52 protein-coding genes and 1 pseudogene (1 of these 53 running past the window's edge) are annotated in these 57,671 nt (G+C 37.9%); 24 read left to right on the top strand and 29 right to left on the bottom strand.

Features of this window, described 5'->3' with window-relative positions; translation table 11 throughout:
- The 7 genes in view from traM to ACQ93I_RS04710 are tightly spaced (at most 13 nt apart) and all read right to left on the bottom strand, a layout consistent with a single transcriptional unit that may run on beyond the window.
- Positions 1–261: the start of a conjugative transposon protein TraM gene (traM, locus tag ACQ93I_RS04740; protein ID WP_431697401.1), read on the bottom strand. 654 nt of this gene lie to the left of the window's left edge; the window shows 261 of its 915 coding nt (coding positions 1–261); it begins with the start codon at positions 259–261; its stop codon lies off the left edge, out of view.
- Positions 248–865, bottom strand: coding sequence for a conjugal transfer protein TraK (locus ACQ93I_RS04735; RefSeq protein WP_431697400.1), 618 nt, complete (start codon positions 863–865; stop codon positions 248–250). Before ACQ93I_RS04735 ends, traM begins: the two co-directional genes overlap by 14 nt.
- Before the next feature lie 13 nt (positions 866–878).
- Positions 879–1,709 (bottom strand): hypothetical protein, encoded by an 831-nt coding sequence (locus ACQ93I_RS04730; protein WP_431697399.1) that lies wholly within the window; start codon positions 1,707–1,709, stop codon positions 879–881.
- 10 nt (positions 1,710–1,719) lie between these two features.
- Entirely contained in the window at positions 1,720–2,289 is a 570-nt protein-coding gene (locus ACQ93I_RS04725; protein ID WP_431697398.1) for a conjugal transfer protein, read from the bottom strand.
- Positions 2,290–2,293: 4 nt separating this feature from the next.
- A complete protein-coding gene (locus ACQ93I_RS04720; RefSeq protein ID WP_431697397.1) occupies positions 2,294–4,693 on the bottom strand; it encodes a TraG family conjugative transposon ATPase in 2,400 nt (799 codons plus the stop codon).
- A complete protein-coding gene (locus ACQ93I_RS04715; RefSeq protein WP_431697396.1) occupies positions 4,683–4,964 on the bottom strand; it encodes a hypothetical protein in 282 nt (93 codons plus the stop codon). The genes ACQ93I_RS04720 and ACQ93I_RS04715 overlap by 11 nt, the downstream gene beginning before the upstream one ends.
- Positions 4,964–5,251 carry a hypothetical protein gene (locus tag ACQ93I_RS04710; RefSeq protein ID WP_266070405.1) on the bottom strand — a complete coding sequence of 96 codons (288 nt, stop codon included), beginning with the start codon at positions 5,249–5,251 and terminating at the stop codon, positions 4,964–4,966. The genes ACQ93I_RS04715 and ACQ93I_RS04710 overlap by 1 nt, the downstream gene beginning before the upstream one ends.
- Positions 5,252–5,524: 273 nt before the next feature.
- Here ACQ93I_RS04710 and ACQ93I_RS04705 point away from each other — a divergent pair, with 273 nt between their 5' ends.
- Positions 5,525–5,671, top strand: a complete 147-nt coding sequence (locus ACQ93I_RS04705; protein ID WP_266070406.1) for a hypothetical protein — start codon at positions 5,525–5,527, stop codon at positions 5,669–5,671.
- A gap of 26 nt (positions 5,672–5,697) precedes the next feature.
- Complete coding sequence (locus tag ACQ93I_RS04700; RefSeq protein WP_431697395.1) at positions 5,698–6,348, top strand: SOS response-associated peptidase; 651 nt, start codon at positions 5,698–5,700, stop codon at positions 6,346–6,348.
- Here ACQ93I_RS04700 and ACQ93I_RS04695 read toward each other — a convergent pair.
- The 11 genes from ACQ93I_RS04695 to ACQ93I_RS04645 form a co-directional block, all read right to left on the bottom strand.
- On the bottom strand, positions 6,345–7,505 hold the full coding sequence (locus tag ACQ93I_RS04695) for a hypothetical protein (RefSeq protein WP_431697394.1): 1,161 nt from the start codon (positions 7,503–7,505) through the stop codon (positions 6,345–6,347). The genes ACQ93I_RS04700 and ACQ93I_RS04695 overlap by 4 nt on opposite strands.
- Positions 7,483–8,139 (bottom strand): ATPase, encoded by a 657-nt coding sequence (locus ACQ93I_RS04690; RefSeq protein WP_431697393.1) that lies wholly within the window; start codon positions 8,137–8,139, stop codon positions 7,483–7,485. The genes ACQ93I_RS04695 and ACQ93I_RS04690 overlap by 23 nt, the downstream gene beginning before the upstream one ends.
- On the bottom strand, positions 8,123–8,854 hold the full coding sequence (locus ACQ93I_RS04685) for a hypothetical protein (protein WP_431697392.1): 732 nt from the start codon (positions 8,852–8,854) through the stop codon (positions 8,123–8,125). Before ACQ93I_RS04685 ends, ACQ93I_RS04690 begins: the two co-directional genes overlap by 17 nt.
- A gap of 15 nt (positions 8,855–8,869) precedes the next feature.
- Positions 8,870–9,142, bottom strand: a complete 273-nt coding sequence (locus tag ACQ93I_RS04680; protein WP_266070413.1) for a helix-turn-helix domain-containing protein — start codon at positions 9,140–9,142, stop codon at positions 8,870–8,872.
- Between the two features lie 413 nt (positions 9,143–9,555).
- On the bottom strand, positions 9,556–12,534 hold the full coding sequence (locus ACQ93I_RS04675) for a DNA polymerase III subunit alpha (RefSeq protein ID WP_431697391.1): 2,979 nt from the start codon (positions 12,532–12,534) through the stop codon (positions 9,556–9,558).
- An 18-nt stretch (positions 12,535–12,552) separates the two neighbouring features.
- Positions 12,553–13,770 (bottom strand): DNA polymerase IV, encoded by a 1,218-nt coding sequence (dinB, locus tag ACQ93I_RS04670; RefSeq protein ID WP_431697390.1) that lies wholly within the window; start codon positions 13,768–13,770, stop codon positions 12,553–12,555.
- Between the two features lie 444 nt (positions 13,771–14,214).
- Positions 14,215–15,399 carry a sensor histidine kinase gene (locus tag ACQ93I_RS04665; RefSeq protein WP_431697389.1) on the bottom strand — a complete coding sequence of 395 codons (1,185 nt, stop codon included), beginning with the start codon at positions 15,397–15,399 and terminating at the stop codon, positions 14,215–14,217.
- A gap of 19 nt (positions 15,400–15,418) precedes the next feature.
- Positions 15,419–15,850, bottom strand: coding sequence for a response regulator (locus tag ACQ93I_RS04660; RefSeq protein WP_431697388.1), 432 nt, complete (start codon positions 15,848–15,850; stop codon positions 15,419–15,421).
- Positions 15,825–17,240: a PAS domain S-box protein gene (locus ACQ93I_RS04655; protein ID WP_431697387.1), complete on the bottom strand. Its 1,416-nt coding sequence runs from the start codon at positions 17,238–17,240 to the stop codon at positions 15,825–15,827. The genes ACQ93I_RS04660 and ACQ93I_RS04655 overlap by 26 nt, the downstream gene beginning before the upstream one ends.
- 467 nt (positions 17,241–17,707) lie before the next feature.
- Positions 17,708–18,592, bottom strand: coding sequence for an RteC domain-containing protein (locus tag ACQ93I_RS04650; RefSeq protein ID WP_266070417.1), 885 nt, complete (start codon positions 18,590–18,592; stop codon positions 17,708–17,710).
- A gap of 59 nt (positions 18,593–18,651) precedes the next feature.
- Positions 18,652–21,075: an aminotransferase class I/II-fold pyridoxal phosphate-dependent enzyme gene (locus ACQ93I_RS04645; protein WP_431697386.1), complete on the bottom strand. Its 2,424-nt coding sequence runs from the start codon at positions 21,073–21,075 to the stop codon at positions 18,652–18,654.
- Positions 21,076–21,296: 221 nt separating this feature from the next.
- Between ACQ93I_RS04645 and ACQ93I_RS04640 the strand changes: the two genes are divergently transcribed.
- From ACQ93I_RS04640 to ACQ93I_RS04625, 4 genes are all read left to right on the top strand, one after another.
- Entirely contained in the window at positions 21,297–21,683 is a 387-nt protein-coding gene (locus ACQ93I_RS04640) for a hypothetical protein (RefSeq protein ID WP_431697385.1), read from the top strand.
- Between the two features lie 32 nt (positions 21,684–21,715).
- Positions 21,716–22,657, top strand: coding sequence for a helix-turn-helix transcriptional regulator (locus tag ACQ93I_RS04635; RefSeq protein ID WP_431697384.1), 942 nt, complete (start codon positions 21,716–21,718; stop codon positions 22,655–22,657).
- 85 nt (positions 22,658–22,742) lie between these two features.
- On the top strand, positions 22,743–23,213 hold the full coding sequence (locus ACQ93I_RS04630; protein ID WP_431697383.1) for a MauE/DoxX family redox-associated membrane protein: 471 nt from the start codon (positions 22,743–22,745) through the stop codon (positions 23,211–23,213).
- A 78-nt stretch (positions 23,214–23,291) separates the two neighbouring features.
- Positions 23,292–23,582, top strand: a complete 291-nt coding sequence (locus ACQ93I_RS04625; protein WP_431697382.1) for a DUF6520 family protein — start codon at positions 23,292–23,294, stop codon at positions 23,580–23,582.
- A gap of 73 nt (positions 23,583–23,655) precedes the next feature.
- On the opposite strand, the gene ACQ93I_RS04620 is transcribed toward ACQ93I_RS04625, so the two are convergent.
- From ACQ93I_RS04620 to ACQ93I_RS04610, 3 genes are read right to left on the bottom strand one after another with little or no spacing between them, the layout of a single operon-like run.
- Complete coding sequence (locus ACQ93I_RS04620) at positions 23,656–26,502, bottom strand: M16 family metallopeptidase (RefSeq protein WP_431697380.1); 2,847 nt, start codon at positions 26,500–26,502, stop codon at positions 23,656–23,658.
- A 19-nt stretch (positions 26,503–26,521) separates the two neighbouring features.
- A complete protein-coding gene (locus ACQ93I_RS04615) occupies positions 26,522–27,910 on the bottom strand; it encodes a RagB/SusD family nutrient uptake outer membrane protein (RefSeq protein ID WP_431697378.1) in 1,389 nt (462 codons plus the stop codon).
- Between the two features lie 11 nt (positions 27,911–27,921).
- On the bottom strand, positions 27,922–30,939 hold the full coding sequence (locus ACQ93I_RS04610) for a SusC/RagA family TonB-linked outer membrane protein (protein ID WP_431697377.1): 3,018 nt from the start codon (positions 30,937–30,939) through the stop codon (positions 27,922–27,924).
- Between the two features lie 718 nt (positions 30,940–31,657).
- On the opposite strand from ACQ93I_RS04610, the gene ACQ93I_RS04605 reads away from it, so the two are divergent.
- Positions 31,658–32,080, top strand: a complete 423-nt coding sequence (locus ACQ93I_RS04605) for a hypothetical protein (RefSeq protein ID WP_431697376.1) — start codon at positions 31,658–31,660, stop codon at positions 32,078–32,080.
- An 11-nt stretch (positions 32,081–32,091) separates the two neighbouring features.
- Here the strand turns inward: ACQ93I_RS04605 and ACQ93I_RS04600 are convergent, their stop codons facing one another.
- Positions 32,092–32,331 (bottom strand): hypothetical protein, encoded by a 240-nt coding sequence (locus ACQ93I_RS04600; RefSeq protein ID WP_431697375.1) that lies wholly within the window; start codon positions 32,329–32,331, stop codon positions 32,092–32,094.
- Positions 32,332–32,564: 233 nt separating this feature from the next.
- On the opposite strand from ACQ93I_RS04600, the gene ACQ93I_RS04595 reads away from it, so the two are divergent.
- From ACQ93I_RS04595 to ACQ93I_RS04580, 4 genes are all read left to right on the top strand, one after another.
- Entirely contained in the window at positions 32,565–33,059 is a 495-nt protein-coding gene (locus ACQ93I_RS04595) for an SMEK domain-containing protein (RefSeq protein ID WP_431697374.1), read from the top strand.
- 208 nt (positions 33,060–33,267) lie between these two features.
- Positions 33,268–33,639, top strand: a complete 372-nt coding sequence (locus ACQ93I_RS04590; RefSeq protein WP_431697373.1) for a hypothetical protein — start codon at positions 33,268–33,270, stop codon at positions 33,637–33,639.
- Positions 33,640–33,878: 239 nt separating this feature from the next.
- Positions 33,879–35,513 (top strand): VPA1262 family N-terminal domain-containing protein, encoded by a 1,635-nt coding sequence (locus ACQ93I_RS04585; RefSeq protein WP_431697371.1) that lies wholly within the window; start codon positions 33,879–33,881, stop codon positions 35,511–35,513.
- Complete coding sequence (locus ACQ93I_RS04580) at positions 35,492–36,970, top strand: hypothetical protein (protein WP_431697370.1); 1,479 nt, start codon at positions 35,492–35,494, stop codon at positions 36,968–36,970. Before ACQ93I_RS04585 ends, ACQ93I_RS04580 begins: the two co-directional genes overlap by 22 nt.
- A 128-nt stretch (positions 36,971–37,098) precedes the next feature.
- Here ACQ93I_RS04580 and ACQ93I_RS04575 read toward each other — a convergent pair.
- Positions 37,099–37,355 (bottom strand): annotated as a pseudogene (locus tag ACQ93I_RS04575) (transposase); the annotation flags it as partial.
- A gap of 415 nt (positions 37,356–37,770) precedes the next feature.
- Between ACQ93I_RS04575 and ACQ93I_RS04570 the strand changes: the two are divergent.
- The 11 genes from ACQ93I_RS04570 (at position 37,771) to ACQ93I_RS04520 (ending at position 51,274) form a co-directional block, all read left to right on the top strand.
- The gene (locus tag ACQ93I_RS04570) at positions 37,771–38,151 is read left to right on the top strand and encodes an HNH endonuclease (protein WP_431697369.1); all 381 of its coding nucleotides are present in this window, start codon (positions 37,771–37,773) and stop codon (positions 38,149–38,151) included.
- Positions 38,152–38,230: 79 nt separating this feature from the next.
- Positions 38,231–38,659, top strand: coding sequence for a hypothetical protein (locus ACQ93I_RS04565; RefSeq protein ID WP_431697368.1), 429 nt, complete (start codon positions 38,231–38,233; stop codon positions 38,657–38,659).
- Between the two features lie 20 nt (positions 38,660–38,679).
- Complete coding sequence (locus ACQ93I_RS04560; RefSeq protein WP_431697367.1) at positions 38,680–39,153, top strand: hypothetical protein; 474 nt, start codon at positions 38,680–38,682, stop codon at positions 39,151–39,153.
- 165 nt (positions 39,154–39,318) lie between these two features.
- Entirely contained in the window at positions 39,319–40,896 is a 1,578-nt protein-coding gene (locus ACQ93I_RS04555) for an N-6 DNA methylase (protein WP_431697365.1), read from the top strand.
- A gap of 53 nt (positions 40,897–40,949) precedes the next feature.
- The gene (locus tag ACQ93I_RS04550) at positions 40,950–43,676 is read left to right on the top strand and encodes a TrlF family AAA-like ATPase (RefSeq protein WP_431697364.1); all 2,727 of its coding nucleotides are present in this window, start codon (positions 40,950–40,952) and stop codon (positions 43,674–43,676) included.
- A gap of 144 nt (positions 43,677–43,820) precedes the next feature.
- A complete protein-coding gene (locus ACQ93I_RS04545; RefSeq protein WP_431697363.1) occupies positions 43,821–44,849 on the top strand; it encodes a hypothetical protein in 1,029 nt (342 codons plus the stop codon).
- Between the two features lie 151 nt (positions 44,850–45,000).
- Positions 45,001–45,711, top strand: coding sequence for a hypothetical protein (locus tag ACQ93I_RS04540; protein WP_431697362.1), 711 nt, complete (start codon positions 45,001–45,003; stop codon positions 45,709–45,711).
- A 163-nt stretch (positions 45,712–45,874) separates the two neighbouring features.
- Positions 45,875–47,161: a restriction endonuclease subunit S gene (locus ACQ93I_RS04535; RefSeq protein WP_431697361.1), complete on the top strand. Its 1,287-nt coding sequence runs from the start codon at positions 45,875–45,877 to the stop codon at positions 47,159–47,161.
- Positions 47,158–50,160, top strand: a complete 3,003-nt coding sequence (locus tag ACQ93I_RS04530; protein WP_431697360.1) for a type I restriction endonuclease subunit R — start codon at positions 47,158–47,160, stop codon at positions 50,158–50,160. The genes ACQ93I_RS04535 and ACQ93I_RS04530 overlap by 4 nt, the downstream gene beginning before the upstream one ends.
- A gap of 59 nt (positions 50,161–50,219) precedes the next feature.
- A complete protein-coding gene (locus ACQ93I_RS04525) occupies positions 50,220–51,077 on the top strand; it encodes an alpha/beta hydrolase (RefSeq protein ID WP_431697359.1) in 858 nt (285 codons plus the stop codon).
- Positions 51,011–51,274 (top strand): type I restriction enzyme endonuclease domain-containing protein, encoded by a 264-nt coding sequence (locus ACQ93I_RS04520; RefSeq protein ID WP_431697412.1) that lies wholly within the window; start codon positions 51,011–51,013, stop codon positions 51,272–51,274. Before ACQ93I_RS04525 ends, ACQ93I_RS04520 begins: the two co-directional genes overlap by 67 nt.
- Positions 51,275–51,393: 119 nt before the next feature.
- On the opposite strand, the gene ACQ93I_RS04515 is transcribed toward ACQ93I_RS04520, so the two are convergent.
- From ACQ93I_RS04515 to ACQ93I_RS04500, 4 genes are all read right to left on the bottom strand, one after another.
- Entirely contained in the window at positions 51,394–52,026 is a 633-nt protein-coding gene (locus tag ACQ93I_RS04515) for a CatA-like O-acetyltransferase (RefSeq protein ID WP_431697358.1), read from the bottom strand.
- Positions 52,027–52,432: 406 nt separating this feature from the next.
- Positions 52,433–53,491, bottom strand: coding sequence for an ACR3 family arsenite efflux transporter (arsB, locus tag ACQ93I_RS04510; RefSeq protein ID WP_431697357.1), 1,059 nt, complete (start codon positions 53,489–53,491; stop codon positions 52,433–52,435).
- A gap of 1 nt (position 53,492) precedes the next feature.
- On the bottom strand, positions 53,493–54,266 hold the full coding sequence (locus tag ACQ93I_RS04505) for a metallophosphoesterase family protein (protein ID WP_431697355.1): 774 nt from the start codon (positions 54,264–54,266) through the stop codon (positions 53,493–53,495).
- An 18-nt stretch (positions 54,267–54,284) separates the two neighbouring features.
- Positions 54,285–54,620: an ArsR/SmtB family transcription factor gene (locus ACQ93I_RS04500; protein ID WP_431697354.1), complete on the bottom strand. Its 336-nt coding sequence runs from the start codon at positions 54,618–54,620 to the stop codon at positions 54,285–54,287.
- Positions 54,621–55,288: 668 nt separating this feature from the next.
- Between ACQ93I_RS04500 and ACQ93I_RS04495 the strand changes: the two genes are divergently transcribed.
- Positions 55,289–55,411: a hypothetical protein gene (locus ACQ93I_RS04495; protein WP_431697352.1), complete on the top strand. Its 123-nt coding sequence runs from the start codon at positions 55,289–55,291 to the stop codon at positions 55,409–55,411.
- A 67-nt stretch (positions 55,412–55,478) separates the two neighbouring features.
- Here ACQ93I_RS04495 and ACQ93I_RS04490 read toward each other — a convergent pair whose 3' ends face one another.
- The gene (locus ACQ93I_RS04490; protein ID WP_431697351.1) at positions 55,479–56,111 is read right to left on the bottom strand and encodes a hypothetical protein; all 633 of its coding nucleotides are present in this window, start codon (positions 56,109–56,111) and stop codon (positions 55,479–55,481) included.
- Between the two features lie 291 nt (positions 56,112–56,402).
- Here ACQ93I_RS04490 and ACQ93I_RS04485 point away from each other — a divergent pair, with 291 nt between their 5' ends.
- Entirely contained in the window at positions 56,403–56,579 is a 177-nt protein-coding gene (locus tag ACQ93I_RS04485) for a histone H1 (protein ID WP_431697349.1), read from the top strand.
- Between the two features lie 356 nt (positions 56,580–56,935).
- Here the strand turns inward: ACQ93I_RS04485 and ACQ93I_RS04480 are convergent, their stop codons facing one another.
- Entirely contained in the window at positions 56,936–57,463 is a 528-nt protein-coding gene (locus ACQ93I_RS04480; protein WP_431697348.1) for a porin family protein, read from the bottom strand.
- Positions 57,464–57,671 lie beyond the last annotated feature (208 nt).

Here is a 57,671-nt window from a genome sequence, read left to right as displayed (position 1 = left end):
AGCGTATGCATCAAGTGAGTCAAGATACCTTTGAGAATAAACATTGGGGATATTTCTCTCCCGCTCCTCTTTAATAGCATCCACAGCTTCAATTTTTGAAGAATACGTCTCCTGCTCTTCTTCCAATTGGGGAATTGAAGGTTGCTGCAAACTTTCAGACACCTCCTGATCCATAAAAATGAGCATGGTGTAGCCACTAATAAAAAGCAGTACAATAATAATAATGCACACAAATACTACTTTCTTTTTATCTAGTTTCATCGGATAATTTCTTTAAGCTGTGTTCAAAAAAATCTATTATCAGTAATCCATGAGTATTGCGTGGAAAATGACGGTCAACATGAATTAACTTTCCTGTTGTAATAAGTTCATATTGATCCAAAACTTTCCCCCTATTGATTTGGAAGATGGTCGTAGTTCTGAATTCATAAGGTTCCTGTTTAAGATCAAGATCTGACTTTACACTTTGAACCTTCTGTACAAGGGAATATTGAATTAATCGGTTGTATAAACCATCAACTTTCTTTTGCCGATAGATATTATCAACTGAGCTATTTCCCAGCCATAGAGCCTTTTCCAGATGGTTTTCATAATTACTGGCATCTATTCCGTAAAAATATTGATGAAACATTTCAAGATGAGCCAGGGCTTCTACCTCGAGATTTTCCTTTGCCGTGGAGAGTTTAAGTGGAATTACACTGCCATCTGTGTTTACTGCAAACATGCTGTTAAGCATCTTCTGATTCAAATCAAACACCGACCAAAGGGACAATGCTATACTTATGAATGCGAGGCTGATCACTGAAAGAACAATAAAGCGGTTGATCTTTAAGACTGAGTAAATATTCTTGTATGGTGTTTTCATCTTCAGAATGGAATTACGAGGCAAAGAGCCTAAAAGTGAATGAAATTGCTCTTCGGTAGAGCTTAAATTTGAGAAAGACAATAAAGCCTACAGATCCCAGCTGAACAATTGGAGCAAAAACTCCACTTTCTGCGCCTGTACCCAGAAGATTTCCCCAAAAATTTGTGTTGATCTCTTCATAAAGTAGATTTACAAAAACATTGACAAGGAAAAACGCAGGAACAATCATATATACAGCAGCATAGAGGCGAAAAAACCTGTACCCCATCTCCCTGAACCTTTCAAAAACCGATAAACTTATTACCAGTGGAAAAAATGCCTGCATGAGACCCAGGAGAAAGTAGCGCTCTGCCAGGAAGAGAGGATAGATAAAGAGGTCCATGATCCAAAGAAAAATACTAATGATAAAGGCTATCACCTTCATGGGGTAAAATGGTGTCACGAGATATTCATAAAGCATACTGAGAGCTTTTGTACCCGCCTCCACAAAATTGATATCTTCTTCAATTTCCATTTCCTGTAACTGAAGGGGAAGAAGTGCCGGGGCTGTATCCCTATATTCCATTTCAATGGCCACCAAGATGCTATCAAAGAATCCCAGCACCTGGGTGGAGAATATCACGACAAGAACTACCACAAAATTTTTGATCAATTCCGTCGGACTTAATCCCCAGGTATAGCCGTCATTATTTACTGCCCCTTCGTTGTACTTCTTTATCAAATTGACAAGAAAAAGAAGGATGGCCAGCGATTTCATGCCCAAAATGGTATACTGGGAAAAACTGCTTTCCTTGATGGTACTAAAAACCGCATCTACGTACTCAAGTCCTATAGTCAATAACATCGTTTCAGTTTCAAAAGTTAATCGCCCTGTTATTGATCTTTGACTGCATTTCTCTGAAGGAAATAATAGTTTTGAATCTCCTGGTGCGAAGCCCCACTTCGGCAATCATTTCCCGGGATCTTTCCTTTTGGTCTTCCAGTATGGCAAGACGCTCAGCATCTGTCATTTTCAGAAGGTTGCTGGTCAACAATTGCTGCATGAATTCCATATCCTGTTTGGCAATATCCATTATGCTGTGAAATGACATTGTTACCCGCTCAATTTCCTCTTGTTTAATGAACGGAGAATTGAGAATCTCCGTAAGGTCGTATTGCACAACCTTCACCAATTTCGCGTTGTTTTTAATGATCTCTTTTACTGCCCTAACCTGCTTTATCACACTATTTACCTGCTCGATACGTTGTTTTTGTTCACTTAGAAATTCAACTGTCTTCAATAACTGGGAAGTCTGTTTAGCAGATTCTACAAGAGACTTGGCCAGGGAGATAAAGTTGGTATTATCATAAACCGGCATTCCCTGGGAGTGGCCACTCGGGCTGCATATAGCCAACATTAAAAAAAGAATAATTTTTGCTTTCATTTTTTTATGGTTTTGTGATGAATAACTGGATTGCTTTTTCCATGGAACCTGTTTCCTCATAAAGCTGCATCAGGCGGCTGTTCTCCTCCCCATCTGTGAGGTAAGCGGCATATACTTCAGGTGGCACTTCGAGTCTGAAAATGTTACTCTGTCTACCAATCTTGATGAACATTTCTGTATATTTTCGCTCTCCGGAAAGTTTATTTTTTATAGATTTTAGCTGGTTCAGGTCATGGGATGAGAGGTTTAACCTTTTCTGAAGCTGATCATATCCTTTTTCATTATGTAAGCTATAGATCACCTGGATATTTTCTAAAATACTGGCTGAAGTAGCATTTTCAGGTAGCTGATTGATTGACTGCAGGATAATACCGATGGCGCCATTTTGTTTCCTTATGGCCTGGTAATAAAATTCAACGCTCTCCAGTACATTCCCGAATTTGAGCTGTTTTGCAAATTCGTCAAAGAGAATTATGCCTTTCTCGTTCCGATTTTGCCAGATAGTACGCTGAATGGCGGATTTAATAAGCTTGAGCATTACCGATAAGATCTCCTTATTATCCTTTATCTCATCTAATTCAAAGACAATGAGCCGTTTTTCTTCCAACCTAAAGCTTTGATCTTCGCTTATCTCAAAAAGAAAACTATAAAGCCCGCCTTTCACATATTCAGACATGATATGAAGGAAGTTCTCGACATCAAAGTAATCCCGATGGATCTGTAGATTAGTCAGAAGCCTTTCTTGTTCCACTTCAATGAAATCATAAAAACTTTCCATGGAGTGCCCCTGGTCAACATTATCGTAGTAATGCTTAAGTATTTTTTTCATCGCAACCTCCCGCGCTTTGTCTTGCAACTCTCCGGTTGCAAACAACTCCAATAAGAAAATTGTGAGATCTTCAAGATGTTGAGGGCCCAGATCTTTCATACTGTTTATGAAAAATGGGTTAATTCCCAGGTTTTTCCCCTGCTCATATCTCAAGATGAGATGATCTTGGGGATAGAGCTTGGCGAAGTTGTTATATGAACCTCCCAGATCAATAATTACCAGGCGGACTCCATCTTCATAGTACTGCCTCAGAATATTATTGGCCAGAAAAGATTTGCCTTCTCCTGTAGGGGCGAAAATGGCAAAATTTCTGGCCTTTATTCTTTTTTTATGTTCATCCCACACATCCTTTATCACCGGAATATTGTGTTGTCTATCATTGAAGATAATCCCCTGCTCATCACTTTTATAATTTGTATTGTTAATGAGCAGACAGAGGGCATGTTTAAGGTCAGTTACAAAGAGATCCTCATTCGCAAAGTTTGAAGAAAAGCAAAAGAAGCTATTCAAAAAGTAATTCTTTCTTTCCTCTGCCAACGGCAAGTAAGGAGTGATATCCAATTCTTTAAATCGGGTTTTTATTTCCGAGGCAGTTCGAAGGAGGTTCTTATAATCTTCATTCCAGAAGGTCACATTAAAATGTCCTCTTATTACCCTGGAACTATCATCCTCATTAATTCGATCCAGAATGTGACGAATTCTTTCCAGTACCACTTTATTCTGACTTCCGAAATTGCTACTCTTTTTAAGCTCTTCGATCCTCTTTTCTAAAAGCCTGCGCCACCTGGACCTATCATCCATGTAAAAAATCTGGTTGAGGATATGATCATCATTAAGATCGAGGCCCAGGCCATCTATAAAGCCCTGATGAAAAACAAAATCATCGGCTGTGTACTTTTCGTTGGTTTTAGAAGATTGCACGGCTTCACCAAAACATAGCTCATTGTTCACTGCTAGAACTTCAAAGAGATTTCTACCTATTTGAAGTTGTGCTTTATCCAAAAGAATATCCGTATCATATCCTTCATTGTACCCGTTGAAATAGGAAGTGGAAAGCTGCAGGATTTCCTCCTCTCCCAGCGGAATTAGATTTAGTCTCTTACTGTTATTGAGGAAAGAAACTGTATCATTCACCGCTCTCGTAAAATCCTGCAGTCCTTCTTCTAATTCCTTCAGACTTTTGGAGGGTATTTTTTTAAAAGGATTGACAAACTTTTTATGATTAAGAGTTCTATTTTTTGGCCAGCAAAAGAACAAATAGCTTTCATGCTCCAGGTATTCGCGACCTTCAAAGTAATTTCGAGTTGCTTTTCCCAGAAAGCTTTCCTTCGGTAGTTTTTCACCGGAATATTTTCTTTTTCGGTAAACATCCTGTTTATGAATTACACCACCGGTCATAAACGAACGCAAAGCCTGAAACCAGATCCCGTGCAGATCATCAAAATCCCTCTCAGACAAGGAGTATATTTCCGGAAGTTCAACTTTAAAGCAGAGCACGAGGTTTCCGTTATTTGCGAAGACCAGATTCTTTTTAATCTCTGTAACCGGGGGATATGTCGAAAGGTCAATCTTCATAGTTCAGGCCTGAAATTTTCTTATTGGAAATCATTTTTGGAAATACACGCTGGTAATTGAGCAGTTGTGGATTTTGATTAAGTCGGCCAAGAGATGCGTAGAGTCCTAAATTCCACAGCACGGCCGAAAGAATAACACCAACTCCAAAGGAGAAAATGATCACAAGGAGCGAAGCAATAACAGAAAGCATCATTAAAGCGAACAACCCAACAGGAAGGCCGTAGACAAGGGCCTTCCTTCGGATATGTCGGTAAATTTCGTAGCGCTTCATTAGACTACAATTCCAATAAGGTAACTGAAAATTCCTACTACTGCACCTGCAATTAAGACGAAGACCAGTACCCGGGTGATTCCCTTTTTGAGATCTGCATTTTCCCCGAAAAAGTGCCCGGCATTAAAAAGGAAGCCCACAAGAAATATCACCCCAAGAATAATGGGAAAAACCGCTCTGACTGTATCCGCAATTTCGGCGACAGAATTTTCTATACCTCCTATCTGCGCAAAGGCAGGCATAGATAAGGTCAGGAAACAAAAACTGGTGTACATAGATTTTTTCATCGGAAAGATGTTTTAAATTAAACCGATGATGAATCTATAACAGGAAAATGCCTGGAGAATTAAGGCCTTAAATAATTAACATACAATAATTTATATTTTATGGAATCACTTTAAAAACAGGGAAAATATTAGAAGGTTTTTAATAAATAACTGAGGGATACCGGGTATGTCCATCCTCAGGAAGTGGATTATAATGCACCGGGCGGCATGCCTTTTGTTATTAAAAATAAAAATCCTTGATGAAATAAATAACTTATAAGAAGTTAAACGAATATGACACTTACAAAGATTTATAACAGAATTGAAGAGCTACTGGATATCATAAAGAGGAGTACTGAAAACCAGGATCTTTATTTTAATTCAGAATTGGAATTAGCTTATCTTGAAGATCTCAGAGAAGAACTAGAAGAAGGAGCCTGATATGTAATTACTTTTGTTTTCTGCCTATGTGTTACCGAACTAAACTAAATTCAAAACTTCAGGAGATTGAAAGCAGCTTTGCAGCAGTGTTTATCGATCCCGATTCTTATATTCCAAAGGAAGAAGTAAACGGATTTGCGCATCATGAAACTCCTGTAATTACAGATGAGAACCCACAGGAAATTACTCTTTCGAAGTGGGGATTAATCCCTTTTTGGGCTAAAAGTTCAGAAATACAGAAGAGTACTTTAAATGCAAAGATAGAGACTGCCCAGGAAAAGCCATCCTTTCAAAAAGCAGTAAACAACCGCTGCCTGGTAATAGCTGATGGCTATTACGAGTGGCAATGGCTGGATGCTAAAGGGGGCACAAAACAAAAATACCTTCTAACAACAAAAGAGCAGTCGGTTTTCGCCTTTGCCGGTATTTATTCGTATTGGAAAGAGCCGGGAACAAATTATCTTCACCATACCTATTCAATTCTGACTACAGAGGCCAACGAACTTATGAGCAGAATTCATACTAACAAGAGAAGGATGCCTGTTGTGCTCGAAAAACGGGATCAAAGGAAGTGGCTAGATGGCACTGACCTTTCAAAATTTGCCTTCCCTTATGAAGTAGCTCTGACAGCTACTCCTGTAGATGAGCCCGGAAAACAACAGGTTTTAAATTTCTAAATATCCAGATCCACCCAGAGTGCAGGATGTTCACTTGCCGCGTCTTCTAAACGTTTAATCTGAGGATAAATCGGCCATTGAGACTTACGTTGTGGCCAAACTCCCTTTCGGTTCATTCCTGCAGATATGATTCTATTGAACAGTACCGGTGACAGCAAAAGGTAGTCCCTTTGTTTTAAGTTAATTCCTTTTCCGTATGCACCCAAACTGTGATAACCTGAATCTCTGCCCTGGTCAGCGACCACTGTAAATTTCGGGTGCCTGCTTATTTCTTTGAGACTGGTATCCCGAATTAGAGAAGAGAGGGAATAACAATAGGACGGGGCGTTAAAAGTCCCACAGACCACAATGTTTTGTTGTCCCTCTGTCAGCAGCCGCTCATATTGTGATGCAATGTATTGAGACTGCTCTGCTCTTTTTCTATCACTTTCCTCCTTTATCAGGTGGTCATCGGTGAGATGTGCAGAAATAATAGTTATTCTTTCTCCAGCCGGAGAGAAAACTTCGTATTCCAACAGACTCCTTTCAAACAGCGGTTCATTATTTTCTCTCTGTATAGAGTGATGACTTCTGGCACTGCCAATGGAATACCCTGGTCTTGTCAATAAACCTAAATCCTGTCCCAGGTCTGTGTTACCAGAAATAAATAAATAATTTTTTAAAGGAAAACATTGAAACTGTGGCAAGAGGAATTTATTAAACTGTCGCAGAGCTTCACAGCTTTCCACCTCTTGCAGGATGAGTAGATCGGGATTTATGGCAGAAACAACCCGTGCCTTATTTTCAATCTGGACAGAGGACAATGGGTGATTTTCAACTTCTATCCAACCATTCCAGTTATTATAAGGTGCGGCATGCATCTCTTTTGAAAAATGGATTCCTTTGACAAAAAAATTCCCTCCTTTTCTACGCATCACTACATACCCGGACTGGTCGATATGTTCAAAACCGATCAGAAAGGAAAGTTCCCGCAATCTTTCCAAATCACATCCAGTCTTTCTGAATTTCACCATTAACTCGTCCATCTCCTTTAGCCAATTTGCGAAGTTTTTGGTCTTACTGCTGTTCAAAAGTCTTTTATGTCGAAAAAATAAATTCTGGACATTGTAGGTTGCTATCTTCATCACACAATAATTAGTTTCGTTTATCTTTTGCATTTTTTGGAAAGGCGATCAGGTTATATGCCTGTCGCATTCTGCTTCTCACCCTGCTCCCATACCTCTCTTCTAATTCATTAGCATTTAAGTTGGTAGTCAGGTGAGTTTTGAGTTTATGGTTCAGAAATAAATCGTGACGACTCAGAAGTAGTTCTCCCATAACGTTACAATCATTACCGAAAAATTTCCCTTCCGGTTCAATTCCCAGGTCATCAAAACAGAAAAGACCACCTTTACCATAGTCCTCAATTATTTTATAGCCTATGAGGTTGAAACCAAAAACAATATTTCTAGCAGGAATCACCTCATACGGCCGTTGGTGTGGCACAAGATGCTTCAATAAGCGCATCATGCTTGTTTTGCCACAACCCACCGGACCTGACAGAAGTATTCCTTTGTCAGTATCAATGTTGTACTTATGACATTTCTCCTGGTCCTTTATGAAGTAGTTAGCCAGTTTATACCAGGTTAGGTGGTCCTCATCAATGATCCTGAATTTTTTTCCAAATAGTAATTTCCCTTTAGCTTCCAGATAAGTCAGGATCTTTGAGAAATCATAAATTAATTCCGTTCCGGTAAAGGTGCCAAGGCTATATTCCACGCCACCTTCAATAATTTTAGAGGGGTTGATCATAATCCTTAGCATTAGATGTTTGGAGACTGTCTTTTTTAGAAAATTTCTTACCAGAAAACCTGAAGGTATTTTTAATCCAGCTGTGAGCCAGAGCCTCCCAGTCCCGTACCTGCTCTCCATCACCCGTTCTCCATTCGTTTTTCTGGTAATAATCGAAAAACCTTTTCCCTTCCTCAGGTGAAAGACCCTTAGCATTGAAAAACAATAAAACATCCATCCTGTCTTTAGGTTGTTTAGATATTTTTTCAAGTTTAGTACTGTTTATATTTGATCCCACCAGAGGTTTATTTTTGAGACTGGCTGGTTTCGACAGATGTCCACTTTCAGGACTGTACTGGGATTGTACGGGAACATTTTTGGAACTGTACTGCCCCGCAATCCCGTCAAGAAAGGAGTCAAAATCTTCTTCTGCTTTTGTTTCCTGTTTTTCCAGTACGCACATCCTGATTCTACTACCTTTAAATGCACTCTTAGATGGAAAATAATCAAGATAACCCCAGTCATGAAGGTTTACGATACAGCGGTGATAAGTAGATTTAGAGCCTATTTTTGCAGCACGCATGAGGTCTCTGCGATTCACAGAAATTTCTCCGGCAAACCTACTACAGTTCCATTCCTGGAATAGAGCCAGGTATAGGGTAACATGAGCCGGGTTGAGACGATCATCGAAGTAAAATTTTTCAAAGGCGGCATTAAGGAGCTTAATGTAATTCATAGCACTTCCTATTAGTTAATGAAGGACCTTTTTCTCTACCATTAGTTTTTGTATTTCATCAGAATCGAAATAAATGATGCCCCCCAGTTTGGTATAGGGTAGCGTTCCATTGAATTTCAGGTTTTGAAGAGTTCCAGGACTAATCTTTAATAGTTTTAAAACTTCGTTGGATTTTAGCCACTTCTTTGAACTCTGACCCTTGTGTTCAGTAAGCATTGACTGGATTTCTTGCAGAAGCTCCTTTTTGAACTCCTGAAGATCTTCTGTGGTAATAATAGATGTTGGCATAATGATTCTTTTTTTAGCATTTAAAATGCTGGTTACAATTTCATTATGCTAAATTGATATGCCCTGCTGGCTTTTTTTCACAAGAGGTTTCGTACTACGAAAAAGTTTAACATCCTTTTCTTTGCGGAATTTTGGGCAGTTTTGAAAGAATAAAATCCCTAGAATTCTCTCAAGAATTGCCATTTTTCAATCTTCCAAAGGTTTTTCCCAGCAATTCGTAGTACGAAAAAAGGGCATCATTTTATCCTTGCAGTGCTAATGATAAACAGAGCAATATGAATAGAGAGGTAGTGCTTTGTTTATTCAGGCACCCTTATCATGAGAAAAGCGAATTTGCAGGTGAAAATAAAAAAGTAATCTGGGAAGAAGTCCTTAAAGAAGATAAAGGAACAGCTCTGCGTTTGCAAAATCTACTACTTCAATACCCGGCTTCTTTCTGTTCTTCTTGGATCTCCAGCAGTTTCCTGTCTGGTAATCCATTTTAGGTTAACGGCGATATATCCAAACTCCTCCACTACTTTTCCGTAACATAAAAAGATCCCTTTGCTGCGCAGTGGGTATTTCTCGGCTACTCCTGGAAAAGAAACTGTGTCAAAAATGTCATTATGTTGATCAAAGAAAGTCCCGAAATACATGTACTTATTATTTACTGTGGGAGTTCTTTTTGCTGTTATTAAATTTCCATATATAGAGATTTCCTTACCAATATAATTTTTAAGATCTTTTGCTTTTACTGTGGGTTGCAGGTTATTTTTTAGAAGATCAAAATGGCTGCAAAGGGGAAAACCCAGTAACTCCATTTGATCATATGCCTCCACCAAAAAATCAAAACTAAATTCGGGCAGGTCAAAATCTTTATGTGGTGTTCGGAAAAGCAACGCCTGAGTGGAGTTTGTTTTGTTATGATTCAGTTTGAAATGCGCTTTCCACAGCAGGTGGTGCTTGTCCAATCCTGTAAACCTGAACGCATTAATTTTAAGTAGTAAACTCAATTGATCTATGGAAATCTCTACCCGATCAATAAAATCATCCAAAGATCTAAAGCTGCCAAAAAACTGGCGATTCTCAAGGATGCGCTGTATTACCTTTAGCTCCAGCTCTTTTATGTAAGCAAACCCAAGGAAAATATCACGGCCACGTATTACGTTAGGGTGATCACTGTTATTGATACAGGGTGCATGAACAATTCCTCCACATTTTCTGATTTCCTGAATATAGGTTTCCACATCATAAAATCCACCTCCGTTGTTGAGTGCTGCCACCATAAATTCCAACGGGAAATATCGCTTTAGATATAAACTCTGGTAACTCTCCACAGCATAGGACGCAGAATGACCTTTGGGAAAAGCATAACCCGCAAAAGAAGCAATTTGATCCCATACCTCATTTATAAGAGTAACATCGTATCCCCGTTCCCTACAATTGTCCCGGAATTTCCGTTCAATTTTATCAATTTGCCCTTTAGAAGTTTTTTTTCCACTCATTCCCCGCCTCAGCACATCTGCTTCTTCAAAAGAAAGGCCTGCAAAATAGTGGGCAACTTTTAGAACATCTTCCTGGTATACCATGACTCCATAGGTCTCAGCCAGAATTTCGTAAAGTACAGGATGTGCCTGCCGCCTTCTTTGCGGGTTCCTGTGCCTTTGAATATATTCCTCTTTCATCCCGCCGTTGGAAACACCAGGTCTTATTATAGAGCTTGCAGCAACAAGTTCTAGATAGCTCTGTGTTTGCAGCTTTTGGAATAAACCACGCATGGCGGGAGACTCAATGTAAAAAACGCCCATACAGTCCCCTGCCCTGAGTAAGTTATTTATTTCTGGATCATTTTTAAAAACTGCTACATTATCAATATCTTCAATATGAGCTTCAGGTTGGTTTTGCTTAATAATTTCGATGGCATCTGTAATTTTTGAAAGTCCACGTTGTGCCAGAATATCAAATTTATGAATACCAACTTCTTCACTGATATTCATATCAACCTGAACTGTGGCAAAACCCTTTGGCGGCATAAAAGTTCCGCTGTAATTATAAACAGAATCATTCAGGATAAGGATACCCCCGGAATGTACACTTAGATAATTGGGAAAACCGGCAATCAATCCACTATATCTAATTACCAGCTGTTCCAGGTGATCTAATTGCTCAAAATCAAAAAAACCAGCAGATAATTTATCGATGTTCTCTTTTGGGAGCCCAAATACCTTTCCTATTTCCCTTACTACCGCACGCCTTTTAAAGGTTACATAGGTTCCCATTAAAGCCGTATTCTTATGACGCCTAAAAATATAATCAGTTACATCCTGGCGATCTTTCCAGGAAAAATCAATGTCAAAATCGGGGGGAGATTTTCTGCTTTCGTTTAGGAAACGTTCAAAATATAAATCCAGTTCTATTGGGTCGACATTGGTAATACCAATTATATAGGCTACAATGGAATTTGCCCCGCTACCCCGCCCTATGTAAGGGTAATTTTTGGATCTGGCGTATTGAATAATATCATAATTGATCAGGAAATAAGAAACAAACCCAAGGTTAATAATCGCTGTTAGCTCCTTTTCAACCCTTTCACGTACTACCTGAGAGGCCTTGGGATATCGCTTTGACAAGTTTTCTTTACATAGTTTTTTTAGAAGGATTTCATCTTCCTGCTTACTTTTACCGTAGACCTGTAAATTTCGGTTGATCCTGTCTTTTCCAAAACCAAACTTAATGTCACAGCTTTCAACCAGGTTATGGGTGTTTTTCAGAATGAATGGATAATCTTCAAATGCTTTTTGAATTTCCTGTAAAGAAATCATTTGCTGATTGATTGAACCTTCCTCATCCCTGGGAAGTTTGCTCAAAAGAGTATTTTTATCAATGGCACGCAGAAGACGGTGAGCATTAAAATCTCTTTTATTTCGGAAGCTTACCGTTTGCAAAAAGATCAGTTTGTGTGAAAACCGGAGGTACGTTGAGAATTTTAGTTGTCGTAAAGTTTCTACGGAAACGCCGATGAACTCATTTTTCTGGAAATCCTTTTTTTTAGTTTTAACCACTTTTTCAAACGGATAAATGATATAGCAGTCAGGTAAATCAGGTGCATTGTCTTCAAATGCCCGATGTTGATGCAATTGAGCAGAAAGATGTTCATTGAGCTGTCGGAATCCGATATTGTTTCTGGAAATACCCACATATTGTTGGGATACACCATTCCTGAAATCAATGCCTATCAGTGGTTTTATTCCAAAGGCAGAGGCCTCCTTGACAAAATTCATACAGGCAGAAGTATTGTTGATGTCGGTTACAGCAATGGCTTCCATACCATTCTTTTTTGCCAGAACACAAAGATCTTCTACAGAAAATGTTCCGTAGCGTAAAGAAAACCAGGTATGGCAGTTTAGAAACATCTATAAAATTCTTTGTTGTTATTGTTGCCGATGCGCATGTAATATTGGAGGTTCCCCGTTGAAAGGATTATTCATTCTTCCCACACTGGTACCACCTATGGTGGCTGCACGGATGACACTGTGGTCTCCAAAACGCTCGCGGATTCTGTCCATCGAATTGTACAGGCTCAACATTTCCTCCGAATCGTCAAACAGGTTGATCTGGTAGTGTCCCCCCACAAGACCTGTAAATTTAACCCCCACCAGTCTTATCAGTAGCCTGCGGTTATAGAGCTGGTTGAAAAGTTCCAGCACCTTAGGGATGATTAGATGATCGGCACTGGTATAAGATATTTTTGCCTGTTTGGTATAGGTGTGAAAATCAGAGTACCTGATTTTCACACTCAGTTTGGACGTCAGTTTATTGCCACGCCGGAGTTGAAAGGCAAGATTCTCTGCCATTGCTACCAGAGTTGCCCGGAGTTGTACCATGTTGATGGTATCTTTATGGAAAGTGCGCTCTGCAGATATGGATTTCCTTTCATGAAAAGGAATAATGGGGGAATCATCTATGCCATTGGCCCTCTTCCATATAGATCGCCCGTTCTTGCCTAATACACCTTCCAACATCTCCACCGGCATCTCCTGGATCATTTGTATATCCCGAACCCCCAGATTTAAAAGCTTCTGAAATGTCTTCTCACCTATCATAGGAATCTTTCTTACTGACAAAGGAGCAAGGAAAGATTTTTCATTCCCTTGCAGAATGATCATCTGATTATTGGGTTTGGCCTCACCAGTTGCTACTTTGGATACCACCTTATTCTGGGATAATCCGAAAGAAATAGGTAATCCACTTTCTCTTATGATGGTTTGCCGAAGCTCTCCTGCAAATTTATAGGTGCCGAAGAAATTTTCCATCCCGCTGAGATCTGCATAAAACTCATCTATACTTGCTTTCTCAAATGCAGGTACTTTGCTCTTAATAATTTCAGTAACTACATGAGAGTGTTTGGTGTACACACTGGAGTCCCCTTTTATAACAGTAGCCTGTGGACATAGCTGCCGTGCAACTTTCATGGCCATGCCTGAGTGTACACCGAACTTTCGGGTTTCATAGCTACAGGCTGCCACTACCCCCCTGTCTCCCAATCCCCCTACTAAAAGAGGTTTATCCTGTAACTCAGAATTGAGCAAACGTTCAACAGACACAAAGAAAGTATCCAAGTCCAGGTGTAAAATTGATCTCTTCAGCATTTTATGGAATAATTCCTTATTATAGGATTTTTTCCAAAATTATAAAAATATGATTTGAATAATAGAAAGGGAGCGTTAAAACAAAAAAATAATTATTCTAGACTCTTTTTCAAAAAACTCAGGTCATTAGAGTCGAAGATTTTAATGAAGAATAATCTTCTTATTTACAGCACCTTGTCCAATCTATCTTCCATTGATTCTTCAGATTATTAGTTTAACCTGTATCTAACAAAAAATGATTAAAAAAAAGCCTTGAATACTTTCAATAACTTTCTCGCATAATATAAGGAAGCCAAATATGAAGAAAAGATAGGTACTTGGCCAATAAGTACAAACACCTGGAATCTTTATAAATCTACAAAAGCCTAAGTTAAAAAAGAAAAGCAGGTTTTCCATAACTTTAAGAATCCAGTTCAAATTTCTTGGTCACCTGAATGTTTCCTCCTACCCTCTTTGAATTCCTCTTGTTGTAGAATAAGTCGTCTCAGATTTTAAAATAACCGTGAATTTTGATCCTTTTCCTTCCTGACTGGAAACTTCTATTCTTCCTCCTTTATTTTCCACAAGTCGTTTTACAATAAATAAACCTAAACCTGAACCACCAACCGAAGATTTAATCCTAAAATATTTATTGAACAAGTTCGGTATGAATTCGTTTTTTATCCCACAACCATTATCCTGTACTTCCAGAATAACTCCTTTAGTCGTCGATTTAGTGCGGACGGTAACCACTGGAGCACGGTCGGGGTGTTGGTATTTAATTCCATTTGAGATAAGATTAAAAAGAATACTTCTTATATCTTTTTTTGAATAGCGTAAAATATCTATGTTAAGTTCCGAAATGATAGATGCTTGCGTTGATTCTATAAGATGGTTTAGGTCACTTTTAATTTCATTTAAAACAAGAGCTAAATTCACCTGAGGTGCTGTGTATTCACGCTTGGCTGTTTGTGCAATAAGGGTCATATCATCAATGACCTGCTTATATCGCTTCACCGCAGCATTCATCATTCCAAGTATTTCGTTTTCTCCTTCTAGATTTTCTTCAGAAGGTTCTAAAAGACCAATAAGTCCTTCTAAATTATTTAGAGGTGCTTTAAGATCATGAGATGCTGAATACACAAAGTTGTCCAGTTCAAGGTTAATTCGTTTCAGCTCATCATTAGAATTTTTTAATTCATCATTTGCGCGGTAAAGCTCTGCTTTTGTATGTTGGAGCTCCTCTAAAATCTTTTTTTGATCGTGTATATCTGTACATGTACCAAACCACTTTACAATGTTCCCGCTCTCGTCGCGAAGAGGATGGGCTCGCGCAAGGAACCATTTATAAGATCCATTGAATTTTCTCATTCGATATTCGATCTCATAAGCAGCTCCGGTATCAAGCGAATTTTGCCATACCTCCAAGGTTCGATCATAATCATCTGGATGCAGTACCAGCGACCATCCCTTGTTCTTTGTTTCTTCGAAAGAGAGACCGGTAAATTCATACCAACGCTCATTGAAGAAGTCATGGTAACCGTCAGCTTGAGTGGCCCAAACCATTTGCGGCATAAGATTAATAACAAATTGAAACTCCTTTCCACCTTGATCAAGCGAAACTTCTTTTTCTGGAGCTGTTCTCATCATAGGATCAGATATTAATTTTTTAAAGGTAATTAAAAGTCCGTTCTTCTTTTTCCTGAATGAAGATTTCCTGCAGGTCCTCCACCTTAAAAGGTTTGGTGTAGAAGCCCCTAATTTCATCAAATTCTTTTGCCCTTTTTCTATCCTCTTTAAAAAGTGAAGAAGTCACAAGAACTGCCTGGACGTTAAACTTATATTTTCTTATTTTACAGGTTTTTAAAAATTCCCAGCCATTCATTAAGGGCATATTGATATCCAGTAACACCAGAACATCAGAATCTTTATCTGCTCTCGCGTCAAGATAATCAATGGCTTCTTTGCCGTTTGTAAATAACAAGGGATTTATTTTTATCACTTTCTCCACCAAATATTTATGAAGTAAGGCGAAAATTTTATCATCTTCAAGAATAAGGATCTCCGGAAGATTTTCAATTTGGTTCTCTATTTTCAACATTTTCTATCTTTCTTACCGTTGCTAAAACTGTTCGATCCAACTCTTCTGCAGAAGCTTTTATTAATTTAATTAAATCTTCACGATTCCAAATTTCGTAATTTTCTTCTTCCAGTAAATCGATCAGACCCCTTAACCTCACAAGAGGACTGCGTACTATATGCGCATGTTCCCACGCTATTTCATTAAGGATCTTATTCTTTTTAAGAGTTTCATCCCACAGATGTTTTGATTCCGTTATGTCCCTGGAGTTAGTGACAATTCCTTGTACATAAGGATTATCTGTGAGGTTGGTTACCGTGGTCTTCAGCCATCTCCAATTACTTCCTAAGTCTCTGAACCTGAAGATTGGTATATTTAATTGTTTTTTGTCCTCAATCTGGACAAAATAAGTCATTACAGCTTCCTTATCATCTGGGTGAATGTAATCTGAAAAATTTTTGCCAATAAATTCCTCAGGAGAAATACCCAGAATAGAAATAGTGGATTCGCTTACAAATTTATAATTCCCCTTCAGATCCAGTATCCCCGTAAGATCTGACGATTTCTGCACGAGGGCCTTAAATTTGTTTTCACTACACATTAATTTTTCCTGCTGTTCTCTGATAGTTTTTTCTGATTGTTTTTTTTCAGTAATATCTCTGGCAATACCGTAAACCCCCACAATTTCACCGTGGATTTTCATAGGTACTAACGAAACGTCAAGAACAACTGTTCTTCCCTTAGAGGAAACAAAAACTGCTTCACAATTCTGATCCTCTCCACCAAGAGCTCTTATAAAAAAATTGAAAATTTTGTCACGGTACTGTTCTCTACAAAATGACAGAAAACTCATTTTTAAGAGTTGTTCGGCAGAGACCTCAGCAAAGTCAACAATCCCCTTATTCACACTTAAAAAATTCCCTTTAGCATCTAAAGAAAATAAACCATCCTGACTTTTGTAAACAAAACATTCATTTTGAGCTTTCTTTTCTTCTAATTCTTTTACTATGCTCAGCCTATTTCTTTCTTCACGAACCTTTGACGTTTTATTAGATGGTAGGTGAAGAATATAACTAATTTTTTTTTCGCTGCTATCCTTTATCGGGATATTAGAAATTTCCCAAAAGCTCTCCTTTTCTGTATTATCATTACAATAATTTATGTAATCGAAGGTAACAGGTTTCTGGTTTAATAGAGTCTCGTGGAGGGAGGCAATAATTATTTCATGTTGTACAGGTTTATAATGAAAAATCTGTTGAACTGGTAGATTTAGTAAATCTTGTCGCTCCTTTTTGAAGATTCTACAATATTCCTCATTTACATCCCTTACAAAGAAGTTCTCCCCAACTGGTTGAAGAAGCAAGCAAGCAATTGGCAAATTATTAAACAGAATTCCACAATTCTCTTCCATATCCCCACTTTATAAAATTCATATCGGCCATTATTTTGGCTTTATTGTTAAATTATTTCCTGCTCAATAATAGTTAATTTTTTCTAAAAAAAAATGCCCATTTCCCTAAATATTGTATTTCAAAGAGTTTTTATGTATTTCATCTATTTACAGGAGGTACTATTATATTATAGATACTTCATATCTGAGGCTTTGTTTTGGGAAGAATAAAAGCATTCGAATTTTCCAACCCTGCAGATCAATTCTGAAAATAAAACACTACTTAGAGAGGGTAAAGGAAGATATTTGTACAGACTGTAGGGTTTCGAATACAACAATCCATGCACTTAACTTATTCAAAGCCTTTTAAGTTTATCGCATTGTGCTGTATGAAATTGAAAAAAATTTCTCTTTCAGAGGAAGTGTCTAAAGAATTTAATTTTAATTGTGCTTAAAACATAGGAAGAGAAATCAGATGAAATATTATACTACAATTTATCATCCCGCGACATTTTTTGTTCCAGCTGAAGCACGAGGTTCTGCAGGTATTTTGTTCTTGTTCCTTTTCTTGCTTTAATTTCAGAGTAGGTTTTATAGGTGTTATCCAGCCGGATATTGAAGAAATCTTCAAAGGAGGAAATGATAGTAGCAAGGTCAGCAGTACCATGATTCAGGTCACCGGTAGCGTATAGGGCATAAATCAATTCTACTAATGCAGTTTTAGATCCGGACCACAATACAATTTTATGTTTCTTCTCTACTGTAAAATCTCTACCGCCGGGTTTCAATTCCTGAATCGACTCCCTAACGTAATGGATAAACCGGTACATCGCCTGGACCTTAGACCATAACATATCATGAGAGGTAGAAAATTCCGGGTACTGGTAATAATTGATCATGGGTGTGAATGGGAAGTTCTTCCGGTGATTTCGTGTAAACAGCTGATGATCCATATAGGAATGCCCCTGCTCCATGTAGTGTACAAAGTCATTATTCTTATGAAAGAACTTATTAATTTTCCTCAATTCTTTTTCATAGAACCTTATTTGGAAATTATCACCGGCTTTAGGCTTTCTCAATTCGCAGGACCTCATTTCCGTAAAGTAAATAAGGTAACTCATTGGGCAAGGTTTGATACTCTTAAAAAATTCTATTTCATCAGGAACATTTTCAAAATCCTCTTTTTCAATAAGATCTTTTAAAACTGACAAAGTGGTGTTACACAAATCAATACCTGCATCAGCCTTTTTCAGAGGCTGGGGAATTTCCATGACCTGAGTACTTAGTTGGTTGTGAAAGGTATGTATAATCTCATCAAACATTTTATTATTGCCTTGAACCATTAAATAATAGTAGGGTAAGTTGATTTTCAAATTCCTAATTTTAATGGATACACAGTGGGTTCCTTGAGAGTGAATTTACAGGTGAGCCCTTAGGATTCATTTCTCATCATACCTATACTTTCCATTTTATAGTTGTCTTCCGTTTGCACATAAGATAATCTTCTCTTTACCGTGGCTCCGAATTTTCGTTTTTCAAAAGAAGCGCTTAACCCGAAGTCTATTCTTTTAAACCCAAGATCTTTGGCCCTTTTAATTGTTTGATATAATAACTGCCGATACACCTGAAATTCAGTTGCGTATTTATAATCCATTCCCACCAGGGAGGGAACATAAGTCACATCGAGGTTTTTATAGCAGAACATCACACCCACAACTGGAGGCTCAGTACCTTCAAATAGTGAGGAGTGGAGTTTTAAAACAATAAATTCCCAGTTAGGGCTATCGGCCATACTAAAGAATAACTTTTGAGGATAGGTGAAAGTGTTGATGCCGTAGTTATTCTGCTTTACATTTTTATACAATTGATAAAATTCTTCAATTTCACCGGGATGAGGATTTTGAACAATCCTGATATCAAATTTATCTTCATACGGCTGAACTTCCTTTCTAAAATGTCTCCTGGACCTGGAGCTTAAGCGTTCCATGTAATCCTGCTCATCTTTCCAGTCCAGGCCTTCCAGAACACAGGATTCAGGCATTTCCGCTGGAATATATCCTTCATCATTGAAAATCCTTGCCAGCGTATCATCCTTCTCAAAATCCCGCAGAACCACCATTTCTGCCCTGACCTTCTCCGACAGCTTTTCAATCTCCTGTAAAAGAAGCTTTAATGCTTCTTCCCACCGGGGATGTTTTCGTTTAATAAACAGATGTTCCCCCTCTGTAAAGGTGGAACCAAGGGAAAGTACCGGTGAAGTCATAAAATAGGGATCTCTTTCCCGGGTTTCCTCGAGCTTTTTGGATACAGAAGCGGGAGCAGTCATATCATCCTTCCACAGCGAAATGCTTAAAAAGGTGCTAAGCACAGAATTTTTGTATTCATCCCGGATAATAAAATAATGGAATGACCACTGATGTTCCCGCTTTTCATTTCCATTAAAAACTTTCTCGAGGAAAAGCTGACCATCCCAATCAAATGCGCCCTTGCCTCCCATACATTTATTCCATTCTTCCTTAGGTATTCTGAAAATGGTATTTTCGTACTGCACTTCCAGGGATCCAGATCCCTTGGCAGTCGTTTTGGGAGAGGTAATTTCTAGTCGAAATGCTTTTCCCACCCGTTCGAAATTATTCCCTGTTTCTTCAAGAGCCAAGGGATAATGATATTCCATAGCTTCTGAGAGGGCCTTAATATCTGCCAGTTGATTGTGTCGTGAAATGGTGATTCTTACCCCCGTATTTTTTACAGGTACTGCAGGATATAACCCAAGATTAACAAAGAAGCCTTCGTTCATCAACCGGTTAACGAAATTATATCCCGTTGCCGGTAAACCGGTTCCGATATAAAACACCGGCGATTCATTGACAGAAATAAGTGGCAGCACGGTTTGGGAAAGAAGCTGGTTGAAGTACCTGATCTTTTCCTGAAGATCTGACTGCAAATCATAAATTTCATCTGAAAGGTGGATCTCGGCCGAGGCAATGGCAGCTGCCACAGAGGCCGGTTCCAGCTGTGCCGAGAATGTTAAGGGACCACCAAAATTCTTTATTTTCCTGAACAATGATTTATTTGAGCAAGCCACCACTGCCCCACTCGCTCCAAAAGTCTTGCTTAGGGTTCCTACCAGTAGTACATTTTCCGGGAGCTCATTTAGCACACTCATGACATATCCTGCACCATGACTTCCTTTCCAGCTCATCCCGTGCACGTCATCAAAATAAAGGTGTAACTGGGGATATTTCTTGCATAACTCCATTAGCTCCTCAATAGGTGCAAAGTCACCATACATCGAATACACTCCATCGGCCATATACCATATTTTTTCAGCCTTATCAGAAAATTCCCTGATCCTGGTCTCCAGCATTTCGAGGCTATTATGCCTGATGAGGCTAACGGGAATGCCTCTGGTTTTTAAAATTTGTGCGGCGTTTTGAACACTCCAGTGTACCTGGTGATCCAGTATCACAGCGTCTTCATCCCTTACAGCAGTAGGTATTACGGCCATATGGCCAAGCGTGCTGTTCTTGGTGATAATTACAGGATGATTATAAACAGCCGTCATTTTCTCCTCCAGGAGTGAATACAACGGATGCGAAATGTAAGTTTTGGAAAGAGGGAATTGGGTGCCGTACTTCAGAATTGCATCCACGGCTGCCTTTTTGAGCCGCATATCCTGCTCCAGACCGAGATACCCGGTGGTACCAAAATGATAGGATTCCTTTCCCCTAATTTTGATTTTCCTCCCGTTAAGATGATCTCCTTCTGCGTTTAAATGAATAACACCTGCCTCAGTTGCATTGGAGATAACCTCATCAACAGTATCCAAAAAATTGTTGTGTTTGATCTTTGCCATAACTTAAATTTTTTATTACAGTTCAGTTTTCGTAATTTCATTCCAAACTATAAAATGTTTCTTTAAGCTATACAACATCAGTATTTTACAACTTAAATTAAATCGATTTTAATAAGTGTTTTTCATTTTTCGTAAATCGTATATTCAAATTACTTTTTAATTTAATTGTAGTTAATTAGCACATATTGGATTGTTCTTTTACTGTACTAAATATCCGGCTAATGATAGTGCACAAAGAATATATGGAAAACGCCTTTGCAGAATTCTGGATTGAAAACAGGATTCTGCATATCAGATATAAGCCCGATATCTTCATGGATATAGAGGCTGCCCGACTTATCGTGGCAGACAGAGTAACATTTCAAAAAGGAAAACTTTACCCCATTCTGTGTTATGCAGAGGGAATAGCGAGTTCTACAAAGCCTGCCCGGGATTACCTGGCCATTAAGGGTTCTGTTCTCACCCTTGCAATAGCTTACATAGCCTCTCCTAAGGTGTCACTTGCGATGCTCCATTTTTTTAAGGAAATAAATAAACCCGTTGTGCCTTCAGAAATCTTCACCAGTGAAATGGCTGCACGTAAATTCCTCCATTCCTACCTGAGTTAAAAAAGCCCCTCATATGATAAAATCCCATGCGTATGAAAACCAACAAGGATTCCAACAGGTGGCAAAAACTCTTCTACATGCTTATTGCCCTGGCCAAGGGAAATTTCTCCTACAGAATTAAAAGAAGCAGGTATGATGACGAAATTGAAGCTATATCAGAACTGGGAAACATGCTCTCCCAGGATTTACAGGAAATCTTCAGCTTTCACGGGTTTGTTAATCCCAGGAGGACTTATATCTACCTCACTAAAATGGACTTCTATCTCGATAAAGAGCTCAGGATTGTAAATTTTTCCAAGGAAGTACCCGAACTCCTGCAGCTAGCACCAGAAAACCTTGAGTATACACATTTCCGTGAGATTCTGGATTCCCAATCCCTCCAGGTCTGGGAGGAGATAGCTCCGCAGTTTCAAGAGAAACTATTTAAAAGGTTCAGTCTCAGCCTTAATTTCAAAACCGGCAAAGGTTTATCAATTCACAGTAACTGTTTTGTTGCTGCGTTATATCCTGAAAATGTGGACTTGCGATTTTCAGTTTCCACTTTTGTCCCTGTATTGCTGGATGAGGCGTCAACAAAACTTGATCCTGTCCTGTCCTTTATCTTAGAAAAAGAAGAATACCGTTCTCCCAAAATATTTCATCAGAATTCAGACCTGAGGCAAACTCATGAAGTGAGAGATTACATTCTCCAAAACCTGGGTAATGACACAATGAACATGGAGCACCTCACTAAAAAATATTTTGTCACCGCCTCAAAGCTTAAAAATGATTTTAAAGCAGTCTTTGGGATCACCCCAGCCCAATTTCTAAGGGAAGAAAGACTTAAATTAGCTAAAGAGCTGGCACAAAACACCTCTCTTCCATTAAAGAATATCGCCTACACCTGTGGTTTTAGCAGCTACCCTCACTTCTCTTACGCTTTTAAGCATGCCTATAAGATTTCCCCTCAACAGTTACGAAATTCTGATATTTAAATAGTTGTCTTATCCCAAGCATTCAGTGGTTTTTGGTAAAAATAGCTTCCGAACTTTACAGTACCATAATCAAAGAAACTGAAGAATGTTGTTAAGGAAAGACATTAAAAAAGTAATTGTTAAGGGACTAAGCCTCTTCTTTATTCTGCTGTATACCTATGCAGCCGTGAATAAGCTGCAGCAACTGAGTGTTTTTGAAAGCCAGCTCGAGCAATTTCCGTTTATAGGGGATTTTGCACCATATATTGCCTGGGCAGTACCTGCCACTCTAATATCGGTTTCTATCCTTTTCTTTTTTAATAAGGTGAAGGTAATAGCTTTTATAGGGTCATTTACAATCATGCTACTTTTTACCCTATACATCCTGGCTGTTTTAAATTTTGCAGCATCCATTCCCTGTTCCTGTGCGGGAATCTTCAGCTCATGGTCCTGGCATGAACAGCTTTATTTTAATACTGGAGTGTTACTGATAGCCGCGGTCGGAATTGCCCTTACCTATAATATCAGTTCAAAGAAAGAAGAACCTGTCGAATATTCATTAGAAATTGAACCATAAAGGAATTTTGTTGCAACAAAAGCAGGAGAAGCCGAAAACCTGATAAACAGAGTAGGCAATCTTTAAATATTAGAAATCATGAAAACTAAATTTTTATTACCAATGATCGCAATGATTTTTGCCATTGGAATGTCTTTTACAACCGTAGACGCAGTCGAAGAGGATTATGCTACTAAATACGTGCGAATAGATAACGCTTGGCATACTATTGATGTCACTTGTGGCACAGGAGACGATCAATGTGAGGTAATTTTTTCACAAGACCCCAATGCGACTCCTTATGAGGTTTATAATTCACCGAGCCTCCTAAATCCCGCTCTTGGCAATGGACAAATGAAAATTATTCAGGGACCTGTCCCAAGCGAATAATTCTGTCCTAAGGAGTTTACACGCCATAGAATTAATGGTTTGTAAACTCCTTTCTATTTGAGCTGAAAAATGTCTATTCTAACGAAGAATTCGACAACATTTTGTATTCATACGGGTCTTCTCTTAAATATTCCCGAGCACTTTGCCAAATATCTCGGGGAGTCAGAGAATTTATAAAATCCTGCTTTACGGAACGATTAATCCAAACTTTTCCATTTTTCTCCAAATCATACATGTTGTTTAATACGTCCACTAATCTTTCCGGCTCATTAAGGTATTTTACCATTCCTTGTGCTAATTTTTGAAATAAATCTTTATCCATAGGATTCTTGATCAAAGCTTCTACAACTTCCCTGCACTCAGATACTAACCTTTCGACATTCTCGGGTTCACAGCTGAAATCAATAAAATATTTATTATACTCATATAATTGGACGTAATTCATTCCTGCTACCACCTGATAGGTTCCTCCGATATCGGATTCAAAACGCAATCGTCTCATCAGTAATTCCATCATGGCACGTCTCAGAATTTCTGCTTTAATCTCTTCTTTCCAGGTGAAGCTATTTTTATCTTTAGGATGAGCATAAATTAATCTCACCATAGCTAGTTCCATTGGTTTTGTAGAGGGAACGATTTTAGAAAAAGGTTCTATTGAGATATCCTGTAAAAACCAATCCTCTTTCCTGGATAAAGTATCTTTTTTTGAGATAGGTAGGTTACCTAAATATTTTCTACATAAATCCAGAACTTCATCCTCTGGAAAATTACCGGCGATCAAAAAAGAATATTCAACAGGATTAGTGAATATTTGATGATAAATTTCGATAGCTCTCGATAAATCTGTTTGCTCAATACCTGCCAAAGCTTGAGTGCCCACTGGCAAAAATTCATTATCTGGCAAGGTTTCCCTAATGGCAGAAAGAAGATCCTCTCTGTTTATGTCTTTGTGGACAAATGAAGCTTTCATTGTGCTTTTCCAGTCTTTGAAAGCTACGCTAGTAAAATAAGGATCTGTAAAGTACAAATAAACTAATTGCAGTGCAGTTTCAAAATCCTTTAAAGACACAGATCCTTTTATTCCGGATTCGTCATATTCTATATAAGGAGAAATGCTTCCTTGAAAACCTTCATCAACTAAATATCTATTCAGTTCAAATTTATCCAGTCCACCCACCCCTGAATTTTTAACTATAGCAGGAATATTAACTACTGAAAAGAAATCTTTTTTAGGAAAACAGGAAATACCTTTCTGCACGAATCCCTGAAAACTTACAATATTCGTTGCTACCGGAGGTTTTGAGAAAAGAGGTTTCAGAATTATTTTAATGCCATTTTCTAATATATATTTCTTGGCCCCAGGGATCGGAGTCTCTCCTTCCTTATAATATCCCTTTGATAAGTTTGATTGGCTAACGGAATCTATTAAAGAACTTGGTACATGGGGAGGAATGAACGGCTGTACAGAAAAACTGTTTATTTCTAGAAACAGATTCCTTATATCTTCTTCCGAATAAGATAGAATAGGATGTCCTGAATGTGCAGCCAAAGCTATATCATTTGGTGTCCCAGACAAATACTGTTTGATCTTATTATTAAATTCCTCCAGTTTTAAATCTTTAAGTATATCCTGCAAAATTTTATTTTTATTTGAAGGAAAAACTTCATTATTTACATAGTAGTCTATAATTCCATCCATCCAATAGGATGTTTCTAAAGTATCCTTTACGCTAAAAGAATTCATAAGTTCCTCCTTATTCAAAATAAATTCTTTTTGATAAAAACCATATAGTTCAATTTCCTTGAGCGTTTTAAAAGCATCCTGTATAATTTCTTCATCTAGCTTATCATCCAGGAAAACGTCTAGTTTTAGAGCAACTGGCGGGTCAATGAAGTATGCATTACCATTAAAAGTTGAGTTATAGACCTCCTGTTTTTGACGAAATCTGTTATTCACCATTTTTACAAGTAAATTTCTAATTACGCCGTCCTCTAAAATCCTATCTGAATTCTTGCTTTCCTCCGTATACTGTCTTATAAACAAACCAATAGCCGCTCTTTTCCTTTCGGGGTCATCCAGTGATCCAGAATACTCTCTTTTTAAAAATATGGGGTCTCTTTGCAGGTAATTACTTGTACTTCTTTCTTTTAGAAACTTATTTTTGGGAGGCGTATTTCTGTTAAACTTCTCTCGAATTATAGTTTCTATATCTTCAACATCAATATTACCAACTATGATGATAGCCATTGAGCTGGGATGATACCACTCCTCGTAAAATTGAACTAATGATTCTGGTTTGAACGTTTGTAAGTGATCTACAATATTCTCGGGAGGGGAAGAAGAAATTCCGATTACTTCCCTTTCCAGCCTTTTCAATAGAACCGGAAACGAAAAATCCCCTCCATTTTTTTCATTTATTACAGCAGTTCGTTCTTTATCTATATTACTTGGTGTTAGTTCTAAATGCCACATGATATCTTCAAAAAAACGTAAGGCCACGTTAACAGCCCCTTTTTTACTACCTGGTACTTTCATCATAAAGTCTGTGTAGTTATTCCAGGTATGACCATTTATGTGGGTCATTTGTATGCCCATTTCATCAAAAAGTTCAGAGCTTTTATTGACCGAAATGTTTTGGCCGCTGGAAAAACCCAGATGCTCAACAAGATGTGCAAACTGATGCTGCCCCGGCTCTTCCTGATTATGTCCCACCTTTACTACAAGTCGCATCTCAATTTCTTCGGATGAATTAGGAATCTTTTTTAAGTAATAAGCAATTCCGTTGGGCAATTTCCCCCTCCGAATACTTGGATCCAGGGGGACCGAATCTTTTACACCGGAAGAATATGAAGGCAGGATTATAAGAAAAAAGAATCCTACGAACAAGGTAAGTTTTACATTATTAATTTTCTCTTGCATAAGGAATTAATTTGTAGTATTAATAACCAGGGTTCTGTATTAAATTTGGATTTTTTATTATTTCATTTTCCGGAATTGGATAAAGGCTATCCGTTTCCTGCCATAGGGGCTTCAAAGGTTTTAATATTGCACCAGCATTTTCGAACCTTTTCAGATCTAACCACCTATGCCCCCATTCTGCAAATAATTCCCTTCTTCGCTCCACTAGTATTAAACCAAGCACATCATCGGCTGTTAGTACGCTGGTATCGTCGGAAATTGGGCTAAGGTTTGCCCGCTCCCTTATGACGTTTAAATCATCAATGGCTTCTTGGATCAGACCCTGACGCGCAAGCGCTTCGGATCTTATTAGATATTGTTCCGCTAATCTCAACACCATCGAATATTCTGTAATGTCTCCAGTCCCGAATTTTATCTTGTATTTATATGGGAAATAATAGACCATGTCATCAGAAGGAAAACTACCAATCCAGTTTTGAAACCTGAGATCCCCTGGAGGAAATACATCAACTAAGTCATTAGTTAATTTTACACTTTCCAAATAATCCAACATGATAAAAAGTTCTCCTTCATTGGTATTGGAAGCGCCAGTTCCACCACCTAAAGGGGAAATTTGCCAAATTGCTTCGTTGCTATTGGCTAAAAACACATCATCCAGGTTGTTCAATAGTTGATATGTTTGAGATTCAGTAATAACTCTATGACTCAATTCCTCTGCCTCCTTCCAATTTTCCACATATAGGTGTACCCTGGCCAATAAAGCCATAGCTGTGAATTTATTCACACGTAATCGTTCTGCATTTTCATAGCCAGGTTCAAGAAGCTCTATTCCCGCCTCTAAATCTTCCACAATTTGATCATACACCTCAGTTACGTCATTTCTAGCTGCCCTGTTATTTAGCCTATAATCTGTACCAAGAATTAAAGGAATTTCCCCATATAGATTTACCAGATAGAAATACGTAAATGCACGGATCACTTTCGCTTCACCCAACAACCTATCTTCTACTTCCGGGGAAACACCATTATTTTCATTTAATCCTTCGATAACCGAATTCGCCATATAAATGATGTTATAGGCACTGGACCAAAGCTCCAGGTTTGCGGTATTTCCAGGGTGTATTTTGTTCTCCTCATATTCGAGAAGATTCGGATTGGAAAATGTAGCTTCCAGATTATCTGCCGATAAATCACCGAGAACCGTAATCGAACCCTGAAATCCGCTGGAAAAAGATGCCCTGTACAATTCGTTGTAAATTCCTAACACTGCATTATTTGCGGTTTCATCCCTGCTAAAAACCTCTTGACTACTTATCAAATTGTCTGGAGTATCAATATCCACAAAATCATCACAAGACACTTGCGAGCAGCAAAAGATCACAAGCACTAAATATTTTATACATTTCATTATTATTTGTTTTAAAAATTAATTTGAACTCCTGAAGTGATTGTTCTCAGTGGAGGAACAACCTTCCCTCCCTGAGGATCAAGCCCTTTATAGTTAGTAATCGTAAGTAAATTCTGGCCATGTACAAAAAGATTCAATCGTTCAATACCAAAACCAGTAAGCCATGTAGCTGGTAAATTGTAAGAAAGCTCCAATGTTTTTAACCGTAAAAATGAAGCGTCTCCTATAAAAAGGTCGCTGTTCAAAACATTGTAATAAGCTAAAAGAGATGGAATGGATTGAGAAAGCCTTTGAACGTTTGTAGCATCTCCTTCCTGCCGCCATGCATCCAGGATGTCTGTAGAATTATTACCAAAGCGTCCGGGGGAATTTGACATTTCAGCTAAATAGGTAGGCCTCTCCTGTCGAACATATTCAAATAAAACCCCTAGATCTAAATTCCTGAAGCTTAATATGTTGCTAATGCCGCCATAGTATTTTCTTCCCAGGCGATTTATCGACACCCTATCATTAATATCGAATCTACCATCATTATTGACGTCTGCAATGCGGTATAAACCCGTCTCCGGGTCTATACCATCGTATTTGTACCGGAGTGAAATATCAAGAGGATAGCCCACCTTGTAGGTCTCTCGGTACGGAGTTAAATTCAGATCATCAAATTCCAATAGCTTATTGCTTGGGAAAGTTGCATTGAGAGAAGTTTCCCAGGAAAAATTCTTAGTTTGAACATTTATACTGGATAACACAATTTCCCATCCCTTGTTTTGTATAAGTGCAGGAAGATTTGCCTGTACAGAAGTAAAGCCCGTTATAGCCGAAAGCGGATACCCCACTAGCTGGTTTGAAGAACGATTCCTGTACCAACTAACTTCCAGGTTTATTTTATCCTGATTGAACCCTAACTGTAAAGCGGCCTCCAGCTTTCTATTGACCTCCCAGGAATAATCCGGATTAGTAAGCTGGGTGGGGTATAATCCCCCCGGTCCGGGAGTAGCCTCATAAGTATCCAAGTATCCGTAATCGGGAATCTGATCACTTCCTGTGGTTCCGTAGCTTCCTCTTATTTTCCCGAAGCTCAAAAATGGAATATTATTTTTAAAATATTCCTCCTCAGAAAATATCCAGGCAGTTCCCAGAGCCCAGAAACTAGCAAAACGCTTATCCCTACCAAACCTGGAGGAACCGTCTCTTCTACCGGTCAAATTAAGAAAATACTTCCTTGACCAGTTAAAGCCAAGTCGGCCAAAAACTGCAGCATACCTGTATACTACATCTTCATTTAAGTTCACACGCACCTCATCTGCTGCACCAAGATTCCCCACTAACCTGTCATCACTAAAACCCAGTCCTTCTAGAGACAACATGTTATTTTCACTATTTTGGAAAGTAGCTCCGGCAAGTGCGTCTAATTCTAGACTCCCAAAATTCCTATTATACAGGATCTGTGGTTCTATAATCCAGGACGTTCTTTGCGTAGTAGAATTGTTGGAGCTTAGAATAAGACGGTCCCAAGTTCTAGGGTTATATGCATCTTTTAAATTTCTCACTTCTTCCTCACTGCCTAAGTTGGAATACCCCATGTTGGCTTTAAGTTTCAAACCATCTAGCATTTCATAGGACAAACTCAAATTTGAAAGAAGTGTGGAAGTTTTGATTTCCTGGGGTTTATATAATCCTGCAAAAGGATTTGTCCAGGTACCGTCTTCCCAGTTCAAAGTGCCATCGTCATTATAAAGAGCAGGGGCATTGGGAGAAAGTGTAAGGGCGAGGTTCACGTAATTTGTCCCATAAAAAAGATCATTATTATCCAATCCATAATTGGCTGAAAAAACCATTTGAAATCTTTGACTTTTGGAATTGTGATTTAAATTGATGTTGGCTGTCATTTTTTTATAACCGAAATTTCCCGGAAAAACAGCTCCTTCATTATGAAAAGAACCTCCCACTAAAAAAGATGTATTCTCATCCCCTCCTGTTACGGCAACATTAAAATCTTTGATTGAAGCTGTTCCCCCTAATAGAACCTCCTGCCAATCGGTATACCTGTTTTGATCCCAGAGTACTAAATCGGGGGCATTTATTTCTGAAGGGACTACTCCGTCATTTTCAAAGGCCTTCTCTCTGACCGAAATGTACTGTGAGGTATTCATTAATTTCATCTTATTGGAAACCTCAGAAAAACCTGAATATCCTTGAACTTCAAAAGTTGTTTTTCCTCCAATATCACTTCCTTTTCTGGTAGTAATTAAAACCACTCCATTGGCTCCTCTGGAACCATAAATTGCTGTAGCATCGGCATCCTTTAGCACTTCAATGCTTTCAATATTGGACATATTCAAGGCATTAAGAGGATCTATACCTGCACCACGAGTAAAAGGTCCAATGCTGGATATAGGACTTGAATTCACAGGTACACCATCTATGATGAAAAGAGGGTAATCTCCCTGAAATCGTAAACTATTGCGCCCTCTGATAATAATGGAAGAAGCTAAACCAGAAACTCCGGCTGATTGATCTATCTCCACCCCTGCCATTCTCCCCTGTAAAGCTTGTAGAGGGCTAATTACGGGCTGCAGTTCTATCTCTTCTGCGGTGACGCGGGAAATGTTTCCTGTACTTTCCCTCCGGGTAGTGTTGTAGTAACCTGCATTGATTTCTACTTCCCCCAGGGAAGCAACATCCTCTTCCATTTGGATGTTAAGAGTGCTTGCCTGTTCCAGGATAACTTCTACAGGTTTAAAACCCAGATAGGTAAAGACGAGAGTGTCTCCCTGGGTGGCTCGTATGGTATATTCTCCATTTACGTTGGTGACTGTTCCTTTAGTTTCTCCTTTGATAAAAACAGCAACACCAGCTATTGGCAGTCCCTGTGGACCTGTTACAACGCCAGTTACTTCCTGTTGGGCGTTTTGATTATCTAAAAAGTTAGGAGCATTTGCTGCTGTGGCTTTCCAGGTAATTACAGAAAGCAGCAGGATGAGACTTATAAGCACGATTATTTTGAACCGGCCGTAATTATTTTTCATAATTTTGCAGTGATTAGATGAAACTTTGTTTCGTTTGATGTAAGCCTTCCGGGCAGCTTCGCCAAAAGAAACCGGAAGGCTATTTTTATGTTTATTTTGTTCTCATAGTTGAACAAAATAGGCTGCCCTTTCGGGTATTTACAAAAAGTTACTGTTTCATTGGCACCTCATTTAGTTACACAAAAATTAAAACTCCCCCACCGAGGGGAATGGGGGAATTTTTCCCACCCACCCGTCACCACTGCAACATAGGGGTAGCAGTTATGGTGACCCACCGGGACTAACGGCTAAACTAGCTCCCGTCAATGAACCTTAACAATGGCTAATCCCGTTAAGGCAAAAAAATGTTTAAAATGGTTTGAGAACCTTCTTGTGCTCGAAGAAACAAAGGCTTTGAAAGGGGTTGAGGTAAATGCCTCCTTTGTAAAAACAAAAAAGGGCGCGGAACTCAACTTATTGCATTAGTGGTACTGGTATACCTGTGTACAAATAAGCGATGATCCTACGCCCGGGTCGTAGGCATCTTTGCTTATCCTCTCGTACACATTTATAAATTACCAGTTTCCTAATGCGAGATTCAAAGCGAAATGCTTCTAATATTTTTACTTAAAGAAGTTTCGCAAATATATTAATATCAGCCAAATATAAATAAAAAATTTTAAAACATCCACATATGGATGTGATTTTTAGCTGAATATGGTATTTATTTCCATTCAATATGGGAAATAAAAGAATTGAAATAATAATTTCTGAACTTGATTTCTATTTAATAAATAGGATTAGAGAATTACGTGAAGAGGCCACTCCACCCATTGCACAAAACAAACTTTCGCGTGAACTTGGGTTTGCTGAAGGATATATTAGTAAGGTGGAAAATTATAAGGAAAGGTCGAAATATAACCTTTGGATTTTAAATCGCTTAGGTAGAATTTTAAACCTTCAATCTTTTAATGATTTTTTCCCTCCAGAATTTTTTCAAAATGATATTGTAAAGATCCAGATTGAATATTTTCATAATCCTTTGGGTAATCAAAAGGGTAAATCTTCATTTAAATTTCAGGTTGTTTCAAAAACTCCATTGACTGAGGAGGAATTAGAGAAATGGAAAAGGAACAAACTACCTTATTGTCGAGAAATATAATTTTTGGTTATCTAGAATTTTAAGTTATTATATACATTCAATTTTTCTCCTGAAATAAAGCTGACCTTATTCACGATTTTATTATTCTGTACATCATATTCAACTTCTACGAAAAACTTTTCTAAGGCATAAAGAGCAAACCTACTATTACCTTCCTCGCGGGTAGTAATAAAATCTCCTTTTGTGAACACAAGGTCATATTGTTCTTGGTCAGGGAGGAGCTTAAAGGTGTAAAGGGTTAATTTTTCCATTTGAATCTTGTTCTACTATCTAAATTTAATTGATTTTACGGAAAACCGTAGCTGTGGTTGATTATCGTTATATTCTAAGGAAAAATCCTTTAATAGGAAAAATGAAAAAAGGTTCAATTACATAAAAATAACCGGTTACTTTCTAATAGAGTTAAGAATATAATATTGCATTACTAGAAAATTAAAAAGTAATACTAAATTTATAGATTCGTTGGCAATAATTAATATCTAGAATGTCCGAAAGAGAAGTTTTACTAAAAAAAATAATCGATGAGTTCTCAATCTTGGAGAATAAAATAGATAAACACAACAATCTTAACCTAACAGATATCAATCTCTTTTCTGAAGATTTCTTTTCAAAGATTTTAAATATAATTTTCAGATACAATCTTAAACCATTTAAAAAAAATAATTATCCTGCGATTGATTTAGGCGATAAAGAAAATAGCATTGCGTTTCAAATAACTTCCACAAATGCAAAAGGCAAAATACAGAAAACCTTAAACGGCTTTAAGGATCAAAATCTTAATTTGGAATTTTTCAAATTGAAAATACTGATTCTCAGTAGAAAACAGAAAATCTACAAAAACTTGAAAATTGATGAGACAATAAATTTTAATCCATCCACAGATATAATGGATATCAATGATCTTTTAAAAGACGTAAAAGAGTTACCAATACAGAAAATGCAAAAAATTTTGGAACTATTTACAAGGCGAGTTCCATAAAAGAACAACTAATTCAAATAATAGTCTTAACATACTAAATAGAAATCTGAAACTTCGCAAAAAAATAGAAAGGGATTTAGTAACAAGATTATCATACGAAGAAAGAAATATTGCCCTTTATGAGCCATATATAAAATTCCTATACTATGACATTATCATACGTTCAGAAAAGGATATTCATTTTCCTGAACCGGATGAAACAACAATAGTGGGATGTTCAAGTTGGTTTAAAACTGGTATATATGATTTTTATGAGAATGGTTTGGAAATGGTTGAGTATGGAGGTGTGAAAATATTAATGGATAAAGAAGGTTATTGGGACATTACAGAAAACTGTAATGATCCACGGTTAGAAAAATATGAATTGATTTATGCCACTACTTTTCTTAGAGTTCCATATGATTACATAATAACTTATGAGATGGAAGTTGATCCCGTATATGGTTTGCCAACCTTTTTTATCAAATACAACTCTCAAAATTGTCCTTTTGAAGAAATCGTTTATGGCACAAGAGGAGATGCGGACAAAAAAGAAAAGCGCGAATTGTTCGATAAGACCAAAATGCGAAACCTAAAATAACTATTGGTAGTTATGCTTACACTTGGCTTGAATTTAAATTCCCTGTTCGCTTGCAACGCTTGATTGTCCTGCTGACAATTAAGTTCGCCCGCTCGCACAATTTCATACAGAACGGTGGGCTTCATACGAAAAGAACCATCAGTACAAACAGCATATTTTGTTTTTGCTAACACACAAGCAAACGCTGAAAAACCAAAAGAGCCATTTTTTCACCCACACTTATATTGAATTATAAGAATATGAATGAATCAGACTTCGAAATATTAATAGAAAATGGAAACACAGGCTTCTATCAGAGTTGTGAGGTAACTCAATTTTTTATTCAAGACAAAGAAAGTAAAGCAGTTACTAACCTCTTCATATTAGCATCATTCGAAGACAAACCTTTTGTAGATAGAAACCATAGTTTTCTCACATCTAAGAAGGGAATTAACATTGATGACAGCTATAATCTTGGAATTCAGAGATATTATCTCTCCATAGATGAAACTAGGGAACGGTTCAAAACTTTAAACAAAGATAGTGAATGGAATTATAATGGAGACACCAGTCTAAAATTAGGTAAGTTGAATGGACTTACTAAGCAGTTTATACCCTCTAGAGAAGGACAAAGAATAAACCACATCCTAAAGAATAATTTCCATAATGGTTCATACATTTTGGAGTTTTTTGATGAATCAAAAAATCATGTTGATTTTCTGTTAGACATGAAAAAGATTAAACTTTTAAATCAATTAAGTGAGGAAATAAAGAAGATAGTTCCGATTGATTTATCAGTACTTAGAGATAGAATTGGAAACATAATATTCCAGTTCCCAATTACTACTTTGAACACCAGATCAAAAGCTCTTCCCACATGGGATGGAGTAGAATTAAAATTTAAATGGAGTAACAGATTTCAAATGCTTCCTGATTGCTTGATTCAAGTTGAGTCAATCATTGATAAAAATTATATGGGAAGCACAGTTGTAGAATACAATTTAACGGAAAAGCAACAAATATTTATCGGGAATCTTGACCAAGTTAATCACATCAAAATTTGGAAGAAAAATCCTAGCTTATTGCTTTCAACATTTGATGGTACATATATCAGAGAATTTCATTTAAATACAGGAATAATAAGCCATGAGCCTAGGATATTTGAAATAGCAGGAAAAGAGCAAAAAGTTGCTGTATCTAGCAAAGGCATGACTACAGGTAAAAAGGAGAGTATCAATTATACTACTTACATAAATAACACTCTCTATGAAGCCGAAAAATTGAATCTAGAAAAGACCCTTTCTTTTAAACAATATTTCAAAGGGGATTCGAAATCTGCATTTGAGGACATTAAAACCCTGGTTACCCGCAATGATAAAAATGGAGTCTATTTATGGGATCCATATTTAACATCTGAAGATATTCTAAGAACATTATTTTTCTCACCAACTAATGGAGTGCCATTAAAAGCAATTAAATCCAATAACGATATTCCCATTCCGAAGAAAAAAATTAGTCCCTTCAAAAGATGGTTAAATTTATTAGGCTTTGGAAACAAGAAACAAAGGCAGACAAATAGTATTGCTAGTAAAATGATTGCTGAGCGTTCTAAATTAGATAATCCAATTCACAATAATTACGGAATTAACTTGGAATTCAGAATGCAACATAGTCAATATGGCTGGACATTCCATGATAGATTTTTAATTTTCCCAGGTAGCAAGGAAACGCGTCCTAAAGTATACTCACTTGGAACATCAGTAAATTCACTTGGGTTTAGTCATCATATTCTACAAGAAATTTCACATCCTCAAAGAGTCATTGATGCATTTGAAGAACTTTGGGAAAAACTTAATAACGAAGATTGCTTAATATGGAAATATCCGAAAAATTAATAACAGAAGCCTTCTCCAATATTAAAACTGCCTCAAAACATGACAAACTACAATCATTACTTGAAGATCTTGGCAATCACAGTACTGAGAGTATCTTGTTCAAGAAAGATGGTAATTTAAGAAATAATAGTCATAGGATTCATGAGACTATATCAACTTTTTTGCCTGGCTTTTTTTCGCATAATCAAACTTCCAAACAAACATTATCGAGTATTCTTTTAACTATTAAAAAGTACTTTGATATGGCTGTAACCAATGGAGATATTAAGTCCTTATTGATTTTTTTAAGTGTTAATTGTTATCTCAAAATAGATATCAAGCACTTTATAACAGAAGAAATCAACACTACAAAGCTTAGTGACAGCTTAATAAAAGTCTTGGAAAAGGTTAAGCTTGAAACTCAATTAAAACCTGGAGCACCTTATCATGAAAAAGAACTAAAAGCTATTTCAATTGAGGGGATTAATGAACAAAATATCGAAAAGATATATCAACTTATTCTTTCCATTGAAAGAGGCGGAAGAGGTTTTCATTTTAACCATTTACTTGAGAATTTAATCTTCTTTTTCTCCAAATTTGATACAGAACAGTTTGTAAAACATCTCGATTCTTTAACCCATCCTGAAACTGTTGTCTTCTATCTTCAAAACTTTTCGGAAAGCACATTGATAGAAATATCAAACTCTTATAATCACAATAACCAATGGGTTCATTTTGAACTAATACGCCAGATAATAGAAAAGGAAGGTGAAGATTATGATGTTAACTCACGCGCTATTCAGTCAATTATAAAGAGCTTAGAGGCACTTTACAATCACAATATTGATATTTACAAGCAAGCTATTAATTTCTTTCACAGGAGCAAATTCTTTAATTCAGCTTTAGGCTATCAAATGAAAGATTTGACAGAAGATGAAATAGTTGAGATATTAAATAGCATCATTCCCCTTGATAAATACAATAGTAATTTAGAACAAAGAACAATCCTACTAGAAGAATTTAGTAAAGGTGTATCAGAAGAAGTATATCATAAAGGTTTGATAACTGTCTTTATTAGATGGAAAGATTTATGCACTTCAATTGCTGAAAGTGAAGACAGTTATCAATCTGACGTTCTATTAACTGACTTTGCCAATTTTGTTGTTCAATATTATTCTCTTTTAGATAAAAAAGAAATCATAAACTTAATAAATAGCTCTATTAATAATTTAATCTGGATAAACTCCGAATGGTTCATAAATCAATCTCAGCAAATCACAAAATACCACCTCTATTTGACGGAAGTATTTTTTCTAAGTTTTGCTTATAAAAATAAAAAAATATCTAACCCCAAAACGTTGATTTTAATAGACCAACTCAAGAATTATAGACAATATGAAGAGAAAAGAATAATAAATAATGTTGACCCACTACCAATTATAGAAGATAATATTAACTGGTTAACGACACCTGAATAAAGTGAAATAAAGCATACACATTGTCCGGTCACTCACAAACCAACCGCACAAACCAAAACTTGTCAATAAGTATGTCTTTAAAAGGGTCTGTAAATTAAACTCTGTCCGATCTATCAATATCTCTGGGATCAACTTCTGGAATATCTGGAGTTTATAGCCAGTGGTATCCTATTGCCAAATTTAATATAAAGTTGCTGAATTGTAAAACTCCAATTATGTAAAGGAATTATCCATTTTTTTCGATGTTCTTGGTAGCCAGGTAGACCAGCTTTAAAAGGGATATATCATTGGTAAAAGCTCCTTTAGTCTGTGTAACCTTACAAACCTGGCGGTGGAATTCTTCAACGGCATTGGTGGTGTAGATGATCTTTCCGATTGGCCGGGTCTGTAAATTAACCTCTGTCCGATCTATCGATATCTTTGGGATCAACTTCTGGATATCAGGAGTTTATAGCCAGTGGTATCCTGTTACCAAATTTAATATAAAGTTGCTGAATTGTAAGACTCCAATTATGTAAAGGTGCTGTCCATTTTTTTTCGATGTTCTTTTTTTTTTACCCAAACAAAATGTATCAAACTATTTCTTGCTGAATGAATTATTCTAATTTTCGAAAGAAAAGTGAATGGTATTTCTTTATCTAATCCTAAACTGGCATAGGAGAAATGTTTTTGATGTGAAACTATATGCCAACATTTGAAAAGTTGCAATTTACGTACTAGGTTTATCACCTAAAGAATACCGTGAACATTTAATTTTTCTAAAATCCCAACTGGACGAAAGCCGGTACCAGGAGGAACTTTTGATCCGGGGCGCTTTATTTAAACGCAGTATTCCAAGGATTTACGACCATCGGTGTTGCATCTCCGGGATGCGGATTATAAGGCCGCCAAACATCCGAAGGATCGAGGTCTGTCATATTCATCTGTTCAGCCTTTCCAATGATGACACCCTCTCCAACGGAATTGCCCTATCTCCTACCCTGCACCGCGCATTTGACCGGGGTTTGATTAGCATAACTGAATATTATCAAGTAAAGATTTCACCCCTGGTGAACGATAAAGATACGGAGTTTACCCTACACCAGTTTGAAAACAAACCCATCCTCTTACCAGAAAAAAAGGAATGGCAGCCTTCCATTGACTCTCTAATGTGGCATCAACGAGAGTTGTTCCTGAAGTAATTGTTATTGTTGGCATATTTGAGCCATTATAAATACAGGATTGGTGTTGGGCATCTTCTTTTTTTTATAACTTTCTATTATGAAAAGTATTCCCTGTATCCTTTTCTTCTTATTTATGCCTGGCTTTTGCACAGGACAAACTTTTTTATCTTCTGTGACACGCTACGTGGAACTGGATACAACCGAACATATTTATAGAATAATTGATGTAGATAATGAATCCATCACCATTATAAGCAAGGGAGAACTGGCAACAGATATCCAGGAATGGGTTATAATGGAAACTGAGGAAACTGTAGATGACTACGGTAGTGGGAAATGGTTTCTATGTACAAGCCCGGACAGGCAGGTAAAATCTACTTTTTTTATTTACGCCGAGGACGGCCAGCCACCTAAAAAAATTACGGCACGCATACCACCTGATTGGCCCGGTGCAAATATCACCACAGAAATGTTCATAGATAAAGTAGAGTGGAACAACACGACAGTCCGGAAGCACAAATTTTAAAGAAACCTTAAACAAAAAACATGAAACCAAAGTTTTTCACATTGCTGTTCATTTTTACCTTTTTCGGCATTTCCTGTAAGGACAGAAAACCAACACCGTCTACCAGTGGTGAAAAAATCCACCCAACCGAGCAGACGGAAGCCAAAACTGAAGTACTGAAAATTGATAGCACTGCTGTTATTGCTGGGTTACAGGGAAAATGGAAAGAACCTGAATATCCCTTCCGTCTGGCTTACTTTAAAGATTCCACTGTTAAATTTATTGAAGAAGGTGTGGCAGAAAAACCAGAGTTCAAAGAATTCAGAATTTTATCGCAGTGCCTTTTCGACACCAACAATATGGTGGGCATTACTGCCAGTGATACCATTCTGGTTATCCCGGAGGATGAGCGATGCGAAAAACTAAGTGTCACCCAGGACACGTTAATTTTAATTGGTTATAATAGTGCCACGAGCAGTAACTATCACATTATTTACATCAAACAGGCAAGGTAGATTTTTCTATACCTCAACTGAACCCACACCTATACTTCTTATATAGTCTTCCAAAGAAAATATAGCAGACGATTCAAAGATGTTAAAAATATTAACTAACTTTCCCTCTCCGGATCTCCTCCCTACCCTGATCCGGTTTTTACAACCAAACCTTTCCATCCAAAAATGGCAAAAGCAGACATTGATTTTGAAAAAGAACTCTGGGATGCGGCGAACGAATTGCGCGGCGCGGTATCTGAGAATAACTATAAAAACTACATCCTTCCCCTTGTTTTCGTAAAGCATCTTAGCGAACGCTATGAGGTGGTGCGCGAGGAATTGAAGGATCTTTTAAAAGATCCAAACTCCGATTATTACACGACAGATAAGGAAGAAATTGAATACGTTCTCAACGACCCGGATGAATATCGTTCCCGGAATACTTTTAAAATCCCGGAAACCGCTTCCTGGCAGTATTTAAAGGATAATGCCGAGCAGGATGATATCAAGGTGAAGGTCGATGATGCTTTTGATGTGATCCAGGAACTTTTGACGGGATATAACCCCCAGCTGGTGAATATTTTGCCGCGGATCTTTGTGCGGAGTGAACTTTCTCCCAAACAAACCGGCGGAATCATCAACCTCCTCTCCCACCCTAAGTTTTCTGAAAAGGAAAATCCCGAAAGCGATATCCTGGGCCGCATCTATGAATATTATATTGGTCGCTTTGCAATGGCTGAAGGTTCGGGTGCGGGACAATTCTTTACGCCCGGAAGTATTGTAAGGCTGCTGGTAGAATTGCTGGAACCTTACAAAGGCCGCATCTTTGATCCGGCTTGTGGGAGTGGTGGTATGTTTGTGCAGAGTTTGAAGTTCATCAGAGAACACGGCGGAAACAAAAAAGACATCGCGATCTACGGCCAGGAAATGACCGCGCAAACCTTGCGCTTGTGCCTTATGAACCTCATGCTGCGGGACCTATCTTTTGATATCAAACTGGGAAATTCATTGCTCGATGACAAATTCCCAAACCTGAAAGCCGACTACATTATTGCCAATCCGCCATTTAATGTGAGCAACTGGCATCCAGAAGATCTGCCCGATGGTGACCCACGGTTGTTTGGTCCCAAGGAAGAATTCACTACAGATGGCAGCGCCAATTATATGTGGATGCAAACCTTCTGGCACCACTTAAGCGCCACCGGTACTGCCGGAATTGTTATGGCAAACGGCGCGATGACCTCCAACAACAAAGGAGAGAAAAACGTGCGGCAGCATATGGTAGACAATTCTATGATAGATGCCATTGTACGCCTGCCCGATAAGCTGTTCCTCACCACCGGAATCCCTGCCTGCCTTTTTATCCTGAGCAAAAACCGCGACGGAAAAGACGGCACCCACCGCGAACGCAATAACGAGATCCTGTTCCTGGACGCCTCCAAAATGGGCACAATGGCCAGCCGAAAACTGCGGGTTTTTAGTGATGAAGATATAATTAAAATTGCTGAAACCTATCACAAGTGGAGAAACCGCGACGGAAATTACGAAGATGTGGAAGGATTCTGTAAAGCGACGGCTTTGGAGGAAGTACAAAAACAAGATTATAAATTAACACCGGGGATTTATGTTGGAACTGAAGCTGAAGAGGATGACGGAATCCCTTTTGAAGAAAAGATGAAAAGCCTCAAATCGCAGTTACTGGAGCAGTTCGAAAAAGGGGAAAAATTAAAGGAAGAGATTAAAGCCAATTTTGAGAAGATTTAATAAAAATACATTTAGCGAATTGTTGCCCAAAAGGTTAAAAGAAATAATATTTAATGAAACATAATTACAGAGGATCAGAATGGCGAATATGGGATTTACATATTCATACACCTGAATCAATTTGCCAAGAATATATAAATAATAATGAAAGTTGGGAAAAATTCATTTTAGCTTTAGAAAATTTACCTAAAGAAGTTAAAGTAATTGGGATTACTGATTATTATTTTATAGATGGATTCGAAAAGGTATTTAAATATAAAAGGGAAGGTCGTCTAAAAAATATCGATAAAATATTTCCAATTCTAGAATTCCGAATAGACACATTTGGAAGTGGTAACGAAAATAAACTTCAAAAAATTAATCTTCATATTCTATTTGATTTAGATGAATCAAAAATAGAGGAAGAAATTAAACTGGTAAAGGAAGAGTTTATTGATCGCATCAATATTTCCCCATTAGATGAACATAAAACAAAGAAACTTTCAAAAGATAATTTCGCTAAAATTGGAGGCACCTTAAAAGATGGTTTTAATTCTTTAATACCTTCAACTAAGGAAGTTTTAGATACAGTTAAATCCCAAACTTGGAAGGCTAAAACATTTTTATTTTTAGGTTATAAGGAGTGGAGTAACTTAGAAAAAAACCAACAACTTAAGCCGTTAAAGAACTTTTTATATTCAGAGGTTAAAGCATTTTTTAGCAGTAATTCAGAAACCAATGAAAAAAATCAAGTATGGCTAAATGAATTTGGTAACAAAAAATTACTTCATTCTTTAGATATTCACTCTTTTAAGGAATTAGATACTTATGAATTAGATTCCGATCAAAATCTAAAACCAAGTGAAAATTATAATTGTCATACTTGGATAAAAGCTGATCCAACATTTAACGGATTAAAGCAAATTGGATTCGAACCAGAAGAAAGAGTTCAAATTTCTACATTAAAACCTGAAGAAAAACCAGGTTATCAAGCTATTGATTCCGTAACAATAGCGCACAGTGATTTTACCAAACAAACACTTTATTTAAATCAAAATTTGAACTCAATAATTGGTGGTAGATCTACTGGTAAATCAGTACTGTTAGGAGCAATTGCAAAAAAATTGAAATGTGATAAACCGGTAAAATTTGATAATCCTGATTATGCCGATTTTGTCAATTCCGTAGTTTCAAGTTTATCAATTATTTGGAAAGATGGTGTTGAAAATAATGACCGGAACATCGAATATTTTCCACAAAGCTATATGTACCAATTAGCTAAAAATAAAAATGGTGAACTAGATGATTTAATAGACGATATTGTTAGACAGAGCCCAGAAAAGAATCAAAAAGTCGTTAATTATCAATCTTTTTCAAGTGATAATAACTCTGATATCACTTCTAAAGTAAATAAACTATTTAACCTTCAAGAAAGCTTAGAAAATAGAAAAACAGATTTAAAAGAAAAAGGAGATGAAAAAGGAATAACAAATGAAATTGAAAAATTAAAAGCTGAACTTTCTGAACTAAAAAGCAAAATTAGAATTTCAGAAGAGGAATTAGAAGAATATAATAATTATACAATGCAGCTTCAAACCCTGCAAAAATCTCTCGAATTTTTCAAAGAAGAAATTACTAAAATTCAATCCCTTAAATCGAAATTTTTCATAAATAAAGATATTGACTATGATCTAGTTTCATTGAACGACAGGAATCGTGAGGAGATAAAGAATGCCTTCTCTAAACTCAAAGATGAATTTCAAACCAAGTGGTTTGAAAATTTAAATATGATTTCAAAAAAGAATCAGATAGAATTTGATAAAGTAACAGGTGAGATTGAAAAAATTAAATTAAACAAGACTTATCAGAAAGGATTAGAAGCTTTTAAAAATAATAAACAATATAAGGAGGTTGAAGAAAAACTAAATATTCAAAGAAACAAGCTTACTGATATTAAAAATATCAAAAAAGAAATTGATGAATATAAGCTTCAAATTGAATCTTTTAAAACATCTATCAAACAAGCTCATCGGGAGTTTTATAACCAAATAGAAGAGATAAAAGAAGATTTAAAAGTTTCAGAAAATAAATTGGAAATTGTAGCATTTCCGAAATTAAACGAGAACAGATTACGAGAACTGCTAACCTGGAGTATCAATCAACAGAGTGATTTGGGGAAAAGCCTAGTAAATTTCAATTTTGAAAAACCTGAAGACTTTTTTGAATTAATAGAAAAGATTTTTGAAAGATTGATTACAAAGCGTTTAACTCTGAAGGGAGAAAATACTCATCTGAGTTTAGCACTAAAGTTAATGTCCACGAACTTTTTCAGTATATCTTATGATATTTTATACGAAGACACTTTTAAACAAATGTCAGAAGGTAAAAAGGCATTTGTGGTTCTTATGCTCTTATTAGATTTTAGTGATAAAGAATGTCCAATTTTGATAGACCAACCGGAGGACGATTTAGATAATCGTGCTATTTATGCTGATTTGGTACGCTATCTAAAAAAGAAAAAGAAAAAACGTCAAATTATTGTTGTCACTCATAATCCAAACATCGTTGTTGGTGCAGATTCAGAACAAGTTATTGTCGCTAATCAAAATGGGATTGACACGAAAAATAGAAATAATATCAAATTTCAATATGTTTCTGGCAGCTTAGAGAATTCAAAAAACCGTGATGAAAGCAATGAAATTATTCTAGAAAGTCAAGGGATAAAAGAACACGTCTGTGAAATTCTTGAGGGAGGGAATGAAGCTTTCAAACAAAGAGAAATGAAATATGATTTGCCATAAGCCAGTGGCCAATAATGAATAGTACAATTGTGGAATGCCTCTCAAAGATGGCATTTTTGAGTAGCCTAAAATTACATTTTTAACTGACGAATTCGAATCCTCCAAGACACATTTGCGTAATTCGAAACATTGCTAATAATATAGATGAACATAGAGGAATTTAAAGAGAAATATTGGACAGACCCTGTTTGGAGTAAAGTAATTTCCTTTATTATTATTGGAATCGGCACTTCATTCCTGACAACAATTTATATTTGGATAAAAAGTATTTATGAAGGAATAACCTTTAGAGAAAGATTTGATAGGGTAGTCACTTATCTCAAAGCGGATATGGAGATTAATACCTTTTTCTTTTGGTTGTTAATAGCAATACTCACCGTTTTCTTAGTCAGCTATCTGTTTTTGATTTATCAAAAATTGAAAAAATGGCTCACTAAACCTGAAACTGACTCTAATGAGGATGCGGATGAGCTTCCAAGAACAGGAATGACTTCAACTGCAATTTTTTCTGAAAAACTTGCAGGAGCTTTTTCTGGTCAACGAGGGTTCAAATGGTATGAATCCAAAGAAGCAATAACGAGATTAGAAAAGTTCTTCGAACCACCTTTACAATATGAAGTAGTTGGAAAAGGTGGAATATTAACTCCGATTTGGTGGTTCAGAGCAGGGAGTTCGATGTATATTGACAAGTTTAAAAAACTCTCCAGGACAAAATTATTAATTGGAATCAGAGAATTTAAGATCAAAAGAATTGGCGTGTTTGTAAGCGGGTCTTATTATAAATCCTTCATCTATATAGAAACGTCAGGTGAAAAACAAACAGGAGTTTATAAACTAACTAAAGAAGATATAAACAGGCATATCGATTCGCTGGGATATTCTTTTGAGGAATATGGATTGTTTAAAAATAAGATTAAGCTTACAAGAGAGGAATATGATGATGCCTCAAAATTGATAAAAGGAAAAGTTGTTGATACGTTCGGCGCGGAACTAAGAGTGCGCTTTTTAAGTGACTATAACTTTTTAATAGCAGCAAATGGATCCCCTTTTAATTCTAGAAAATTTGATAAAGAATCCTCCGAGACTATGAATAAAATATTAAAAGGGGAAATAAATGCGAATGACTTTATCGAGAGCCTTAAGAAATACGATAAAATAGAATATTATAATTAAAACTTTTTCCACCAATTAAATTAAAAAAAATGTTCAAACAGTCTTGAATATAAACTCCCAGCTCGCTGGCTCAGCAAATTCTTCTGCAGAAAATAACCCTCGCCAGTTCGCAAGTTTTTATACGGGACTTTCTTTGAATTTTTTAGAACAAATGACTGACGAAGAATATTTAGATCAGATTAGTAAAATTGAAATTTATTGCGAAATACTCTTAGGATTTCTGAGATATACAAGAGTTAGAAATTATGAAGATGAAAATAGTTATAAAGAGATTTTGAACCGTAATCTAAAATTTAAAAATAATGACGATCATCTCAGGCTTAGATCCTGTATAGATCTTATAGAGGACACACAACTCGCAATAAATGAAGTTTACGAAAATGGTCTTTCCGAATATAATGATAATAATTATGGAGAACGATATCTCAAACTTTATGGTGTTTTAAACGCAGTATATCAACAGAAACAAGCAACAATGGAGTTAATCGAATTATTTAAAACTCCACCAAAAAAGATAACTAACAAAGAATTAAATTCTCTCAAAATCATCGACCTAAGGAATAAAGTAGGAGCTCATACATCTAACCATCTTTCGGAAAATGAAAAAGTAGATGCTTTTAGACTGACAAGAACGACCGTGACCAAGTGGGCCGATAACTTAACGATCGTTTCGAGTTATGACGAACTTGAAGAGTTTGACTTGGTACCATTAATGAGAGAATTCACCATTAAAATTGAGCTAATTCTCGACAATATTTGTAATAAAGGTTTGAAATCTTTATTTCCAAACAATTCGGAATTGAAAGATTGGATGGTTTTCAGATTAGAATATGTCCGGGATAAAAAAACTGCAGAACAATGATGAGTAACATAAATTGCGCAATACACGTTAGAAATGACATTTTTGACCACCCTTGGAAACTGGTGTCTAATTCTTTAAATTCTGTTTCCCTAACAATGAAAGGTAGAAGACGACACACCTCTAAAAAATAGCATTTTCGACTACCATTTATAAACAACAACTAATGCCAGAAAACTGGAAAACATATAAATTAAAAGAATTAACATCAAAAATAGGAAGTGGTGCCACTCCTCGAGGAGGTAAAGAAGCTTATAAAGAAAGTGGCATCTCTTTAATTCGCAGCCAGAATGTTCTTGATTTCAGTTTTTCCAGCAACGGTCTTGCATTTATAGATGAGGGACAGGCAGCAGCACTAAATAATGTAACCCTTGAATCTCAGGATGTTCTTCTCAACATAACCGGTGATTCTGTGGCAAGAGTATGTAAGGTTCCAGATCATTGGTTACCTGCGAGAGTGAACCAGCACGTGGCTATAGTGAGGGCAAATGAGAAGATCCTAAATCCTGACTTTTTACATTATTCACTTCTTTCAAGAGAAAATAAAAATTTGCTTTTAACAATGGCCGGGGCAGGCGCAACGAGAAATGCCCTTACCAAAACAATGATCGAAGAGTTTGAAATTTCTGTTCCCGGAATTCAAGAACAAAAATCCATCGCCTCCATCCTCTCAGCTTTAGACGATAAGATCGAGCTCAACCTTCAGATGAACAAAACCCTGGAAGAAATGGCAATGGCTTTATACAAGCACTGGTTTGTTGATTTTGGACCTTTTCAGGATGGGGAATTTGTAGGTTCTGAGTTGGGGGAAATTCCGAAGGGATGGGAAGTTAAGAAAATTGAAGAAACTTCTTTTGAAATTGGTGATGGAAACTACTCTTCGAAATATCCAACATCAAAGGAATTTATAGAAACTGGCATCCCTTTTATACGTGCAGTTAATATGGTAAATGGGTCACTTATAAGTAATGATCTGAGATATATTAGTTTAGAAAAACATAAAACGATTACTAAAGGGCATCTTAAGAAAGGAGACGTCTTAATTGTAACACGTGGTTCAATTGGAGAAGTCGCACGAGTACCAAATTATTTTATTGGCGCCAATATAAATGCTCAATTAGTGCGAATAAATGGTAAGGACGAGGTTCCAAGTTCTTATCTATACCAAACTTTTAAGGCGCCAAAAAACAACAATAGAATTGTTGCTAATAAAAGTGGAACGGCCTTACAACAGCTACCAGTTGGGGCTTTAAAATCTATTCCTTTATTAATTCCCCCAAAGAAATTACTTCATTCTTTTGAAGAGCGAACAGGAGTGATGTATGTAACAATAGATAATAATAACGAAGAAAACCAAACCCTAACTCAACTCCGCGATACTTTATTGCCAAAACTCATCAGCGGGGAAGTCCGCGTGAAAGACGTGGAGAAAACCTTAACTGAAGTCTTATGACACAAATGATCGAGATCACGGTGCAAAAGGCTGCCATAGAGTGCCTCAAAGGGTTGGGGTACACCTATAAAGAAGGCAATTGCCTGCAGCGGGATCTCAAAAAGGTGGTTTTGGAGGAGGATCTCCGGGAATTTTTAGTGAGCTCTTATCCGGGTGTTCCTGCAACCGCCATTAACGAAGCACTTTCAGCTTTCACGCAGCACGAGGGAATGGATCTCGATCACCGCAACCGCGATTTTCACCTTAAAATGACCCAGGGGATTTCCATTACCTGGAAAGATGCTTCGGGCAAAGAACAGGCCCGGCACCTCTACCCTATCAATTACAGGGAACCCGAGAAAAATACCTTTGTGTGTGCAGATGAAGTAAAGATCATTGGCAAGAACAGCCGCCGCACAGATCTGCTCGTTTTCATCAACGGACTTCCGCTCATTGTTTTTGAATTCAAGAATATGTTTGATCCCGAAGTGGGCGTGGAAAACGCGCACCGGCAAATTGGGCATTACTTTCAGGATATTCCGCAGCTGTTTGATTACAATGCCATCACGGTAGTTTCAGATGGGCTGGAAACCCTGCACGGGATGTACAACTCCTCCCTGAAGTGGTTTGCTCCGTGGAAAAGCCTACACGGGGATGACCTTCAGCAGCAACAGGAACTTCAGCTGGAGACCTTGCTGAAGGGATTATTTCCGAAGAAAACTTTATTAAATTACCTTCAAAACTTCATTTTCCACGAAGACCACAACGGGAAAATAATCAAGAAAGGCGCAAAATATCACCAATACTGGGGCATCAAAAAAGCGGTGGACAGCGCGGTAGAAAATATAAAACCCACAGGTGATGGTCGGCTGGGAGTGATATGGCACACGCAGGGATCTGGCAAAAGCATTTCGATGGCCATCCTTACCGGGATCCTGAGGCAAATGCCCGAAATGAAAAATCCCACCATCCTCATCCAGGTAGACCGCAATGACCTGGACCAGCAACTCTATGAGAATTTTGTGCTGTGCAAAGACCTGGTGGGCCACGTACAACACGCCGATACCACAGATGAGCTGCGGGCCCTGCTGAGCACAGATGGCGGCGGGGTGATCTTTACCACCATTGAGAAATTCCGATTAAAAGAACTGGCTTCAGGAAAAGAACTCTCCCACCCTGTACTTTCTGAACGTACCAACCTGATCGTGATGGCAGATGAGGCCCACCGCACCCAGTACGGGTTCCATAGCGGCGGCTTTGCGCAGAACATAAGACGTGCCTTGCCCAATGCCTCCTTTATAGGCTTCACCGGAACTCCCGTAGATGGCAAGGATGCCGATACCCAGCAGGTATTTGGACCCACCATTCACACCTACGATATCAAACAGGCTGTGGAAGACGGTGCCACGGTGCCAATTTATTACGAGCCAAAAATGGTTCCGCTCAACATCAAAGCCAAATATGACAAGGAGCTGGATGAAATGGAAGAAGATGAGGACGAGGAGAACAATGCCGTTTGGGCCGCGATAGAAGATGCCGCCGGGGCCGATGATCGCGTGGAAAGAGTTGCCAAAGATATCCTCACCCATTATACAAAAAGAACAGCAACGCTGCCGGGAAAGGCAATGATCGTGTGTATGAGTCGGCGCAACTGCGTAAAAATGTACAACGCCCTCAGCGCACTGGAAGGCTGTTCTGAAATAGCCGTGATAATGACCGGGAACATCAGTAAAGATCCGCCGGAATGGAATCCGCATATTCGCACCAAAGAAGCGATGGAAGCCATAAAAAAGCGTTTCCGCACGCCTGAGGATCCGTTGCAGATTGTGATCGTTCGGGATATGTGGCTCACGGGATTTGATGCCCCCTGTGCCCATACGATGTATGTGGATAAAATAATGAAAGGCCATAACCTGATGCAGGCCATTGCAAGGGTGAACCGGGTTTTTGGAGAAAAACCCAACGGACTCGTAGTAGATTTTATAGGCATTTCCGGCTTCCTGGCCGAAGCCACCAAAAAATACACCGCCGGAGGCGGGGAAGGAAAACCCACTCTGGACCTTGAAGCCGCGGTAAAAATTTGCCTGGAGCAGTTGGAGAAAGTGAAGGATTTGATAGGAGATTTTTCTGCGGAAAACATCAATGCAATGTCCTCTATGGACAGGATGAAATGGTCCAATTCTAAAGTGAACAGCCTTTTAAAATCTGATGCTGTTACCGATGCCTTTTTGCTCGAAGAGCGTAAGCTGGCAGAACTGGTGGCGATGACGAGTTCAGATCCGCGATTATGGGAGATACAGGAAGAGCTGGCGATCATTCAGAAGATAAGACAGCTCATCAGAAAGATCAAATTCCCTCCCGGTCCGCGCAGGGAGAAGAATGAAAAGATAAAGGATCTGATCAGCAAATCCCTGGAATCACAGGAGATTGTGGATCTGGCAAAAATGTACAACCTGGATAAGATCGATATTTCCATAGTAGACGATAGGTTCCAGGCCATTGTAAAGGAAAAAGGTGACGAGAACATCAAAGTCGAATTGCTGCGCAGGATCATCAATGACGAGATAAGAGTGAGAATGCCAAAGAACATCCGCCGGATGCGCAAGCTGAAAGAAGAGTTGGAAAAGGTGCTGAGCAACTACCACCGGAATTCTTTGGATTCCATTGCAGCCATCAAGCACCTGCTCGATATCGCGAATGAATTTCAGCAGGATGACATCAGGACCAGGCAACTCGGTTTATCTGAAGACGAACTCGCTTTCTATGACCTTTTATCAGCCAACGAAAAGTTACTGAACCAGACCGGTCCCATCCAGGATCTGGTGCATAAAGTAGTAGACTCGGTCAAGAAAAACCTCCAACTCGACTGGACCAAAAAAGAAGACGCCCGTGCCGCTATTCGGTTAGCGGTCAAAAAAGAATTACGTGGCAAAGTGCCCTTTTCTGAACTCGATAATCTGCTGAAGGAAGTGATAGAACAAGCCGAGGGACAGTATGGGGATTGGCCGTTAGAGGCTTAAAATTAAAACAGTTAAATAAGATTGAAAAAACGTCATATTATACCACTATACCTAAACTCATGAAAAGATTTTTTACATTATTCCTGTTGATCGGCAGCACTTTTGTCGGCTACTCTCAAGATTTTAATCCGCCGCAGGGCGTGGCCGAATTCAAGACCATGAGCAGCGGGATCCTCGATACCGAAAGAAGTTATTCGATCTACCTGCCCAAAAGCTATAGCACCGATACAGAAAGAAAATATCCTGTTCTCTACCTCTTGCATGGCTTGTATGGCAGCAACAAAGACTGGGTAGAACGAGGACATGTAAAGGACGTAGCCAACCGGCTCATCAATGCTGAAGAAGCGGTAGAAATGATTATAGTAATGCCGGATGCCGGAACAGACTGGTATGGGTATTTCAACATGGACGGGTGGGCCTACGAAGATTACTTCTTTGAGGAGTTGATCCCACATATTGAAAAAACCTACAGAACAATTCCCGATAAGAAACACCGCGCGATTGCCGGACTCTCCATGGGCGGCGGCGGATCTGTCGTTTACGCACAGAAACACCCGGATATGTTCTCCTCGGTCTATGCCATGAGCGCCTGGCTCGGAATCGAACCCGGCGGTGGAATCCAGAATGCAGATGAAAAAGGCAAAGAATTGAACAGGACCGTCCTCGAAAACCACGCGGTTAAATTTGTCGCCGGTGCTGATGAAGAGACGCAGGCAGAACTAAAGGATATCAGGTGGTTTATAGATTGTGGGGACGATGACTTCTTACTTCCAATAAATCTCGATTTTTACGGCGCGATGCAGAAGGCTGAGATCCCTTCTGAATTAAGGGTAAGAGATGGTGGCCATGACTGGGAATACTGGCATTCTGCGCTTTATCGTGCACTGCCTTTCGTTTCAAACGGATTTCTGCGCTAGGCTGGTTTAAGGTTTGGGAAGAAAACCTCCAGCTCGACTGGACCAAGAAAGAAGACGCCCGTGCCGCCATTCGGTTAACAGTGAAAAAGGAATTACGGGGCAAAGTGCCATTTTTGGCACTGGATAATTTACTGAAGGAAATTATTAAACAGGCAGAGGACTGGTATGGGACTGGCCGATGGAGGCTTAATTTTTAAATTTTTATAGCCGCCGGTAGCCACCTCGAAAATTTTGTTCGTCTTAATTCCCCTGGAGATTTCAGATTTGATTTTTCTTTGGTGGTCTGGAGACCAGCTCCTATCCAGGCAGTAGCTATCTATCCTTTTTTATTAAGTTGTTCCTGAAAATTTGCAAGATATTTTCCCAAATGTAACCCATCAACAAGCCCATGATGTGCTTCTATTGAAACAGGAAGATATTTCTTGTCATCACGAACAGCAAATTTTCCAAAAGTAATCTTAGGTACAGTTTCCTTTTTGTCATGGTTACTCGGATGCAAAAGTCCTGTGAAAGAATGCCAGGGAAAGGTAGAATGACGGATTAAGTCTTTTGTGATATCGTCATTGTTCAGCCTCAATCCTGTTGTAGATTTCACAGCTGTTATTTCCTTTTGCAAGTCATCATTAAATTTATCAAAGCTTTCACTGAAAGGTATAAATGCAAAGCCGAAGGTGCCATCTTCTCTGCCTATTGTGGTTCCTGCATGAACAGTATCGAAAGCAATAACTTCTTCATTGATTATCCGATATTTTAATTCGGCTACTGAATTTACCGCTATCATTGATCTATGAAGGTAATAAGCGAAGAAGGAAATACCGGTATCTACTGAAAATTTATAAGCCTCGGTACATTCAACCTCTGTTACTATACCAAACATTGGATTAGCCATTTTTGAGAAGAATTCATAATGCTCTTTCCTGTTCCATTTGTCGATATCAATAACTCTCACTCTCTATTAAAATTTGAAACAACGAAGTTAGGTTATTTGTGCTACTCAACTAGACCGAAAGTAGGGAATCGTTAGGTAAATGAACAGGAAGTCCAAAAATTACAAATATGGGATAGTGCCACCGGAACAGGAACTTTATTGGCCGAAGTTACCCGGTAGAACTACAAGAAATTTGAAGGCCAACAGGGTATCTGGATCCGTTATGCTTCGGTGCAGTCGGTTCCTACCTGAAGCGGCTTTAAGTTGCTTATGATGAGTTACAACCTATTACTTTATTTTTTTCCGACTGGAATAACATCCCCAGAAAAAGGGCGGAATTTCTTTCTTAATTTTGGTTATGTAGTGCTTTGATTTTCAGAGCAAAATTTAAGTTCCCTTTTTTAAAAATATTGCAAAATTGTACTTCTCAAGCAGGTACTGCTTTTGGATAATATTTCTTCCGAAGCCAAAACGCAACTCTTACCAGGAGGATTAATGCCGGTACTTCCACCAGGGGACCAATAACTCCCGCAAAAGCCTGCCCCGAATTTAAACCAAATACAGCAATGGCTACGGCAATGGCTAACTCGAAATTATTTCCGGCAGCAGTAAAAGCTACCGCTGCATTTTTGTCATAATCGGCACCTGTCATTTTTGTTACAAAGAAGCCGACAAGGAACATCACAGCAAAATAGATGAGAAGCGGTATGGCTATGATCACCACATCCATCGGAATTTCTACGATCATCTCACCTTTTAGTGAAAACATGATTACAATGGTGAATAACAGTGCAATAAGAGTGAGAGGTGAGATAGCCGGAATGAAAATTTCAGAATACCATTTTTCCCCTTTAGCCCTCACCCCTATCCAGCGGGTAACGATTCCCAAAAAGAAGGGCAAGCCGAGGTAGATGGCAACGCTTTCAGCAATAGTGCCAATGGAAATATCTACCATAGCACCTTCAAATCCGAAGTAAGGAGGAAGAACGGTTATAAAAATCCAAGCGTAAAAACTATAGGCGAAAACCTGAAATATACTATTCAAAGCCACCAGGCCTGCACCGTATTCGCCGCTGCCTTCAGCGAGGTCATTCCATACCAGTACCATTGCTATACAACGGGCAAGGCCTATAAGAATTAGACCTACCATATATTCCGGATGATCCTGAAGGAAAATTAGTGCCAGGGCAAACATGAGCACAGGGCCAATGATCCAGTTAAGCACAAGTGAAACCGAAAGAATCTTTACATTTCTAAATACTTTAGGTAACAGAGCATAGTTTACTTTTGCAAGCGGCGGATACATCATTAGGATTAGTCCTATGGCAATAGGAATATTTGTTGAGCCACTGCTCATCTGGTTCAACCTCATGGGAAAGGAAGGGAAAAAGAATCCTACTCCTACTCCAACGGCCATTGCAATGAAGATCCACAGGGTGAGGTAATTGTCCAGGAAATTTAATTTTTTTTGTTTGAGGGTATTCATATTAATATCCGTTTCTTAAATTTTCTGCATAGGAGTTGGGAAACCGGCTGTCTTCAACAGCTTTTGCTGCTTTCTCAATGTCATATTCGAATCTGATGAACTGAGATTTAATACTGTCTTTATTTAAAGCTGAAGCATTTTCATCTATCTCAAGAATAACATAACATCCGCGATTGTCACTGTCTTTTGGTTTTCCCACAGAACCCAAATTGATCGCGTGCCTGTAATGAGCTTTTTCTTGATCTCTGGAATTCAGGATACGATGGTAAGGTTTATGGGTATGACCAAAACACATAACATCGGCATCTGCATCCTCCATAATGCGCAATAGACTTTTTTCCGCACGATCCTCAAATAAATATTCATTGATCTTTCGCGGACTTCCGTGAACCAGGAGCAGATTGAGCTTCTCTTCATTCAGCTGAAATTCTAGACGGATTTGTGCCGGAAGAGATCGAAGGAAAGCCCGATTTTTATCTGATATTAATTCATTTGTCAGAGAAATAGAAACGGCCCCGTTGGTTTTTTCCTCATCTGTTTTATAGGCACAGCCACACTCATCGCTGTTCCTGCCAATTCCGAAGTCATAATTCCCAGCAATGGTAGGTATATTCCTTTTTCTTATTTCCTCAGTTACTTCATTTGGCCAGATGTTATATCCCACGAGGTCGCCGAGACAGTAAATGGAATCAACTTCCTGCTTTGCTACGTCGGCAAAAAATGCTACCAGAGCCGGAAGATTAGCGTGAATGTCGCTGAATAATGCAATTTTCATAAATAATTTATCTTTAGGTTAGCAGCAATTCTTTGATGAAGGAGCTTTGAACTGTTTAAAGATTTTTTCAAATTTCTCCTTAATTTCTGACCAACGCCCGGCATTGATACAATAATTCACCCGGGTTCCTTCTATGGTTCCCTGAATAATCCCAATATCTTTCAATTCGCGAAGGTGCTGACTAATAGTTGCCTGGGACAATCCCAGTTCATTTACAAGATCGCCGTTTATACAGCTTTCGCATTTCAGAAGGAATTCAATGATGGCAATCCGTGCAGGATGAGCCAGTGCTTTGGCAGCCAGTGCAAGGTCATTTTGAGCCTCAGTAAAGAGACTGCTTTTTGTTACTCCCATTTAAATTGTGGTTACAGGTTTCATATTATCATAAGATTTCAGCAGGGCCGGAAGTAATTTCTCCTCCGGAATGAACGGAATGACATAGTTCTTCCTAATAAATCTTTCTGGATGGTTTGAATTAAATTCGTTTCTGCCAAAGCCCTGCATATTAAAGTGATCTTGCAGACCTTTCTACATTGAAAGGCTAACGAAAAGCAGATCAAGAATTAAAATTTTCATCTCAAGATTTTAAATTTAATATTGCAATATTACGATGAATATATTTTTAGACAAAAGAAAAAGTTGTTTTAAAAAAAACACAGCCCTTCGAGAAGCGCAGGAATAGGGAGATTCCTTAGTTTCTGGATAGTTTCTCTTTAATCGGGCATATGATACGCATGAACTTCTTGGTTATATAACTGGCTAATTTAAGATGCAACCTGTTTCAGATAAAGGTTACCGTAAGTCAACAATAACTAATACAAAGCATTTTCTGCCCATGGGATGGATTCTAGATCAGCCAAACAAATGAACCTTTTTGCACTGCTAAAATTTCAAAAAAGTTTGAAGGGCAATAACAATTTATTAACCGAGAACTGTGTAAAGATAACACTGAAGACCTTCAGGAGTTAAGTTACGCATACAAATAAGGCAATTCCCTGCAGCGGGATCTCAAAAAGGTGGTTTTGGAGGAGGATCTTCAGGAATTTTTGGTGAGCTCCTATTCCGATGTTCCGGCAACCGCCATTAACGAAGCCCTTTCAAGATTTCTTCAAAAACTGGAAGACATGGAAGAACTCCGGAGGTGAAAAATTACTAAGAATAAGGAACTAATTCGAACCTGTGGGTTGAGGCAAAGAGTTTATTCATGCTCATTCACTCAAGGTCTATAGAAAACTTTCCCTGAGTATTAAATTTTTGAGGTTTTCCAATTGACACCCTCCACCTATCGAAAGCAGCTTTACTCAACCATTGAACCTGATAATGTTCCTGTAGTGACGGAGCTTCCGCTGCAGCAGCTGCAAGCTGGGAGGCCATTTTATAATCTTTGCTGTTGTCACTGTGGTGGTAGACAAAAGCGGCATGAAATTTATCTATAGGTTTTAAATCATTCTCCTGCTTACAGATTTCCTTTACCTGCTTCAGTCTCTTTTTATCTCTAGGATTCAGTTCACCTAAAATGTAGGATTTGAGCTGCATTCGATCTTTCTGATCGGTTTCATATGCATATTTTAATTTTTCACTGCTGTTGCCATCCTCAAGAATAGCTTCATCATACGGACGTAACAAGGAGGCAAGAACCCCTGCTAAACATACTGCAAGCATCAAAAGTGGGGTCTTAAACTTTTTGGGATTGATCGTCTTAAAAATGGAAATGATTCCTAACAGAATTAAAAAGACCAACAGCAGCAAAATAATAGCTATTAAAAGAAATTCAAAGGACTCAATCCTATATGAAAGAAAGGTTACAACGATTAAAGAGATCAGGAAAATTAAATTTCGTTTCATATTAAAAAACCTTTTGTTATCATAAAGACGATTTTAGAAATGCAAAGTTGCAGGTGTTCTGAAAATGAAGCAGGAATCACGATAATTTCATAAGTAAATGAATAAAAACGTTGTTTCATTCAGCTCGTGATTCCAAATCCTCAAAGGCAGATTTTGTTTTTGCAGAACTTAATTCTAATATAAACATCTAATTTTAATTGACTGGACTCGATATGCACACCAGAAATTCAAAAAGTCCTGTCATAATCACATATATCTACTATTTTAGCACCTCATTTAAATTTTAAAATCATGAAAGACCTAATTGAAAACATCCAAAGTACCTTTGAATCCTTCCAAACGGATGCCAACACGCAATTGCAAGACGGAAATAAAAGTGCAGGAACACGAGCAAGAAAATCATCATTAGAATTAGAGAAACTTCTAAAAGAATTCCGCAAAGCTTCTATAGCGGAAAGTAAAAAGTAATTATTCTTCAGCCCCTAATGAAAACTGCTAATAATTAGGGGCTTTCAAAAGAGCTTACCTTAAAATAAGAAAAGTTTTTTCTCCTAATAAAATGCAGATTTTGGTTATTTTAGAAAGATTCAGTACTATACCTCGTCTAAACTGGAGGAGTTGATACTACTGGTAAGTTGACATTTATAAAAGGAACATTTTTGTCGGAAAAAAAGGAACCTTATATTAAAAGAGAATAGCCCTTACAAAATGTCATTTAAAATAGTTGGTTGTTATTTATTTGACAAAACATTCTAAGGAATGCAGTTTTTATGAAATAAAAATGGCGGACTTTTGAGCCCGCCATTTATTAAAAGATTATCTTTTTAAAATTTGTACCCCAACCCAATGGTCAGAGAATTAACTCTTGACTTTACATCACTAGGCATCCCCTCTACATCCCCAATCCGATTTGTAAGCTCCAGGGAGTAACGTGCCTGTAACTGGAAGTCTTCTGTGATTTCGAATCCAGCACCAAATGTTACATCCAGACCAAAAGCATTTATTTCATCCCCTGTGTCCTCCAAAATAATACTGGCCTGTGGACCCGCCAAAAGGTTAAACGCAGAGTCTCCTACATAATACTTAGCCAAAACAGGAATGAACAAGATACCTTCGGAATCTTGAACTTTCCCATAATTCACCCCGGGTTGAAGAGAAAAATCGGACGATAATTTAAAATCAGCAAAGGCTCCAAGATAAAAACCAGATTCGCTAACCGAAGCATTGAATCCTTCATAACTTGAAGAAACATTCAGGTTTAAATAACCAGCAGTCAATCCAAAGTCAGCAGACTGAGAAAAAGCCTGGGCGGACATAAAAATTCCGCAACATAAAAGAATAATTTTTTTCATAAGGTTGTTTAGAATATAATGTGAATGTAATAATTTTTTGTTAAAAAATTTATCCGCCGAAAATAATTAATTACAAAATATTCCTTGAAGAACTATAAGGTTATATTATTTATAAAGTGGAATGGATAGACCACAGGGATAAAAATGTTCTGGAAGTAAAGACTTCTAAATAAAGTTTAAGTTCCTCTTTAAACGGGCATATGATACG

Source organism: Salinimicrobium sp. WS361, assembly GCF_050750585.1.
Taxonomy (GTDB): Bacteria; Bacteroidota; Bacteroidia; order Flavobacteriales; family Flavobacteriaceae; genus Salinimicrobium.
Note: the sequence above shows the minus strand (reverse complement) of the source record. Positions and strands in the feature narration are given on the sequence as shown.

Bases quoted from the DNA above. Each gene is read 5' to 3' on its own strand.
- ACQ93I_RS04640 (WP_431697385.1), top strand. From the start codon at position 21,297: ATGATAGTGCACAAAGAATATATGGAAAACGCCTTTGCAGAATTCTGG.
- ACQ93I_RS04585 (WP_431697371.1), top strand. From the start codon at position 33,879: ATGAATGAATCAGACTTCGAAATATTAATAGAAAATGGAAACACAGGC.
- ACQ93I_RS04665 (WP_431697389.1), bottom strand. From the start codon at position 15,399: ATGATGAGAACAGCTCCAGAAAAAGAAGTTTCGCTTGATCAAGGTGGA.
- ACQ93I_RS04565 (WP_431697368.1), top strand. From the start codon at position 38,231: ATGAAAAGTATTCCCTGTATCCTTTTCTTCTTATTTATGCCTGGCTTT.
- dinB (WP_431697390.1), bottom strand. From the start codon at position 13,770: ATGCTGAAGAGATCAATTTTACACCTGGACTTGGATACTTTCTTTGTG.
- ACQ93I_RS04635 (WP_431697384.1), top strand. From the start codon at position 21,716: ATGAAAACCAACAAGGATTCCAACAGGTGGCAAAAACTCTTCTACATG.
- ACQ93I_RS04500 (WP_431697354.1), bottom strand. From the start codon at position 54,620: ATGGGAGTAACAAAAAGCAGTCTCTTTACTGAGGCTCAAAATGACCTT.
- ACQ93I_RS04525 (WP_431697359.1), top strand. From the start codon at position 50,220: ATGAAAAGATTTTTTACATTATTCCTGTTGATCGGCAGCACTTTTGTC.
- ACQ93I_RS04690 (WP_431697393.1), bottom strand. From the start codon at position 8,139: ATGATCAACCCCTCTAAAATTATTGAAGGTGGCGTGGAATATAGCCTT.
- ACQ93I_RS04535 (WP_431697361.1), top strand. From the start codon at position 45,875: ATGCCAGAAAACTGGAAAACATATAAATTAAAAGAATTAACATCAAAA.
- ACQ93I_RS04555 (WP_431697365.1), top strand. From the start codon at position 39,319: ATGGCAAAAGCAGACATTGATTTTGAAAAAGAACTCTGGGATGCGGCG.
- ACQ93I_RS04700 (WP_431697395.1), top strand. From the start codon at position 5,698: ATGTGTTACCGAACTAAACTAAATTCAAAACTTCAGGAGATTGAAAGC.
- ACQ93I_RS04490 (WP_431697351.1), bottom strand. From the start codon at position 56,111: ATGAAACGAAATTTAATTTTCCTGATCTCTTTAATCGTTGTAACCTTT.
- ACQ93I_RS04625 (WP_431697382.1), top strand. From the start codon at position 23,292: ATGAAAACTAAATTTTTATTACCAATGATCGCAATGATTTTTGCCATT.
- ACQ93I_RS04620 (WP_431697380.1), bottom strand. From the start codon at position 26,502: ATGCAAGAGAAAATTAATAATGTAAAACTTACCTTGTTCGTAGGATTC.
- ACQ93I_RS04540 (WP_431697362.1), top strand. From the start codon at position 45,001: ATGACTGACGAAGAATATTTAGATCAGATTAGTAAAATTGAAATTTAT.
- ACQ93I_RS04530 (WP_431697360.1), top strand. From the start codon at position 47,158: ATGACACAAATGATCGAGATCACGGTGCAAAAGGCTGCCATAGAGTGC.
- ACQ93I_RS04630 (WP_431697383.1), top strand. From the start codon at position 22,743: ATGTTGTTAAGGAAAGACATTAAAAAAGTAATTGTTAAGGGACTAAGC.
- ACQ93I_RS04675 (WP_431697391.1), bottom strand. From the start codon at position 12,534: ATGTTTCTAAACTGCCATACCTGGTTTTCTTTACGCTACGGAACATTT.
- ACQ93I_RS04485 (WP_431697349.1), top strand. From the start codon at position 56,403: ATGAAAGACCTAATTGAAAACATCCAAAGTACCTTTGAATCCTTCCAA.
- ACQ93I_RS04725 (WP_431697398.1), bottom strand. From the start codon at position 2,289: ATGAAAGCAAAAATTATTCTTTTTTTAATGTTGGCTATATGCAGCCCG.
- ACQ93I_RS04610 (WP_431697377.1), bottom strand. From the start codon at position 30,939: ATGAAAAATAATTACGGCCGGTTCAAAATAATCGTGCTTATAAGTCTC.
- ACQ93I_RS04560 (WP_431697367.1), top strand. From the start codon at position 38,680: ATGAAACCAAAGTTTTTCACATTGCTGTTCATTTTTACCTTTTTCGGC.
- ACQ93I_RS04645 (WP_431697386.1), bottom strand. From the start codon at position 21,075: ATGGCAAAGATCAAACACAACAATTTTTTGGATACTGTTGATGAGGTT.
- ACQ93I_RS04545 (WP_431697363.1), top strand. From the start codon at position 43,821: ATGAACATAGAGGAATTTAAAGAGAAATATTGGACAGACCCTGTTTGG.
- ACQ93I_RS04605 (WP_431697376.1), top strand. From the start codon at position 31,658: ATGGGAAATAAAAGAATTGAAATAATAATTTCTGAACTTGATTTCTAT.
- ACQ93I_RS04685 (WP_431697392.1), bottom strand. From the start codon at position 8,854: ATGAATTACATTAAGCTCCTTAATGCCGCCTTTGAAAAATTTTACTTC.
- ACQ93I_RS04600 (WP_431697375.1), bottom strand. From the start codon at position 32,331: ATGGAAAAATTAACCCTTTACACCTTTAAGCTCCTCCCTGACCAAGAA.
- ACQ93I_RS04695 (WP_431697394.1), bottom strand. From the start codon at position 7,505: ATGCAAAAGATAAACGAAACTAATTATTGTGTGATGAAGATAGCAACC.
- ACQ93I_RS04710 (WP_266070405.1), bottom strand. From the start codon at position 5,251: ATGAAAAAATCTATGTACACCAGTTTTTGTTTCCTGACCTTATCTATG.
- ACQ93I_RS04505 (WP_431697355.1), bottom strand. From the start codon at position 54,266: ATGAAAATTGCATTATTCAGCGACATTCACGCTAATCTTCCGGCTCTG.
- ACQ93I_RS04660 (WP_431697388.1), bottom strand. From the start codon at position 15,850: ATGTTGAAAATAGAGAACCAAATTGAAAATCTTCCGGAGATCCTTATT.
- ACQ93I_RS04720 (WP_431697397.1), bottom strand. From the start codon at position 4,693: ATGAAGATTGACCTTTCGACATATCCCCCGGTTACAGAGATTAAAAAG.
- ACQ93I_RS04655 (WP_431697387.1), bottom strand. From the start codon at position 17,240: ATGGAAGAGAATTGTGGAATTCTGTTTAATAATTTGCCAATTGCTTGC.
- ACQ93I_RS04730 (WP_431697399.1), bottom strand. From the start codon at position 1,709: ATGTTATTGACTATAGGACTTGAGTACGTAGATGCGGTTTTTAGTACC.
- ACQ93I_RS04550 (WP_431697364.1), top strand. From the start codon at position 40,950: ATGAAACATAATTACAGAGGATCAGAATGGCGAATATGGGATTTACAT.
- arsB (WP_431697357.1), bottom strand. From the start codon at position 53,491: ATGAATACCCTCAAACAAAAAAAATTAAATTTCCTGGACAATTACCTC.
- ACQ93I_RS04715 (WP_431697396.1), bottom strand. From the start codon at position 4,964: ATGAAGCGCTACGAAATTTACCGACATATCCGAAGGAAGGCCCTTGTC.
- ACQ93I_RS04680 (WP_266070413.1), bottom strand. From the start codon at position 9,142: ATGCCAACATCTATTATTACCACAGAAGATCTTCAGGAGTTCAAAAAG.
- ACQ93I_RS04480 (WP_431697348.1), bottom strand. From the start codon at position 57,463: ATGAAAAAAATTATTCTTTTATGTTGCGGAATTTTTATGTCCGCCCAG.
- ACQ93I_RS04580 (WP_431697370.1), top strand. From the start codon at position 35,492: ATGGAAATATCCGAAAAATTAATAACAGAAGCCTTCTCCAATATTAAA.
- ACQ93I_RS04595 (WP_431697374.1), top strand. From the start codon at position 32,565: ATGTCCGAAAGAGAAGTTTTACTAAAAAAAATAATCGATGAGTTCTCA.
- ACQ93I_RS04615 (WP_431697378.1), bottom strand. From the start codon at position 27,910: ATGAAATGTATAAAATATTTAGTGCTTGTGATCTTTTGCTGCTCGCAA.
- ACQ93I_RS04735 (WP_431697400.1), bottom strand. From the start codon at position 865: ATGAAAACACCATACAAGAATATTTACTCAGTCTTAAAGATCAACCGC.
- ACQ93I_RS04705 (WP_266070406.1), top strand. From the start codon at position 5,525: ATGACACTTACAAAGATTTATAACAGAATTGAAGAGCTACTGGATATC.